Raw genomic sequence first — 55852 nt, 5'->3', positions numbered from 1 at the left:
GCGGGTAAAGATCGACTTTTAGTTGCGGCTCAATGCAACTTGAGCTTGGGCCGTACGATCCGATTCACGCGGCCGATCAACATGAGAAACAGCCCTTTTACCCAGCCGTGGATACCGAGCAAATGCAGGCGGTACAGCGAGGTGTAGATAAAGCGCGCCATGCGGCCTTCGACCGCCAAGCTGCCGCCGACGAGATTGCCCATCAGGCTGCCAACCGTTGAAAAGCGGCTTAGCGAGATCAGCGAACCCTTGTCCTGATAGGAGAAGGTCTTGAGCGCCTTGCCTTTCAGTGATCGAACGATGTTGTCGAAAACAGTGTTCGCCATCTGGTGCGCCGCCTGCGCGCGCGGCGGGATAGGGGCCTCTGCTCCTTCAGGGATATAAGATGCACAGTCGCCGAGTGCGAAAATGCGATCATCGGTGATGGTCTGCATCGTCTCGCGCACCTTGATCTGGTTGCGCGGATTCGTCTCGAGGCCGAGCTCGCTGAGGAATTCTGCGCCTTTCACACCTGCGGCCCATACGATCAGGTCGGCATCGATATGATCGCCCGAGCTGGTCAGGAGGGTGCGGGGGCGGGCCTCAATGACTTGGGTGTCAACTTTCACTGTCACGCCAAGCTCTGTGAGTTCGTGCCGTGCCGCATCGGAAAGGCGCTCAGGCAGGGCGGGGAGAATGCGCCCACCAGCTTCCAGGAGTGTGACATTCAGCCGGCTCTCGTCGAACACTTCGAGCCCGTAGTGGCGCAGCGCGCCAGCCGCGTTGTAGAGTTCCGCAGCCAGCTCGACGCCTGTCGCGCCTGCGCCCACAATCGCGATCTTGACCTGCTCGTTCGCATCCGGATTGGCCATCATCGCGCGGCTAACGCGGAGGCAGTGGTTGAGCAGCCGTGTGCGAAACCTGTCGGCCTGATCCCTCGAATCAAGGTAAATGCAATGCTCTTTCACGCCGGGCACGCCGAAATCGTTCGATACCGAGCCTACGGCAACCACAAGATAGTCGTACCGGATGGTGTGGCCTGCGATGACCTCTTTGCCTTCCTCATCGTACATTGGGGCGAGGCTGATCGTGCGCGTTTCGCGGTCTATGCCATCCAGGCTGCCTTGGAAAAACCGATAGCCCCAGCGATAGCAGTGTCCGCGATAGCCAACTTCGTCGAGATTGGCATCGAGCGAACCTGCCGCGACTTCGTGCAGCAGTGGCTTCCAGATGTGGCTGAGGTTCTTGTCAACGAGGATGATGTCATGGTGTTTGCGCCCGAACTTTGCGCCGAGTTTACGTACGAGCTCTAGGCCTCCGGCACCCCCGCCCACGACAACAATCTGGGTTTTGCGGTCGCGATTGTCTCGAAAAGTGTCGTCTACGCCGTGCATGGCTGGCAACATATCATTTGGCGCTACCGTGAGCGCTTCACTCGCCATTTCGTTACCTTCGGCGCTGAGAGCGGGATCATGTTTCATCCGCTTTCAACTACCACACCGCTGCTTTGTGCCCAAAGGCAAGTGAAGAGTTACTACCCTTCGCGCTTTTCCAGCCAATCTTCCAGCCACTTGATTGAGTAGTCGCCGTGGAGGACATCGTTCTGGCGCAGCAGCTCTTGGTGCAGCGGGATGTTGGTCTTCACTCCTTCGACAACCATCTCCTCAAGCGCTCGCCGCAGACGCATGATGCAGCCTTCGCGGGTGCGGCCATAGACGATCAGCTTCGCAATCATGGAATCGTAATAAGGCGGTATGCGATATCCGGCGTAAAGGCCTGAATCTACGCGAACATGCAGTCCGCCCGATGCATGGTAATAGGTCACCTCGCCGGGCGATGGCGCGAAGGTAAAAGGGTCTTCGGCATTGATCCGGCATTCGATGGCATGGCCGCGAAATTCCAGTTCGCCCTGCGAGACGGAAAGCGGCTTGCCATCGGCGATGCGAATTTGCTCACGCACGAGATCGACGCCAGTGATCGCCTCGGTCACAGGGTGCTCGACCTGGAGCCGGGTGTTCATTTCGATGAAGTAGAACTCACCATTCTCCCACAGGAACTCGATCGTCCCCGCGCCGCGATATCCCATGTCGCGCATTGCTTTCGAGCAGACCTCGCCCATGCGCTCTCGCTCTTCGTCCGAGATGATGGGGGAGGGAGCCTCTTCCAGTACTTTCTGGTGTCGGCGTTGCAGCGAGCAATCGCGCTCGCCCAGATGGATCGCATTGCCCTTGCCATCGCCGAAGACCTGGAATTCGATGTGGCGCGGGTTGCCGAGGTATTTTTCGATGTAAACGGTTGCATCGCCGAAGGCGGATTTCGCCTCGTTACCGGCGGCCTGCATCAGGCTGGCGAGCGTTTCCTCGCTTTCGCAGACTTTCATCCCGCGCCCGCCACCGCCTGATGCGGCCTTGATGATAACAGGATAGCCGATTTCGGCAGCAATCTTCTTCGCTTCGTCAGGATCGGACACCGCACCGTCGGATCCGGGAACCAGCGGTATTCCCAGTGCTCCCGCCGTCCTCTTGGCTTCGACCTTGTCGCCCATGGTGCGAATATGCTCAGGCTTTGGCCCAATCCAGGCAATGTCGTGCGCTTCGACGATCTCGGCGAATTTTGCGTTCTCCGAAAGGAACCCATACCCTGGATGGATGGCGTCGGCACCCGACACCTCGGCTGCGGAAATGATCGCTGCATGATTGAGGTAGCTGTCGGTTGCAGCTGGCGGACCGATGCATACGGCGTGATCCGCCAGACGTACATGCATGGCATCGGCGTCGGCGGTAGAATGCACCGCAACCGTTTCGATGCCCATTTCGTGCGCTGCTCGGTGGATGCGCAGCGCGATTTCGCCGCGATTGGCGATCAGGATGCGGGAAATGCTCATGGCAGCTTAACCGATGACGACGAGCGGCTGGTCGAATTCGACCGGCTGCGCATTGTCGACCAGCATAGCCTTTACCGTACCGGATCGATCCGCGACAATCGGGTTCATCACCTTCATGGCCTCCACGATCAGAACGGTATCGCCTTCGGCGACTTTATCGCCGACCTTCACGAAGTTGTCTGCGCCCGGTTCCGGGGCGAGGTAGACTGTACCGACCATAGGCGACTTCATAGCATCGGCGTGGTCTTCTCCAGCCGACGGTTCACTCGATGCAGGCGCGGCAGCCGGGGCAGGCGCGGCCACCGGAGCGGGTGAGGCAGGTGCAGCCATCATCGGCGCCGAAACCGCGCCGCCGCGCGATACGCGAATCTTGCGGTCGTCATCCTCGACTTCGATCTCCGTTAGCCCGGTTTCGTTCAAAAGCTCTGCGAGCTCACGAACCAGCGCTGCATCGATATTCATGCCGGATTTCTTTCCAGCACCCGGCTTACTCGTAGCCATGCATACCCCTTGTGTAGTTTCGAGTGTGAGTATTGACGCCAATTGCGGCTGGCAAGTGGCAATCGGTGCAAAACCCGCAATCTGATAGGCAGGTTAGACCTCTCCCGATGCGACCGCCTCGAGCGCGATCCGATAGGAGTCGGCTCCGTACCCTTCTACTGTCTTTGCTGCAGCCATGCCGACATAACTTTTGTGCCGAAAGTTTTCGCGAAGTTTCGGGTCGGACAGATGCACTTCGATCACCGGCGTCGTTATCGCTTTGATCGCGTCGAGCAATGCAATCGAGGTGTGGGTATAGGCGCCCGCGTTGAGAAGCACCGCTCTTGCGCCCTCAGCCTGCGCCTCATGCAGCCAATCGACCAGCATGCCTTCATGATTGGTTTGGCGCGTGTCGATCGCCATACCCAGTTGCCGCGCGCGATCCTCGAGTATTCCTGCGATTTCGTCCAAGGTGGTCGATCCGTAGATTTCGGGCTCACGCAGGCCGAGCAGGTTCAAGTTCGGTCCGTTGAGGACGTAGACGATGTCAGTCATGCGAAGCGGCGTAGCGGTGATTGCAGCACCGCGAAAGCCTCAAGGTCGACCTTCCAGGTTCTCTTCCACGGGATCACCGCCGTGCTTGTAGACGACGCCGTCTTTCATGACGAAATCAACTCGCTGGAACAGCGCTGGATATTTGAGTGCATCGCCCTCGATCGCGATGATATCGGCAAAGCGTCCGGGCTGAAGGGTGCCCCATTGCTGCTCCACACCCATCATCTTTGATGGCCAGTAGGTTGCGGCCTGAATTGTTTCCATGATCGGAACGCCCATCACCCGCGTCCATACATCGATCTCGTTCCAGGTGGACTGACAATGGAATTTTAGCGGAATGCCGCTGTCGGTGCCGATCAGCAGGACGACGCCAGCCTCGCGCAGCTGGGCAAACTTTCGTTTCAGGGTCGGCTTGCGCTTAGGTGTCAGCTGAAAATAATCGAGGCGGTTCGGGTGCTGGATGGAGGCCTTGATATCTGCGATCGTATCCGGCTGAAGGCCGCGGTGCCAACAGGTGCTGTCGGCGTCCTCGGGGTTATCGCGTGACTCTTCGTAATTCCAAAGGCCTTCGACGGTGGGCGTCCAGTAGAGCGGTCCACCGGCGATGCGCCCTTTTGCAGTGCGTTCCTTGAGCAGCTGCATGATGTCAGCGGGATATTCGGGAGCGGTGGTCAGACCAGTATGCTCGAAATTGTCGATGCCCACTTCAAGGCCGATGCGGATCTCGTCCGGCTTGTGCGAATGGCCGACGACTTTGAGGCCAAGCCGGTGCGCCTCTTCGACTACCGCATTGACCTCGTCGCGGCTCATGACGTCTTGATCGATCAACTTGATGACATCGACACCGGTCTCGGCCAGTTGTCTCACTTTGGCGCGCCCGTCTGAGGGGCTGTCGACTCCCCAGCGAAATGCCTCGGTCCCGGGATAGGCCTGATCCTGTATGAAAGGTCCGGAGATGAACAGGCGCGGCCCTGGAATCGTACCATCTGTGATGCGGCGTTTGATCGAAACTGAATCTTCCAACGGGGCGCCAAGATCGCGGGCAGTCGTAATTCCGGCGAGGAGGAGTTGCACGGCCGATGCGGGCATGATCTCGCTGGACAGCCGATTGATATAGGTCCTGTCCCAGTGCGCGTAATCGCTGTGCCCGTTGAGCATTAGATGCGCATGCATTTCCCACAGGCCGGGCATGACCGTCATCGCCTCGGTCGAGATAACTTCGTAACCTTCTGGAACCGCAAGGCTGTCGACCGTGCCGATATCGACAATGGTGTTACCGTCCACCAGAACAACGCTGTCATAGATCGGCGCGCCGCCTAGGCCATCGACGAGGGTGCCCCCGACCAGTGCTTTCTTGGTCGCGAAAACATTGTCTTCGGATGCGAGTGCAGGGAATGCGATCAACTGCGACAGGACCGCCAGCAAAGCGATTCCAAAAGTGCGAAACATTGCGAGTTCTCCCCCGAGCGCCTTGATCGGGGCAAAACATTGCATGTTCGGCGGGCTACAGAAAGAGGATTGTCTCGCGCATCCGTTACTTGCCAACGCGCCCTATCTGTCCACGCCTTTCACTTTGCCCCATTGGCGCGCGGCTGTGTAGCCAAGATAACCTGTGCCGAAAAGCGCGTAGAGCGGTTCGGGCAGACCTGCGAGATAGGCGTTCATCCCGGCTGCGATGTCGCGCGCCGCTTCGGGATTGAAGGCGGCGAGGATGCCCATCGGTAAAGCCCAAAGGATCAAGGCGTACATCACATAAAGGAAACTGGGACGGGCGCGGCTGGTCCACGGATCCTTCGAATGCGCCTCTGCGACGATCGCTTGGAGGCGCGCCTCGATCATCCGCATCTCCTGCGTGCCTTCAAGCTTGATCAGTTCAATCTTTGCCTTGGCCCTTGCCTCCTTGTCGGGGATGATCTTGTCGATGATCGAGGTGAGTGGGCCGATCAGGGTCTCGAGTATGGCCATGCATTGCGCTCCAGCTGTGTGAATCGCACGCCGAATAACCATATGGGTTCGTGTAGGAAAGAACCTGATCCCCTAAGCTTCGCCGGCCTCCGCAAGCAGCCGCTTTGCCAGAACGAGGTGAGGGCGGTCGAGCATGTTGCCATCCATCGACACCGTGCCTGCGCCCGGATTGTCGGCAAAAGCCTGGATCACGCAACGCGCATGCTCGATTTCTTCTTCGCTCGGTGTGAAGGCCGCGTTGATCGGAGCGACCTGTGCCGGATGAATGGCGAGCATGCCGCGGAACCCCTGAGCGCGCACGCTCTTTGCTCTTGCAGAGAGAGCCTCAAGGTCGCGAAATTCGGGTTGCACCGTTTCAATGGGAGCGACGCCTGCTTTCACCGCACCCAAAAGGCACAGGCTGCGCGCCATTTCGTAAACGTGCGTGTATTCGCCGTCCGGCCTGCGTTGTTCGCGCGCTCCGAGTTCGCTCGAAAGGTCTTCCGCGCCCCAGCTCATCGCGACCAGTCTCGGCGCTCCGTCATAGGTGCCGGTCGTGAACATTGCCGCCGCGGTTTCAGTGACGAGCGCGGCGATCCGGATGGCGCCGACTTCCATTCCCGCCTCCACCTCGCGCGCGGTCAGCATGGCGTCGAGCTGCTCTACATCGTGGCCGCCCTCCGCTTTGGGAAGGAAAATGCCACCCGGAGCCGCCGGAACCACCGCATCGAGATCGCCTTCGGTCCATTCGCCGGAAAGAGGGTTTATGCGGACCCAAACGCGCGAGCGATCGTCCGCGCCCGCGATGGCGCTGGCCACGGCAATACGCGCCGCAGCCTTGTTCTCGGGAGTGACCGAGTCCTCCAGATCGAGCAACGCTATGTCGGCTTCGCTCGCGATGGCCTTCGCCATTTTCTTCTCGCTGTCGCCTGGCGCAAACAGCCAAGAGCGCATTCGGGGAAGCGAAGTGTCAATGTCGGTCATCGGGTCATCCTCTCGGGTGGATCGATTAGTCGGGGGAGGTAACCTGCGCAACCGCCAGAACCGCGCTCAGAAAGACCCCTCGATATCGAACGAATAGATCGTGCCGAAGCGGCGGCGGCGTTCTTCGCGAAAATCGACCAGGCCCGCGACCCTATCGAGAAAGATCGTGCGATCAAAATTGTCTTTCTGGTCGAGCAAATTGCCGACGCGGAAGCGCGCGGTCATGCCGAAGATGTCCTTGTGCTCGATGAAGACCCGCGCAAAGCCGCGTGTTGCAACGCCTCTGGAAATCTCGCTCAAGCGCACGCTCGGCCGGTCCTCGTCAAAGCTATATGATGCCCCTGCCGCCCAAGGTGTTCCGATGAAGTCTTTTCTCAGATCGACGTCGACTTCAATAAACTCGAAATCGGAAAGGCGTCGCGGCGTACCCAACAACGGGTCGAGTACTTCACTGTCGGACCATTCGACCTCGGCATCCAAGCGTAGCCCAGGCACGCCGATCGGATCGAACAGTAGGGTGAGCTCGGCCTCGACCCCGCTTTGCGTCGCTGCGTCGACATTACCCGGCGCCTCGCCGCCGCCTGCGATCGGGATCTGGTCCACGATATCGCTGATCTCTTCATAAAATGCGCGCAGGTTCAGCGAACCCAGAGCGCCTAGGCCCAGCGCACTCAAATCTTGTGTTGCCTCTACTTCGAACAGCCAGCTTTGCGGGGGAACAAGGTTGGCATTGGTCACATCGACACGGTCCTGATCAAGATCGGTGGTGGCGATGAAATCAAAAAAATTGAGCTGTCCGACGACGCGCTCGACTCGGCCTGAGAGGTTCAGTGTAGGGTTCGCTTTCCAATCGAGTGCAGCGGCGCCTTTTGGCCGGTAGAATGTCCGGGTCAGGCCCGCTGCGCCCGTCTGGCTGATCTGCGAGTATTCGCCGCCGAGCGAGAGCTGCATCTGCAAAGTGTCGGCCAAGGCGCGGCTATACGTAATACTGGTCTCGGCTCGATCTTCCTCGACCCGCGCGGTGGCGCCTTGAAATCTGATGGGCTGCAACTCGCCTGCGTCGTCGCGCTGTTCGAGTGAAGACTCTATGTCGAGAAAATTCCTCACGCCTTCGACTGCGATCTGCACATCTCCGCCCAGGCCGCGGAAGGTATACTCCCCGCGAACGATCGTTTCGCCCTCATCGGCGTCGCGCTTGAAAATTGAGCCTTCGAGTGGGCCGTCATCCGCGAAAGAGGTCACAACCGCGGATTCGGTTGGGCTGTCTTCGTAGCGGTTGAAGCCAATAAGTTTCAGTCGTCCGCCCGCGAGCGCAAACGCATAGTCCGCCCCGACTTCGATGTTGAATTCGTCCTCGCGTGAACTGAAGATCCGCAGCCGGTCGGCTGGATCGATGAGTCCGCTGCGCTTGGACACCTCGCGGTTGCGCCGGATATTTCCGCCTATGCTGCCGGTGATGTTGAGGATGTTGCCGTTGGCGGCCGTGCGGGCATAGGAACCCGACAGCGTTGGTCGGTCGGAGTTAAAGTTTGCCTGTTCGTCGCGTGTGTCGATCAGAACACCTTCAGCATCGAAAACGCGCTCGATGCCCTCGTTCCCACGCCGACCCGCGTCATTCTCAAAGCTTAGGGTCCACTCGGTGTTTTCGCCTCCGCCAGCAAGCGAGATTTGCCCATCACCCCAACGGAATGGAACGCCGAAGGATCGCCATTCCGCCGAATAGCGGAACTGTCCGGTAATCCCGCCGGTCGAGCGGGTTATGACGTTGAGAACCTGACCGGTCAGGCCGCCAATATCGAGGCTCGCGCCGTCGACAATTTCGAGCCGAACCACCTCCTCGGCCGGAATCCGCTGGAGTGCTTCGACAGGGCCGTTCGATTTGCCCGAGATGCGCTGGCCATTGATGATGACATTGGTGTCCGCCTGGCCAAGGCCACGGTCGCTGCCGCCCGAGCGGATCGAAAACCCTGGTATTTGCTGCGCCATGTCCAGCGCGCTGCGCGGCGCAAAACGCTCGAAGTCCTCGGGCGAAAAAACGCGGCGGGTGCGGGCTGAGCCCGTTTCGGCCGTACCTTCCTGCACGCCGGTATCGCCCTTATCATTTGACGCCACGACATTGGTGGTATCGGCGAGCGCGGGCATTGCGGTCAGGGCACCGGTCGCGGCCGCGATCAGGAGATTGTGCATTGCCATAGGCCGCATTTTTGCTTTTGTTCTGCGCACGTTTCATCTCGCGCCATGAACGAATATTATTCTGGAACAAGCGCGAAGCTTGAATTTTAACGGCAATTTTCGATGAACGTTCCACTGGTCGGGACGACTGGATTCGAACCAGCGACCCCCACACCCCCAGTGTGATGCGCTACCAGGCTGCGCTACGTCCCGTTCCAGTGGAGGCGCGGCCTATACGGTGATGAAAGTCGGCTTGCAAGCGCGATTGCTACGCGCCGATTTCGGAATTTCCGGAAAAGCTGCTCAGGCGAATGATTGGGTCGATTGCGACGCGCTTGCAATGCTGCTAGGCGCGCCCACCTGTAGCCGAAGATAAGGATGCTGACAGTCGCTTATGCTGCCGTTCCGAGCCAGACGCTAATTTCTGCCATCATTTATTGGGTTCAATGACACATGTTTGAAATTCTCGCCGCAGCAGGTGCAGCCGCCGGTGAAGCGCCGCCAGCCTGGATCAACTGGCTGCCGATCATCGGCATGATCCTGATCTTCTGGTTCCTGATCATCCGCCCGCAGATGAAACGGACGAAGGAGCATCAGGAAAAAGTCGCAGGGCTCAAGAAGGGCGATCAGGTTGTGACGCAGGGTGGTCTTGTCGGCAAGGTCGTCAAAGTTGACGACACCTATGTCGAAATCGACCTCGCAAAGGATGTCCGGGTCAAGGCCGTCAAGCACACGATCGGCGATATCATCCCGCCGGGCGGCAGCGCAGCCAACGACTGAACCCCGACAAGCATTTCCCCCGATACGATTGAGATACAGCGCTAATGCTCGATTTTCCCCTCTGGAAGAAGATATGGCTTTGGGTCGTGACCCTTTTGGCCGTCGCGGCTGCGATCCCATCGCTGTACACTGCGACCGGCGGAGAATGGCCGGAAACTCTGCCTTCGCCGACAGTCAATCTCGGGCTCGACCTCGCTGGCGGATCGCACCTCCTGCTTGAGGCGGAATCAGACGAAGTCGCGGCGCAGCGGCTGGAAAATATGGAAGAGGCCGTACGCGCCGCGATGCGCAATGCCGAACCGCGTATCCGCATCGGCGACGTATCGACGGCAAATGGCGAACTGTCTTTCATGCTCGACAGCGCAGCCGATATCGACCGTGCGCGCGGCATTCTCGAACCGATGATGCAGGGCCAGAACCTCGTGCGAGAATGGGACCTTTCGGTGGTCGATACGCAGCGCATGGTGTTGACCCCAACGCAAGGCGGAATAGAGAACGCCGTGAATGATGCGATGGAAAGCGCGACGGAAGTCGTTCGCCGCCGCATCGACGAACTGGGCACACGCGAACCGACAATCATTCGTCAGGGCGATACGCGGATCGTGGTACAGGTGCCCGGTCTCGAAGACCCCGAAGCGCTCAAGACATTGCTCGGTCAGACCGCGCAGCTCGAATTCAAACTGGTCGATGAGAATGCACTCATCACGAATATCCAGGCCGGTATTGCGCCCCCCGGCAGCCAGATATTCCCTTACGCTGTCGGCAGCGATTTCGAAGGGCAGTCGGTCGCCGTGAAGCGATTGGGCGGTATTCGCGGCGACAGCCTCACCGGCGCGCAATCGGGGATCGATCCCGAAACCAATGAAGACGTCGTGAATATCCAGTTCGACCAGCAGGGCGGCCAGAAATTCGCGCAGCTCTCGACCCGCAATGTAGGCAAACAATTCGCCATCATCCTTGACGGGGAAGTGCTTTCCACGCCTGTCTTCCGTGAGCCGATCCTCGGCGGATCAGCGCAGATATCAGGCAGCTTCACCGCCGAAAGCGCGAACAACCTGGCGATTTCTCTGCGCTCGGGCGCGCTGCCGGTGCCGCTCACGGTGATTGAAGAACGCACGGTCAGCGCGGAGCTCGGCCAGGATTCCATTCAGCGCGGGCTTATCGCCATGCTCATAGGTAGTTTGGCGGTTATTGCGCTGATGATCGCGACCTATGGCCGCTTCGGTATTTATGCGACGATCGCGCTGTTCTTCAACGTTCTGATCCTCCTCGGCATCATGGCGGGGCTCAACACCACACTGACGTTGCCGGGCATTGCCGGTTTCGTGCTGACCATCGGCGCGGCGGTCGACGCGAACGTACTCATCAACGAGCGCATCCGTGAAGAACGCAAGCGGGGTCGACGCGTCATCGCGGCGGTCGAGAACGGTTACAAGGAAGCCAGCCGCGCGATTTACGATGCCAACATAACGAACTTCATTGCCGGTGTGTTGCTTTTCCTGTTCGGCTCAGGGCCTGTGCGCGGCTTCGCCGTCGTGCTCATCATCGGCCTTTTTACCTCCGTTTTCACCGCACTGACGCTCACCCGCATGTGGGTTTCGGGCTGGCTCCGTGCCAAGCGTCCTAGTGACATCAACGTTTGAGGAGGGCTGATCCATGAAACTGCTCAAACTCGTACCCGCTGACACGAACATCAAGTTCCTTAAGCTGCGCGTCCCGTTCTTCATCCTCAGCATCGTGCTGATCGTCGGGAGCTGGGCCGCAGTGCTGACCCAAGGCCTGAATTACGGCGTCGATTTCGCTGGAGGCCAAGAAGTTCGCCTCACTTTCGAACAGCGTGATGATGCGCCCGTTGGCGAGTTGCGCCAACTTGTGGGAGGGCTCGGTTACGGCACCCCGGTCGTGCAGGAATTCGGCGCTCCCAACGTCGTGTCCATCCGCGTGCCCTTACCCGAAGCGGTAGAGGAGACGCCTGGCGCGGCGACAGAGATCGGCAATCAGGTCATTTCAATGATCAATGAGGAATATCCCGGCGTTCGGACCGACGGCAACGAAACCGTATCGGGCAAGGTCGCGGGTGAGTTCCGGCAGGACGCCGTCCTCGCGCTTGCGCTCGCGATGCTCGGAGTGGCGATGTATATCTGGATCCGGTTTGAATGGCAGTTTGGCGCAGGCGCACTGTTCGCTTTGTTCCATGACGTGTCCGTCACGCTCGGCATATTTGCGATCTTTCAACTGGAATTCTCGCTCCAGATCATTGCCGCTATTCTTGCGATTATCGGCTATTCGCTCAACGACACTATCGTTGTGTACGACCGGATCCGTGAGAACCTGAAAAAGTATCGCAAGATGCCGCTCCCGGAATTGCTCGACCTTTCTGTGAACGAGACCTTGGCGCGAACGGTGATGACGTCGCTCACCCTTTTGGTTGCGTTGCTGCCGCTTCTGTTGTTCGGCCCAGCCAGTCTGTTCGGCCTTGTTCTCGCGATCACGGCAGGCTTGTTCATCGGTACATATTCGAGTGTTTATCTCGCTGCGCCAATGTTGATCTGGCTGGGCGTAACGTCGGACAGTTTCGTGCCCAAAGAGACCGAGGCCGACTTGCAGGAAAAGAAGGCCCGCGGTCAGGTCTGAAACCCGCGCTTTAGGTGTTCGCGATCAGTCGGTCATAGTGCGTAGCAAGCTCGGCTGCGTTTATGTCCCAGCTGAATCGTTCTGCCAGCGCGGCTACATCCATAGCCTTGGGCGGACTGTTCAGCACCGCATTCACTGATTTCGCGATGGCTTGCGGTGTTCTTTCTTGCAGCAGGCGGCCCGCAACATCGTTTGCAATGACTTCGCGCGCTCCGCCGACTTCGCTCGTCACCACGGGCGTGCCGCACGCCAGCGACTCGATCCATGCATTTGCAAATCCCCCATTCGCGGCCGGAAGCACCATTACGTCTGCAGCCGACAGGACCAGCGGCAATACGTCGTGATCGAGTGACCCGGCGAAATGGATGCGGTGGGCGACGCCCGTTTCGCTGGCGAGGCGGCGCAGATCCAATTCATCTTCGCCTGTGCCAGCCAGTATCAGGCGCGCTCGTGGAATGTCGGGTAGGGCAGCGATGACCAGGTGCTGCCCCTTTCGCTCGATCAGAGAGCCCACACTTACCAAAAGTGGGGCATTGTCGGGGATCTCGAAATCGAGTTCCTGCGATAGCTGGCTCCGTAATTGCGTATGATCCAGCGGACGAAACCGGTCGCGGTCAAGACCTGTGTAGTGCACCTTGGTCTTGTCCGCGGGTAGGCCGAGTCCCACGATTTCGTGCGCCAGAGCCTTGCTCACCGAAAGGATGCTATCCGCGTGATCGGAGGCCTTTTGTATCTGCTCCAAGGCGTAGTCTTTCGCGCCCCAATGATAGATATCCTGACCTCGCGCCTTGATCGAAAGCGGTCTGCCCAGAGCTTTCGCAATGGCCGCTGCGGTGGGTCCATCGGGAAAAAGCGACTGTGCATCAACGATATCAACCGGATGGGCAGTGTCGATGCGCCGAGCCAGTGGCACCGCCAATCTGGCGATGGCGGCCGGCTCCGGCGTAACCCCAGTTCCGGTCTCACCAGCTAATTGCAGGCTGTGAACTTCGATCCCCTCTTGAACCGAGATTTGCGGAAGTCCTGAAAACTGGTTGCTAGGATATTCAATGGACGGGGTGCTGCTGATAGGGTTGATGACTGTCACCCGCCAGCCCTCGCGCCGCGTCAGCGCCGCGAACGAGCGCGCGGAAGACATCCCAACATGCGGGCTGACCGCATTGGGATAACGAGTGCTGATGACAAGGACGTGCTTCACCAAAGCTTCCTAACGCGATTCATTCAGCGTCCGACTAAATCTTGTAAGATGCTTTCAATAAACACAGTTAACATACCGAAGTTACGGGACAATCTTACAGCGGTCGAACCAGCATCACTGCTACAGCGACCCATGGGGGATTGTCCACGACCTGCTGTTTCTGCCCCGCACCGGGAGGGAGCAACCCGACTAGCGTGCCCCGCCTGTCGATCAGCCTTCCAAACGCAAAGCGTCCGCCGGGCCGCGGGACCAAGCAATCGCGATTGATTGCCTCGGCTGCCTCATCCGGTGGTAATTGGCGCAGCCAGAGCAAGTCCCCGGGGCGATACTCCCCGATGCTTTCCGACACGCTGAGGACGGTCAGCGGACGGTCCGAAGATTGCACTGCGAGATCGGAAGGCAATACGGCTTCCGCCGGTGTGTCCAGCGCTTCGGCACCCTGGGCAGCAAGGCGCGCCACGATTTGGGGTTGGGGATTGCCGTCCGACCGCACGAGGTTCTCCGGATCGACCCCCAATGCGTCCCCGATGCGGTCCATCCACTTAATGGACAGGTTACGCATGCCTGTCTCGAGCCGTCCTATTGTCTGTGCAGTAGTGGGTGGATCACACGCCTCGGCCAGTTCAGCGAGGGTCATTCCCTTCGCTTTGCGAATATCTCTGATGCGGTTGATCATTCGCTACGCCCCTCCCTTTCGAGAACCTATATGGTAATATTTGTGTTTCCTACAGCATTACACTCATTGCAAGAGTTTTCACCGTTTCGGTGATGGAGAATGCACGATGCCGCGCAAATTGGTGGAAACAGAGTTGACGAGCGAAGGTCCGAGGCGGTCGGGTGGGGCCCAGGGAAAGCGCCGGACCGTCACCGTTAATGTTGGCGAGAGCCCGATTTCATGGCTGCATGCGCGTGGACATCTCGAGACGCGTCTGTTCGACGCTGGTGAGGCACTTCGGCGGGATTATGAGCGTGCGCAGCTCTCACAGGGCGTTACAATGCGGTGGGATCCGGTGCGGGCGAAAACCACCGGTGACCAAGGATTGAGTGGGACCGAACGACAGATCGCGGCGAAAGCGAGGTTCGATGCGGTGTTGGCAGAGGCCGGAAAGGGCCTCGAAGATGTCTTATGGCGCGTGGTGTGCGCGGGGGAGGCGCTGCCGGAGGCTGAAAAGACATTAGGCTGGCCCGCGCGAAGCGGTAAATTGGTGCTCAAGCTCGCGCTCGAACGGGTCGCCGATTTTTACCGGATCGGGTGATCCGCGCCGGACAGGAATTCTTCGACCGGATCAGCTTCCGTAGAAAAAGCGCTCTTCTGCGATCTTGCCGTCGCGGACAGTGTAGACCCCCACTTCCTTCATCTGTGAACGTTCGCCATCCATTGTGACGTCCATCTCGTAGTTCACGGCGAATTGATCCCCGAAGACATAAGGGCCTTCGGTTTTGGCGTCGTGAACTTCAGCATTCGCTTCCCACCAGGCGTGCTTCTGCAAAAGTGCCTCTCGCCCTTCGACGCGGGCCATTGGACTGTCCTGCTGCGGTTCGAGGCTGACAATCTCATCCGACCAGTAGGACTGATAGGTCTGCGCATCGTTCTCTGCGACGGCTTGGGTGAAATCCTTGGCAAGTTTTTCGATCGACATGGCTTATCTCCCTTCTTTGCGAGGTGAGATGATGGCGCGCGATTATGGCAGGATCGCGGCGGCTTAGCCCGTTAGCGAAGTCGTGACGAGCGAGCGTAAACGCGGGAGGGTCTCTGCTTCGAACCACCGTTGTTTGGTCATCCATACCCGCACTCTCCAAGCCGGGTGAGGGAGCGGCAGGAAGGGGGCAAATTCGGGGCCGCGGCGCACCCGTTCTGTCAACGACAGTCGTCGAGCCTCCGGAAGGTAGGCGGCTTGGGCATAGGCGCCGACGAGCAGCGTTAGGCGATTCTCCGGCAGCAGGTCGAGGATATGTTCGTGCCACGCGGGCGCGCACTCCTTTCGCGGTGGGGCATCGCCTCCCTTCGCCTTGCCCGGATAACAAAACCCCATCGGCATAAGCGCGACACAGTCGGGATCGTAGAATTCTGGTTTCTCCAAGCCGAGCCAGCCGCGCAGCCTGTCTCCGCTGTCATCGTCCCATGGTGTGCCGCTTGCATGGACTTTGGTGCCTGGGGCTTGCCCAATAATGAGAATGCGGGAGCGCGGTGAGAACTGCACCACCGGTCGCGGACCGAGCGGCAGGTGCTCGGCGCAGATAGTGCAGGCCGCGATCTCCGCCTGGAGTTCCGCGACTTGCCGGTCACTCATCCCTCAATCCGTTCGGCAAGATCCAGCCAGCGTTCCTCCGCCGCATCCTTCTCGCTGCGGGCGTTCTCAAGGCCCTTAGAGATCGTACTGAACCGCTGCGGATCGTTCTGGAACAGGTCGGGATCAGCCAAAATTGCCTCGCCCTTGGCAATTGCGGCCTCGAGCTCTTCGATCCGTTTGGGCAGGATCTCGTAGTCGCGCTGGTCCTTGTAAGATAGTCTGGCCGATTTCGGTGGGGAGGGCGCCGGACTTGGTTTCGGTGTCGATGAGGACGCGGTGCTGGGCTTGGACTTGCCGACGACCCGGCGCGTGCGCTTTGCCTCCCAATCCTCGTATCCGCCTGCCACGATATCGACTGTCCCTGAGCCGTCGAGGCCAAGCGTGAGGGTCACGGTCCGGTCGAGGAAGTCGCGGTCGTGACTGACGATCAGGACGGTCCCGTCGAAATCGGCGATCACTTCTTGCAGAAGATCGAGCGTTTCCAGGTCCAAGTCGTTGGTCGGCTCATCGAGCACGAGAAGATTTGCGGTGCGGGCGAATTCGCGCGCCAGTAACAAGCGTGAGCGTTCGCCGCCCGATAGAATGCCGACCTTGGTATCGACAATCTTGGGGTCGAACAGGAAGTCCTTGAGATACGCTTGGACATGCTTGCGGTTGCCGCGAACAACGATCCAGTCGCCGCCTTCGGCCAGAATGTCGCGCACGCTGGAATTCGGCTCGAGCAGGCGGCGCTGCTGGTCGATCATCACACCCGACAGTGTGGCGGCGCGCGTTACGGTTCCGCTGTCCGGTTCGAGCTCTCCGGTAAGCATGCGCAGCAGCGTCGTCTTGCCCGCGCCGTTCGCACCGACGATCCCGATCCGGTCACCATTCTGGATACGGAGTGAGAACGGTTTGATGATGGTTCGGTCATCGAAGCTTTTCGTGACGTTCTCCGCAACAATCACCGACTTCGATTTGAAATCTTCGTCGCTGGCCAGCTTGAGCTTTGCAGTGCCGCTGTCCGAAATCATCGCTGCGCGGGTGGCGCGCATCTGGTAAAGTTTTTCAAGCCGTCCCTGATTGCGCTTGCGCCGGGCGGTCACCCCGCGTTCGAGCCAGTGCGCCTCGAGCTTCAGCTTGGCATCGAGCTTCTCGGCAGCCCGGGCTTCCTCGGCATAGACTTGTCCTTCCCATGCCTCGTATCCTCCGAAGCCGACTTCCTTCCGCCGAAGCGTACCGCGGTCGAGCCATAACGTCGCACGCGTGAGGCGTTTGAGGAAAGTTCGGTCGTGGCTGATTGTGATGAACGCGCCCTTGTACCGCGTCAGCCAGTCTTCGAGCCAGTCGATGGCGCTCAGGTCGAGGTGGTTGGTTGGCTCATCGAGCAGCAACAGGTCCGGGTCCTGTGCAAGAGCGCGGGCAATGGCAGCGCGCCGCCGCTCGCCCCCGCTTGCGCTTGCCGCCTCGGTCGCCATGTCTATGCCAAGCTGCCCAGCGATCGCCTCGACCTCATGTTCAGCTGGCGGGTGCTCACCTGAGAGCGCGAAATCCATGAGCGTTTCGAAGTCGCTGAAACTGGGCTCCTGCTCGAGGAAAACGATACGTGTGCCCGGTTTTACGCGGCGTGTCCCCCGGTCCATCTCGATCCGGTCGTCGATCAGCTTCAGCAGCGTCGTCTTGCCTGCCCCGTTACGGCCAATCAGGGCGAGCCGATCGCCAGGGAGAACATGCAGGTCGATCGCATCTGTCTCCGGCCCGCCGAACAGCCAACGGCCGCCTTGCTGGAGGCCAAGCCCTTCGAGGCTGAGGATAGGAGGTTGCGCCATAGGACGCGCGAGTTAGGCGCTCCGCCGGGCTACGGCAAGGCCGCTATCTCAACCCCCGGGTCAGGGTTGCGCAGCCTTTTGGGCTTCTACCATGGCAGCAACATCTTCGAGCAAGGCAGGCGCATCGAAAACGATCCCGTCCTTGATCGTCCAGCGCACGCCGCCAACCGTTTCCAGTTCGTTGGTCTCGCGGTTGAGCCGGGTGTGGCCAGTGCCGTAGAGAACCTTGAGATTGGCGAGCGGATTTTCCGGAACGATGACGAGGTCGGCCAGTTTGCCGACCTTGATGGAACCCATGGGCGGCTCGTCGCCTTTCGCATCGTAAAGTTCCCGCGCACCGTTGATCGTTGCTGCCTGGATTACTTCGAGCGGGGTCAGTCCCGCTTCGCGGAGCATTTCAAGTTCCGCGATATAGGCGAAGCCCCATGTCTGATAGATGTAGCCCGGATCGGATCCCGCCGTCACGCGCCCCCCGCGATCCTTGAACTCTCGCGTGAGGTCAAACCACTTTCTGTAAAATCCGCGCCATGCGGTTTCGTCCTCACTCGTCCAATCGTGGTAATAGCTCCCGTGATTGGTCAGGCTCGGCGCGTAAAATTGCATCAATGTCGGCAGGGTGTATTTGTCGTGCCATTCCAGATTGCGCGCCCGCATTACATCGCGGCCGGCCGAATAGATGTTGAATGTCGGGCTGAGTGTCACACCGTTCTCGATCAGCAGTTCGATATATTCGTTCCACTTTTCGCTTCCAGGTTCGCCTACCTGATCGGCTAGGCGTGCGACCCAAGCGAAGCGCGATTGCTCGTCGAGGTAGTTGTAGTCTGGAGGGTAATCCGGAAGGCGGCTGTCATCGATCAGGCTTTCGAAATGCCCATAAAAATGGGTGACACCGTCGAGACCCAGCTCGACCGCGGTTTGCGCATTGACCTCTGCAACGCCTCGTTGGCCGAGATGGGCCACAGTGCCGAGGTTCTGTTCTTCTGCCTCTTCGAGGATTGCGCCGAGAATGTGTGGCGGTTCGTTGTTGAAAAACTTGATCCCGTCATATCCTGCCGATTTGATCCATCGCACCCACTCGCGGCCCTTTTCCGGAGTATCGATTGCGCCTAGCGGGCCGACGGCTCCGGGCACTGTGTATGCGAACAGGCGCGGTGCAGTTATTGTGTTGTCCGCGCTCCTGTTCTTCTGGTCGATGGACCGATCGTTCGGCCCGAAACCGAAGCCGACACCGCGCACGCTGGTGACACCGTGGGCCAGCCACAGCTTGAAACCGTAGGAAGGCTGCGGCGCCTTGGCCGGATCGCCATTGTGTCCGTGGGTGTCGATGAAACCGGGGAGAATATACATGCCATCGGCCTCGATCACGCGATCCGCCGTGACATCGGAGCCGCCGCCGCGCACGATCTGGGCGATACGGTTATCTTCGACCACGATATCAACCGGACCTTCGGGAGGGGCACCAGTGCCATCGATCATCGTCGCTCCCCGGATGAGCAGCGTCGGGAACGGTCCTTCACCTTCGCCAACCGGACGCTGAGGTACGCGCTCCATGACGGGCTGTGCCAGCGATGGCGTCGCAAGTGCAATTGCGGCAGCGGCGAAAAGTCTTCTGAGCATGAAATTCCCCTCTCGCAACATGCATAGCGGCGACTTCTACGTTTGCACATATTGCATTCACAGGATCGAAAGCACCGAGCGATCATTGGTTGTTTCAAGGAGGACAGACCTATGAAAACCATGCTCATTTCTGGTGCAGCCTTGCTGGCCAGCGTATATGCTGCACCTTTGGCAGCGACCACCGTGGAGATTGAAGCCGATGGTCCGGTAGTCGAACTTTCGGTGTTTGAGAGCGTGACCGTTGCGCCCGACATCGTGACGATCGGAGCGGGTGTGACGACCGATGCCCCTAGCGCTGTCGAAGCGATGCGTCAGAATGCCGTCCGCATGCAGTCTGTCATCGACCGGATCAAATCGCTTGGGGTGGATGAGAAGGATATCCAGACCACCGGTATCAATCTCAACGCCCGGTACGATTACGATCGCACGAACGAGCGCCAGGTCTTTCGCGGATATCAGGTTTCCAACCGCGTCAGTGTGCTGCTGCGCGACATCGACGAAACGGGCGAAGTGCTAGATGCGCTCGTTGCGGCCGGCGCGACCGATCTCAGTGGTCCGAATTTCTCGATCGAGGATGATGAAGCGGCCAAATCGGAAGCTCGCAAACGCGCAATCACACGCGCCCAGAAACAGGCGCAATCCTATGCCGAAATGATGGGGTTCGATGACATCCGCGTCCTCGCCATCAGCGAAGCGCTACAGGGACGGGGGCCCGTTCCGCAATTCGCAAGCCGCGACATTGCGGAAAGCGCGGTCGCGGTGACAGCGTCGCCGGTCCAGCCGGGCCAGGTAAGCACCGGTGTAAATATATCGATCAAGTATGAGATGATCGATGATGGCGAGAGCGAGGAAGAGGATGAGGATGGCTGAACCAGACCGGTTGACGCCATTCACGACTTGTTCAATGCCAAGTCTCTAGGCATTACGGCACTATGAAAGCGATTTTCGCCGTTATTTCTGCTGCGATGCTGGCACTGACCGGGTTTACTCCGGTTGGCGCAGCCGAACGCGGTGTGCAGGAACAGACACGCACCGACCAAGGCCAAGCGCGCAAGGAGATGCGTGCGGGCAATCAGCTTTCGCTGCGTCAGATCGAGAAGCGCATATTGCCACAGATGAAGGGCAGCGAGTATCTCGGCCCATCATACGATGCTACGGCACGCGCTTATCGGCTCAAGTTCATTAGGGACGGCCGCGTCACCTACATCGATGTCGATGCGCGAAGTGGCCGGGTCATCAATCGTTCGCGCTGAATTGGAACATTCGTCATCACCCATTCATTGGGGGACAGCGGCTGGTGATCGGCATGCTGCTCGCTTGACGCGACCCGTGCAAAAGCGCACGAACCCGGCGACTTTTAAGAATATATCTGGTGGAATATGCGCATCCTGATTGTCGAAGACGAACCCACTCTCGGCCAGCAACTCAAATCCACACTCGAACAGAACGGATATGCCGTCGATCTGTCGACCGATGGTGAAGATGGTCATTTCCTGGGCAGCACCGAAGAATACGACGCGTGTGTGCTCGACCTCGGCCTTCCTGAGATCGACGGGCTTTCCGTGCTCGGCATGTGGCGCAAGGAAGGCCGGGATTTCCCGGTGCTGGTTCTGACGGCGCGCGACAGCTGGTCGGACAAGGTTGCCGGGCTCGATGCGGGCGCCGACGATTATCTTGCGAAACCGTTCCAGACCGAAGAACTGATCGCCCGCCTACGCGCGCTCATCCGCCGCGCTTCAGGCAACACATCATCCGAGCTGACGGCTGGCAATGTCCGGCTGGACACACGATCGGGCCGGGTTACGCTCGATGGTGAACCAGTCAAGCTGACGGCTCAGGAATACAAGTTGCTGAGCTATCTGATGCACCACAAGGGCAAAGTGGTCAGCCGCACGGAATTGATCGAACACATTTACGATCAGGACTTCGACCGCGATTCCAACACGATCGAAGTTTTTGTCACCCGCATCCGCAAGAAACTAGGCGCAGAGGTAATCACTACGATCCGTGGCCTCGGTTACAGCCTCGACGACCCCGCAGACGCGCCCAGAGCGTAGCGCTGTAGAGAGCGGTCCAGCTTCGCCACCGCACGAGCCCGCAGGGGACGCGGTAGGCGAGGGTGCTGACAATCCGCGGGCGTCCTCGTCCCGTTTGGGTAGTCTCGCCCGGCGGATGGGCCTGATCGCGGCTGTTTGGATTACCGTCCTTTTGGTGGCAGGCGGGTTAGCGCTCGACCGAACGCTGACCAATCAGGTCAGGCAGAATTTCGACGAGCAGCTCGAATACATCCTAACCGCGATGATTGCCTCGGCAGAGATCGATTCCTTTGGCGACGTGTATTTCTATCGCAGCCTCGGCGATCAGCGTTTCCTCGAGCCGAATAGCGGGCTGTACTGGCAAATCAGCGGCGGCGAGACCGATCCGTGGCCCTCCCGAAGCCTGTGGGATCGCACCCTTCAAGTAAGCGGCGATCATTTCGACAATGAGGCGCATTTCTACGATTCGGATCAATTTGAAGGTGAGCCAGTGCGGGTTGCTGAGCGCACGATTATCCTGCCGGGCAGCGAGACCCGTTGGACCTTTGCCGTGGCAAGCGCGACCGAGGAGATGGACTATCAAATCCAGCAGGTCCGCCTGATCCTCGTCTGGAGCTTTGCGGTGCTTGGCTTTGGCCTGATTGTGATGGCCTTGCTTCAGATCCGCTACGGTCTGCAGCCGCTCAGGCGTGTGCGTGCTGCGATTTCGAAGCTAAGAACGACCGGGGAAAATCGCATAACGGAGCCGTTGCCTAGCGAGGTTCAACCGCTGGTGGAGGAGCTTAATGGATTGCTTGAACACTCCGAAAAACAGGCAGAGGAGGCACGCACTCACGCTGGTAATCTCGCCCATGCCCTGAAAACGCCCCTGACCGTACTTACAAACGCTGCGACCGCGCGATCGCCCGACCTCAACGAGGCCGTGTTCCGAGAGACCCGCACCATGCAGCGTCATGTCGATCATCATCTGGCCCGCGCTCGGGCGGTTGGACGGCGCGCCGTCGGCCACGCTCGCACCGATGTCCGCGCGAGCGCAGAGGCCGTCAGGCGCGCGGTCGAACGGCTTTACCCCGAAGGCCGGCTCGATATTGCAGGCAGCCGCGACAGCATGGTTGCGATCGAGCGCCAAGACCTTGATGAAATTCTCGGCAATGTGATCGAGAACGCCGCGAAGTATGGTGGCGGAAGCGTGTTCGTCACCGTCGACGTTGAACCGGAAAGCGAAGACTGCCTGATCTGGATCGAGGATGATGGTGTTGGCATCCCCGCGAGTGAGCGTACGCGAATATTTGATCGTGGTGCACGGCTCGATACGGGCAAGCCTGGCACTGGTCTCGGTTTGGCGATCGTTCGAGATGTGGCGGAGATCTACGGCGGCGGCGTGAAGCTGGACGAAAGCGAAGATCTCGGCGGATTGCTCGTAGAGCTGCGGCTGCCTCGCGCCTGACCGGCCTTACTTCCCCCGCGCTTTCTCATGGTGGCGGATTACCTCATCAATGATGAAGCGCAGGAATTTCTCGCTGAATTCGGGATCGAGATCGGACTCTTCCGACAGCTTTCGCAGGCGTTCGATCTGCCGTTTTTCGCGGGCAGGGTCTGCGGGTGGCAAAGTGACTTTCGCCTTGTATTCGCCGACCGCCTGAGTGATCCGGAACCGCTCGGCCAGCATGTGAATGATCGCCGCATCGATATTATCGATGCTCTTGCGAAATGAAGCGAGCTGCGGATCTTCCGCGGTCGGAGCGTGAGTTTCATCGGACATTGGTTGCAAAGCTAGCAGCAATTCAGCGCTTGCCAAGCGCTTGAGGCTCGACCAAAGCCGCAGCATATGACCGCAGAAGTCGTCCCTATCCCGCGCAAGCGGCCTACGCTCGATCCGATGCTGTCACTGACTGCCAGTGGCATGAATTCGGTCAATTCCGTCATTCTCGATCGGATGCATAGCGAAATTCCGCTCATTCCGCGCCTCGCCGGCCACCTTATTTCCGGAGGCGGCAAACGGCTGCGCCCGATGCTGACACTCGCCGGCGCAGAACTGGTGGGCTATCAGGGAACACGCCATCACAAGCTCGCAGCAGCTGTCGAGTTCATCCACACGGCGACTTTGCTCCACGATGACGTTGTCGACGGAAGCGAGCTGCGCCGCGGGAAGGCCGCGGCAAACATCATATTCGGAAACCCCGCGACCGTTCTGGTCGGTGATTTCCTCTTCAGCCGTGCGTTTGAGCTGATGACGGAAGATGGCTCGCTCAAGGTGCTCAAGATCCTGAGCAATGCCAGTGCCGTCATTGCCGAGGGCGAGGTGTCGCAGCTTACGGCCCAGCGGCAGATTGAAACCAGCGAAGAGCGCTATCTGCATATCATCGGTGCGAAGACCGCTGCTCTATTCGCCGCTGCGAGCCAGATCAGCGCGGTTGTAGCCGAATGTGGTGAAGAGCAGGAACGTGCTCTGGAAGATTATGGGCGCAACCTCGGGGTCGCGTTCCAGCTGGTCGACGACGCGATCGATTACGATTCCGATGCAGCCGAAATGGGCAAGGATCAGGGCGACGATTTCCGGGAAGGGAAAATGACCCTTCCAGTGATTCTGGCGCATGCGCGCGGCTCGGAAGATGAGCGCAAGTTCTGGAAAGCCGCCATCGCGGGCCATCGCACTTCTGATGATGATCTTGCGCATGCGATCATGCTGATCGACAAGCACAATGCAGTCGAAGACACGCGGGAAAAAGCGCGGCACTTTGCCCAGCGTGCGATCGATGCCATTTCGATCTTTCCCGAAAGCTCGGCGCGTGCGGCCATGGCCGAAGCGGCGCAATTCGCCGTAGCTCGCGGATACTGACAAACGAAACCCCGACCTCCGTTAAAGAGGCCGGGGTCCGATCTTGCAAGATTGCGCAGTTTTACTGGCGGGTTGCGGTCCAGCGAACCACGCTATCATCGCGTGGGTCGGTGCTGACGGCCGATATTGTGTCACCTTCGACGGTCATTTCGAGCACATCCACCACTTCGCCATCACGCGTATAAGTTTCGCGGTACGTGTTCTCGCCGGTCTTTTCTACTGCGATCATGCCGCCGCTTTCGTCACCTTCGGGCTTTACCGGCTCCCCGCCAAGCGTAGCTGTGTATCCGAAGCTGTTGCCAGTGCTTGTGATCGTGTCACCATCTATTTCATAGCTGAAGACAAGTCCGGCGTCGCTTTGGTTGGTCAATTCGGCCACTTCCCATTCGCCTGACGCTGCGTGCGCACCATCAGGCCCTGCGGCGACGCGATTGTAGTTAGTGGTTCCTTCGACCACCTCCTGGCCATCGAGGTTGGTCCAGGTAATCGTAACTGAATTGCCATCGTCGCCCACGGTCCAAGTTGAATTGCCGAGGTCCTTGTCTCCCAGCCGAGATGCGGTTTCGATCGTGTTGTCATCGACGATATTGATCTTCATGCTGTCCATACCAGGACGATCAACGGTCTGCCATTCACCGTTCGCGGTGACGGAGAATGGAGGCAGGCAATGATTGCACGCGTATTCGCCGTCTGCGATCGTGTAATTGCGGTTGGCGTTTTCGAATTCAGCTGACTCGAGATTTGCCTTCCAGGTTCCCGCAAGGCTCGCGGTCTCAGCGGCCACGACCGCATCTGTGTCTGCTGCACCACCGCAGGCCGTCAGGCTGGTCGCCAAAGTCATTACGGCAAGAGCCGTCATCATCTTGTTCATGGATTTCCCCTACTTCAGTTTCGCCTGGCTGACCCGATTGAACCGGTTTGTCAGCCAGTGCATTCAACTGCGCCCCGGCGTTCAAATACCAGCAATTGTAGTGATTATCCAAATCGAGCGCTCAGTTCGCGGAACACTTCAATGAACTGAGTGACTTGAGACCAAGGGGCTGTCTCGGAAACGCAATTGTGCCAAGGGGACGGGGTGTCCGATCAACTTCCCATCCTCCATGTATTGCCCGGAATTCGCGATGCTCTATCCGGCTTAGGAGCTTGCGTACTTATCGCACCTCCGGGAGCGGGCAAGACTACGGGGGTTGCGCCGGCACTGCTGGCGGAGGAATGGTGCACCGGGCAGATCATCATCACATCACCTCGCCGTGTCGCTGCACGTGCGGCCGCGGAGCGGATGGCACAGGCGCTAGGCGAAAAGCCGGGCGAAACGGTCGGCTACATGACCCGCCTCGACAGCAAGGTATCGACCAAGACGCGGATCGTCGTCATTACCGAGGCGATCCTTGTCAATCGGTTGGTCGCAGATCCCGAATTACCTGGTGTATCGGCGTTGCTGTTCGATGAGGCGCATGAGCGCCATCTCGACAGCGATCTCGGTTTGGCCCTGGCATTGGAGACGCGCGAAATTCTGCGCGAAGACCTGCGAGTGCTGGTCATGTCGGCGACGATCGACGGGACCAGGTTCGCTGATCTAATGGGCGAGAACACGCCGGTTCTCGAAAGCGAGGGGCGCAGTTTTCCCCTCGAAATTCGGTGGCTCGGCGCGGATGCTACGGCCTCAATCGAAGATCAGGTGGCGCGCGGGATCATGATCGCGTGGCGGGACGAGCAGGGCGACATCCTCGCCTTTCTTCCTGGTGTGCGAGAAATCGAGCGGGTGCGTGAGCGGCTGGAGCCGAAATTGCCCGAGACACCGATCCTGCCGCTGCATGGTCAGGTTGAACCCGCCGCGCAGCGTGCCGCGATCCGGCGTGATGGCGCAGGGCGGCGACGCATCGTGCTGGCGACGGCAATCGCTGAAACATCTCTTACACTCGACGGAGTGTCGGTGGTGGTCGATGGAGGTCTGGCACGCTACGCCGAATTTGACCGGGCAGCGGGTACCACGCACCTCGTAACCCGCCGCGCGAGTCAGGCAGCAGCGACGCAGCGGGCAGGGCGGGCCGCCAGACAGGGGCCTGGCGTCGCCTATCGCTTGTGGGAAGAAGGTGGACACGGCGGACGACCTGAGTTTTCCCCACCCGAGATCGAGATCTCAGACCTTGCGCCGCTGCTTCTGAAATTGGCGAGGTGGGGCAATAGCGATCCGGCTTCGCTAGCATGGCTTGACGCGCCTCCACAGGCTTCGATCTCGGCAGCCAAGTCGGACTTGCAGGCCCTTGGCGCGCTCGATGACGCTGGACGTATCACCAATTGGGGTGAGGTCATCGCGGGCATGCCGATGTCTCCTGACCACGCAGCGGCGGTACTCCACGGAGCGAGTGCAGATTGCGCCGGGGAAGCGGCACAATTGGTGATGCTGGTCCAGGAGCGCGGGCTGGGCGGCAGGAGTGAGGACCTCGCGCAGCGCCTTGCGCATTGGCGCGGCGATCGTTCAGGCCGCGCGCAGAGCGCTGCCCGCATCGCACGAGGATGGGCGCGGACAGCAGAGAAAACGGATGCTAGCTTGCAAACAACCACGCAGTCGGCAGCCGAATGCCTCGCGCTCGCACGGCCTGGCTTTGTCGCGAAACGCCGCGACAAGAAGGGTGAGCAGTGGCTCAGCGCAGGCGGAAGAGGGTTTCAGCTGGATCCCTCCTCGCCGCTGGCGTCCGCCGAATGGATCGTGATCGCCGATGCACAGGGCGGCGCGAAGGGAGCACGGATCACATCCGGGATTGAAATCGGCGCCGAGCGAATTGAAGCGTTATTCTCGAGCCGGATTGAGGAACACTCTGCAATCCGTTGGAACGACACAGAAAACCGCGTTGAATCCCGACGAGAAAAGCGTTTGGACGCGATCGTCCTTTCGCGCGGGCCGGACCCATCGCCCGATCCCGATCGGGTTGGGCGGGTGCTTGTGGAAAAGGCTCTGGATAGACTGGGGGAACTTTTGCCGCCCGGATTTCTCGCGCGGGCGGCTTTTGCAGGGATCGACGAGCTGGCGGAGGACAGTTTGCGAAAGAGTTCGGAGATATGGCTCGCTCCTTTGCTGGCCGGGCGTCGTGACATCGGCTTGCCTGCCAACCGTTATGGCGACGCAGCGCTCGCAATGCTTGACTGGAATGCGAAGCAGCGGCTCGATGCGCGAGCACCCACGTATTTTGCGTCCCCTGTGAATACTCGGCATTCGATCGACTATGCGGGCGTCGACGCGCCAAGCACGGAGATCCGCGTGCAGGCATTGTTCGGTCTCGATACCCACCCGATGATTGGTAACACGCCGCTACTGCTCAAGCTGACCAGTCCTGCCGGACGCCCCATCCAGGCCACGGGTGATCTTCCCGGATTCTGGCGCGGCAGCTGGACCGATGTGGCGAAGGACATGAAAGGGCGGTATCCCAAGCATCGCTGGCCCGATAGGCCTTGGGAAGCAAAGCCAAGCCTCAAGACGAAAAACGCGTTTAATCGCGGATGAGATTGGCTTATTGCGGGCGTGAGTCGGTTGCTGGGCAACTGGAGGGCTGAATGCACGCCGCCCGTCGATTGAGGGACGAAACAGGAAATGACCGCGAGAATTTATCAGCAACCGAAAAGCGCGATGCAATCGGGCAAGGCCAAGACCGATACCTGGGTGCTTGAATTCGAACAGACCGAGGCACGCAAACCCGATCCGCTGATGGGTTGGACCGGCAGCGGTGACACCCAGGCTCAGGTAAAGCTCAATTTTCCTACCAAGGATGCGGCAAAGGCATATGCCGAAAAGTACGGCATACCGGCCCGCGTCCATGCAACGCCGCCGAAGTCGCTTAAGATCCAGGCCTACGCTGACAACTTCAGATAGCGCCGACACCGTATTTCCGCTGTTGAAATCTCGAAGTACCCCCGCCATATGCAGCCTTGGGAGTCGGGTGGACGTTTGCGTTCGCTCACCGGGTCAGGTCCGGAAGGAAGCAGCCCAGGTGAATTGCGGCGGGTCGCTCGGCTCCTTTTAATTTCTCCAATCATCGTCATGACAAATGCGCGCGCAACGCGTAGCTAATCGGGCATGCCTGATTCACCCGACAATTCGGATTCGCCCCCCTGGGATGGGGAGCCGCAGGACGAGCAACAGCCAACGGCTGCAGAACTGGAGGCGGCTGGGCAGAATTCTATGTTCGGAGACGCGCAAACTCCCGCTGAGGAGCCCGTAGAGCCCGATGCTGTCACCGTACCGGTCGGACCATCCTCTCCGCCGGCAGTGGCGGCACCGGCACGCGAAGATGCGCAACCGTACCGCGTGCTCGCCCGCAAATACCGTTCACAGACCTTCTCCGAACTGATCGGGCAGGAACCGATGGTGCGCACGCTCGCCAATGCGATCGAGCGGGATCGGCTGGCGCATGCTTTTCTGATGACCGGGATCAGGGGTGTGGGGAAGACCTCGACGGCGCGCCTCATCGCGAAAGCGCTCAATTGCGTCGGCCCGGATGGGAATGGCGGACCAACGATCGACCCCTGCGGTGTTTGCGAACCGTGCAGGGCCATCGCGGAGGGCCGCCATATCGACGTGATAGAAATGGATGCGGCCTCGCACACCGGGGTAGACGATGTCCGCGATATCATTGAGCAGGTACGCTACGCGGCGGTCTCGGCACGTTACAAGATCTACATTATCGACGAAGTTCACATGCTTTCGCGCAATGCGTTCAATGCATTGCTGAAAACGCTTGAAGAGCCACCTGCGCACGTCAAATTTCTGTTTGCTACAACCGAGGTCGAAAAGCTTCCCGTAACTGTGCTCAGCCGCACGCAGCGGTTCGATCTGCGGCGCATTCCATCGGAGCTGCTTGCCAAGCATTTCCGTTATATATGCGAGCAGGAGGGAGTTGAGGCCGAGGACGAGGCTTTGCGGATCATTGCGGCATCTGCCGAAGGGTCCGTGCGCGATGGCCTGTCTATCCTCGATCAAGCGATTGCGCATGCCGATCTTGAGGAAGGCAGCAAGGTAACGGCGCTGCGAGTGCGCGACATGCTCGGCCTAGCCGACAAGAGCGCGCAACGTAGCGTTCTGACTCATCTCCTGGAAGGCGATGCGAATGCGCTGCTCTCGGCAATCGAGGAACAGTACGCACTCGGGGTCGAGCCGATTGCTCTGATGCGCGCGCTAATGGACCTTGTTCACAAGATCACCGTGGCGCAGGTTTCAGGTAGCGATCCCGACGCACCCAGCGAAGAAGAGCGCGCCGCCTTGGGTCAGTTCGTGCAGCGATTGGGTGCGGGCGAATTGCACCGCCTTTGGCAGTTGCTCCTCAAGGGCCACGATGAGGTGCGACAGGCACCCGATCCCCTGGTCTCCTTGCAAATGGCGCTGCTGCGGGTGCTTCATGCATCGGGGCTCCCAGATCCGGGAGAGCTCGCTAAGCGCATTGAGGAACTGGCCAGCAGCGCTCCGGCCGCCGCTGCGGCCCCCATCTCGACGACGGAAACTGTTGGCGGCGAGACGGCTAGGCAGGATGCTAGCGCGACCGGAAGGCTTGCCGACTGGGAAGAACTGGTCGACCGGATCGACAAGGCAGGCCAATTGCGTGTTGCCCAGATGATGCGCGACCGGGTGCGGGTCGTCGAGCTTTCGCCCGAGAAACTGGTATTCGAGCAAGCCGACAGTTTCCCCGATGACCCGGTGCCGGACATGCGCGATGCGCTGTTCAAGCTTACGGGGAAGCGCTGGATGGTGGAGAAGGGATCTGGTGAGGCGTTCCCGAGTTTGCGCGAACAAGCCGAAGCTAAAGCCGCTGCCGCGCGCGACAGGGTCTTGTCCGATCCGCTGGTGAAAGCCACATTGGATGCGTTTCCCGACGCCGAGTTGATCGAAGCCGACAAAAACGTCGCCAGCGCTTCCGGCAGAAAATGGAATTGATGGAGTAGTTTCGATGAAATCGATGGAAGAAATGATGCAGGCGGCTCAAAAAGCTGCCGAGAGTATCCAGACGCAAATGAACGACATGCAGGTTAAGCTCGACAACATCGAGGTTGAGGGCGCGTCCGGCGGCGGTCTGGTCAAGGTGCGTGCGACTGCGAAGGGCCGCATTCTCGGCGTGACGATCGACGACAGCCTGATGAAGCCCGAAGAAAAGCAAATGGTCGAAGACCTTGTAACCGCCGCCTTCAATGACGCGCGTGACAAGGCCGACCGTGTTTCCGCCGAACAGATGAAGGAAATGCAGGGAGGCATGGGTCTGCCTCCGGGCTTCAACCTTCCGGGTATGGGATAAGGTACATGCGCTGTGATCTCAGCTCACGCGAAGCTCAAGATCGTTGGATGACCAGCCAAAATCGGAGAGGGCACGCTGCCGCTTCTTTTCCGGAAGTTCGGAGAGCATGACTGCAAGGGAGAAATTGCCCTCAAGCACGTCGGCCTTGGCGTAGGTCCAATCGCAGATCTGGTCGGGTTCGAACTCGACGGTCTGATAGATTTGAAACTCGCCTGAAACCGGCTCATTTAGCAATCGGCCCAACCACCGACCATTCCGGTTGGAGATTTCGCCTACCCAGATTTGCTCATTACCGTCTTCGATCGGCATCCTGATTTTGAGTGCGAAATCATCCTCGTCTTCGGCCGGATCGTTGTAGTGTTCCCAGAACCTGTCGATGGTTTGAAGCGCTTTTTGTGTTGCTCTAGCCATTCGAGGATCGTCCGGATCGATTAGCACTGGTTCTGGAAAAGCATTGAGCCGCGAGCGAATGAACTCAAAGGCTGCGTATCCTAGGCCAATAGCAAGCATGACGATCCACTTGAAGGACGAATCATCAGTCGCTCGGCAAGGGTCCACTTGCTCACAAGCCATTGCCGGATCAGCCAAGAAAACCGAAAGGCCGGCGACGCAGAGAGCACTCGAAAGGATAATTCTTTTAGCCATGTCAGCGGAGATATTGTTGGCTTCCTAATTTCTGCTTAAGTTCGTCCACCCTCCAAGTTGGCATCCACAGCTTACTTCAGTCAGCCATTGCGAGCTGGCGGGGTGGTTCCCATATTCTCATCAAACGGCGCGCCCTAATGGCGGTCTCGGATATCGAAATATGACTCAAACATTCCCGCTTCTCCCTCTGCGCGACATCGTCGTGTTTCCCGGCATGGTCGTGCCGCTCTTTGTGGGCCGCGACAAATCTGTCGCCGCGCTGGAGGCCGCGATGGAGGCGAGTAAGGATATTTTCCTCCTCGCTCAGCTCGACCCGGGATGTGACGATCCCGAGGGTGACGACCTATATGATATCGGCGTGGTTGCGCAGGTTTTGCAGATGCTCAAACTGCCCGACGGAACAGTTCGGGTCATGGTCGAAGGCACGCACCGCGCGAAGTTGACCGATCTTCGCTCCGAAGAAGGTTATGTGCTCGCGTCGGTCGAGATGCTCGAGCCGGAAACTGTCGCCGGCAACGAAGTTACTGCACTGATGCGCCAGGTGTCCGAGCAATTCGGCGAGTATTCCAAGCTCAACAAGAAGCTGGGCGATGACACCACCGTAGAGCATGGCGAAGTCGATGATGCCGGGCGACTTGGCGACATGATTGCTGCGGCAATCAACGCCAAGGTATCGGATAAGCAATCGCTTCTTACCGAGGCCAACCCGCTGAAGCGGCTGGAACTGGTGATGGCCTTTATGGAAGGCGAGCTTTCGGTTCTCCAGGTGGAGCGAAAAATCCGCGGCCGCGTGAAGCGGCAAATGGAGAAAACGCAGCGCGAATATTATCTCAACGAGCAGCTCAAGGCGATCCAGAGCGAACTTGGTGGTGGCGATGGCGAGGAAGGCGACGAGATCGCCGAGCTGACTGCGCAAATCGAGAAGACGAAACTTTCGAAAGAAGCAAAGGCAAAAGCCAATGCGGAGCTGAAGAAGCTCAAGGGGATGCAGCCTATGAGCGCGGAGGCGACGGTTGTCCGCAATTATCTGGATGTGCTGCTGGGTCTGCCGTGGGGCAAGAAATCGAAGCTAAAGAAAGACATCGCCAAAGCGCAAGAAGTGCTCGATGCCGATCACTACGGTCTCGAAAAGGTCAAGGACCGGATTATCGAGTACCTCGCCGTCCAGGCGCGCACCAACAAGCTGAAGGGACCGATCCTTTGCCTCGTGGGCCCTCCGGGTGTGGGCAAGACTTCGCTTGGCAAATCGATTGCAAAGGCGACCGGCCGCGAGTTCGTGCGCCAGTCACTTGGCGGTGTGCGTGACGAGGCGGAAATCCGTGGTCACCGTCGTACTTATATCGGATCGATGCCGGGCAAGATCGTCAACAATCTCAAGAAAGCCGGTACGAGCAATCCGCTGTTCCTGCTGGACGAGATCGACAAGCTTGGTCAGGACTTCCGCGGCGATCCGGCCTCGGCACTACTTGAAGTGCTCGACCCGGAACAGAACGATAAATTCCAGGATCATTATCTGGAGCTCGATCTGAACCTTTCGGACATCATGTTTGTAACGACCGCGAACAGTCTCGACCTTCCGCAACCCTTGCTCGACCGAATGGAGATCATCCGTCTCGAAGGGTATACTGAGGACGAGAAGGTTGAGATCGCGAAACGTCACCTCATCGACAAGCAGGTTGAACAGCACGGCCTGAAGGACGAAGAGTTCGAGCTGACAGAAGAGGCCCTGCGCGATCTCATCCGTTATTACACGCGCGAATCCGGCGTCCGAACTCTGGAACGAGAGATTGCGCGCCTGGCACGCAAAAGCCTTCGCAAGATCCTTGAAAAAGAGGTCGAAACCGTGCGGATAACGCCGGAAAACCTCGGCGATTTTGCAGGAGTGCGCAAATTCAAGCACGGCATGGGCGAAGAGGACGCGCAGGTCGGCGCAGTCACCGGCCTTGCATGGACATCAGTCGGGGGTGAGTTGCTCACCATCGAAAGCGTCACGACACCGGGCAAGGGCGAGATCAAGACGACCGGTAAGCTCGGCGAGGTGATGAATGAAAGCATCTCCGCAGCCTTCAGCTTTGTGAAGGCGCGCGCGCCTGCATACGGTATCAAGCCTTCGCTTTTCCAAAGAAAGAATGTTCATATTCACTTGCCTGAAGGTGCGGTGCCGAAAGACGGACCGAGCGCGGGTATCGGCATGGTGACGTCGATTGTATCCACACTCTCTGGCGTCCCCGTGCGACCCGATATCGCGATGACAGGCGAAGTGACGCTGCGCGGTCGCGTGCTTGCGATTGGCGGGTTGAAGGAAAAGCTGCTCGCTGCCCTCCGAGGCGGGATCAAAACGGTTCTTATTCCGGAAGAGAACGTGAAAGATCTCGCTGAAATTCCGCAAAACGCGAAAGACGGGTTGGAGATCATCCCCGTCAATCACGTCGATGCCGTGCTGGAGCATGCGCTTACAGACATGCCTGCGCCAATCGAGTGGACCGATGCGGATGACCTTGCATCTCAACCCACGGGGCAATCGGGCACGGGGTCTGCCGGCTCGGACGTTCCGACGGCGCACTGATCCCTCGCTTAGAGGACGGGTGCTACATCTCAGCTGTCGCTTGCATGGCGTCTGACCCAAATCACTCACCGTGCCGGATTGTGCCGCGTCACTGCAGCGCTCGGTTCGTCGCAAATGCTTACCAATTGCCTAAAAAGCCCGCATTTCCGCGTGATTTGTCTTTGACAGACCCCCGCAAAAAGGCTCATCCTACGCGCTTTCGGTGAAGCGATTCACCGAAACAAGTTGAACAAAGATGCGCTCTAGAAAACCTGAGGGGGTTCTCACAATGAACAAGAATGATCTGATCACTGCCGTCGCCGAAACCAGCGGACTATCAAAGAATGATGCTGCGGGCGCTGTCGAAGGCGTTTTTGAAGCTATCACGAAGTCCCTTTCTAACGGCGATGAAGTACGGCTGGTCGGATTCGGAACCTTCTCCGTAGCGCGGCGCAAAGCGTCGACCGGGCGTAACCCGCGCACGGGTGAGCCGATGACGATCAAGGCGTCTAATCAGCCGAAATTCAAGGCTGGCAAGGGCCTGAAGGATGCAGTCAACTAAGGCATTACTGCCGCAAAGATCGTCGGTGTAGGGTGGAACGCTGACAACAAAAAGAACCCCGCCGCGCTGAGCGCCCGGCGGGGTTCTTATTTGTCAGTTACGTCGCACGGCCGGTCAGTTCCCGCCCACGGCAATCAGTGCTGTCGGAGCAGAGGTGCTGCGCTGTGACACTTCCCAGGTGAGCGTCTGACCGGATGCGGTTGTGCTGGCTCCTTCATCGGTGTTGTTCGCGCGAATATCCAGGTTGCCCTGGGTGACGATCGTGAACGTACCCTCCAGCTGCGGCATGTCGGCGAGCGCCTGCTCGCCTTCTTTGCCTTCGCCCAGCGCGGCCATGCCGGCAAGGCTGGCCAGACCTCCCATTCCCCCCATCATCGCGCTCATCGGGTTGTCACCACTCTGTGCTGCAAAGCCCGGTGCATTAATCCGCACGACGTTGTCTTGGCGAATGATCATATGGACGAAAGGGTTGGTCATCGGCACATCTTCGATCACCGGGAACATGAAGTCGTGTGTGAGCCTGCCGCTTACGCGATAGCTGATATCGAAAACGCCATTGCCCTTGTCCTCGACCCGGTCCCAACCTTCATGGCGGAGCAACAATTGCCGTAGTTCTGCGGTCGCTTCCGGATCCGTCGGGTCGATCCCGCCTGTTACAGCGGCCATTTGTGCTGCCTGTTCCTTTGCTTTGGCTTCCCGTGCTTCTGCACCTTCGTCCCATTCGATGCGTTGTTCTGCCAATTCGGCTTCGGTGCACTCGCGTGTCTCGAATGTCTCGTCGTCATAACAGTCGGAAGGCTCGAAGTCCTTGGCGCCAGCGCCCATTTGCGCAAGGCTGGAAAGGCCGAGGAAAAAGATTTCACCCTCGTAGGTGAAGCTAAAGCTTTCATCTTCGGTCAGCACCAGCTCGGAAGTAAATTTGCCCGGCGTAATGAAGCAGCCGGTCAAGAGCAGCGACAGCGCGGCAAGCAAACCTGCAGCGTATTTGCGCATCGATGTATCCTTGGTCATGTCCCCTGTTCTCCCCCTATTAGATTACGATCTGGTTGCCACCGCATATAATGAGATCGCAGCGGCGTTGGAAACATTCAGGCTCTCGATAGACGATGAGATGGGAAGCCGCGCCAAGGCATCGCAGTGCTGCGCGATATTATGACGCATACCTTCGCCTTCGGCGCCTAGCACGATGGCTACCGGTCCGGATGGGAGTGCTACGGCCAGGGTCTCCTCGGCCTCGCCCGCCATACCGATCCGCCAATATCCCGCGTCCGCCAGCTCCTCCAGGGAACGAGCGAGATTGACGACGCGGACCCAGGGGACGGTTTCGAGCGCGCCCGATGCCGACTTCGCGAGAACTCCACCTTCGGGCGGTGCGTGCCGGTCCTGCGTGACGATACAGGCTGCGCCAAATGCAGCGGCCGAGCGCAAGATTGCGCCGACATTGTGCGGATCTGTCACCTGATCAAGGACGACCACAGGGCGCGTCGGGTCGGCATTGGCTACATCATCCAGGAACACGCCGTCGAGCGGCTCGCATTCGAGCACAAGCCCCTGATGCGGCGCATCTTTGGCAACGAGCCGCGCGAGGTCGGCAACCTCGGCATATTCCACCGGAAAGTCAGGCGGCAGTTCGCCATCGAGCGTTTCGATGGCATCGCGGGTCGCCCAGAGTTTGCGGTGCTGTCGGTCAGGATTTTTAAGCGCGGCTTCAACTGGGTGACGGCCCCATAGCCGCACATAACCAGACGCTGCGCGGCCCGATCCACGCCCGCCTTTCATCCGCCCTGCGCGGCCTCTCAATGCGCGTTTTCGGTCACCCTTGGCCATGCTTTCTCCAATATGCGTGTTCTTTCGATTGCCCCCTGCCAGCCGCCCCATTGACAGGCAAGCGTCGCTTCGCCAAAGGGGCGCCTCTCGGCAGCGCAATGACCCGAATGGGCAGGGCGCGATTCCCGGCAAAGCAGCGATTTATTCCTGCAAGGCATGGCGTGGACAGGTGGCCGAGTGGTTAAAGGCAGCAGACTGTAAATCTGCCCGCGCAAGCGTACGCTGGTTCGAATCCAGCCCTGTCCACCACCGCCCTTTCTCACAACATCCCCGAAAAGCCCTAGAAATCGCAGAAAACCAAGGGTATTATGCGTTCAAATGGCCGTCCCTGTTCGCTGCTGTTTGCCTGCAATCGGCAGTGAGTGTGGGGAAGGTGTGGGGAAGGAAGTAGGCTTCCCCACACTGCGGCTCTCTCAATTGGCCTCCAGAAATGTGGGGAACGAGAATGGGCAAACTTACGGCGGTGGCGGTCAAGGCCGCTTTAGCGAATCCGGGTACCTATCAGGACGGCGACGGACTTTTCCTGAAAGTTGGAAAAACTGGTGCGGCTTCTTGGCTCCTGCGACTCCAGCGCGATGGCAAACGACAAGACATTGGTCTGGGTAGCGCAAAGCTGGTGACGCTGGCCGAGGCGCGCGCGAAAGCCGCCGAACTCCGCAAGGCGGTTAAGGTCGAGAAACGCGACGTGCTGACCGAGCGGAAGGACGAGGAAGCCGCCAAGGTCACATTCCGTGAAGCTGCCACCCAATATCATTCAGAGAACGAGGCAGGCTGGAAAAGCGATGTCTACGGTCGCCAGTGGCTCGCCAGTCTGGAGAATTACGCCTTCCCGAAGCTTGGCGACATGACGACTGGCGGAATCACCGCTGCGGATATCATCTCGGTCCTCACGCCGATCTGGCAGGAAATTCCCGAAACAGCCCGCCAAGTTCGCAACCGGATTTGCGCTGTGCTTGATTACTCCCACGCGAAGGGATGGCGCTCTACGGAGGCTCCCTCGGGCAACAGCAGCCTGAAAGCGGGGCGAGGGCTGCCGCGACAGATCAAGAAACCGTCAAACCGCAAGGCGATGCCATACGTCGCCGTCCCATCATTCCTTACCGCGCTGCGTCGCAAGCCCTCCTATTCGCGCCTCGCGTTGGACCTCCTCATTCTGACTGGCGTTCGCTCGCAGGAAGTACGGCTCGCGAAATGGGACGAATTCGATCTGAACCAGCGCCTTTGGACAATCCCAGCCGAACACATGAAGCGCAGCAGGGCGCACATCGTGCCGCTATCAGAAGCGGCAATGGCGGTTCTTGTGAAGGCGGAGGCAATGCAGATGAAGGGAGCCGAAGTCGTCTTTCCGGGCATGACCGGCAAGACGATGTCCAACATGACATTGCTTAAGGTTATGCGCGATATGCAGGAGCCTTTCCACGTCCACGGTTTCCGCTCTAGCTTTACCGATTGGGCCGCGAACGAAGGATTCCCTAATGCGGTTGTCGAAGCGGCACTGGCGCACAAGACACCGGATGCGGTGCAGGCTGCATATCGCCGCACCACCTATCTTGGCACGCCAGAGAATCCCGGTGCGCGGGTGCAACTGATGGAAGCGTGGGGGCGCTATTGCAATGGGAAGGCTTCCTAGGTGTGCTAAAGCACCTCGAAAGCAAGGACCGCGCAGCCGCTGAGCTAAGCTGCTAAACTTAGAACCAAGCTCGCAAGCCGACCAGCACCTTGATGCCATCCGGGTCTTCACCAGCGGCACGGGCAATGTCTGCGGTTTCTCCAAGAGCGGCCTCGTATTCGATGCCTACATAGGGCGCGAATTCGCGTTTAACTTCATAGCGTAGCCGTACTCCAGGTTCGATTTTGGTGATCCCTGGACCGATCCCACGTTCGGGAATATCCTGTGCCGCCAGTTCGACCTCAATACGTGGTTGAATAATCAATTGCTGGGTGATCCGCTGGTCGTATTCTCCTTCGATCCGCGCGGTCAGGTCGCCCCGATCGGAGAGGAACAGAGCCGCGTCCACTTCAAACATATAGGGCGCAAGACCCTGAATGCCGACCACCAGATGCCCGCGCGTATCGGGTTCTGGATCAAAGCGAACACCGGCCTGTAGATCGAAGAAGGGACCGATTGCGCGGCTGTAGAGGGCCTGTATCTCGGCGTCTTCAAGCTCGCCGCCAAATTCGGCTTCACCCTCGGTTTTGAGCACGAAGCGGTTGATGTCGCCGCCGTAGAAAGCCTGCGCATCCCACAAATAGCCATCTTCACCGCCAGCTGTCGGAATGCGCGCTTCAAGCCGCTCGACCATCATTATCCCGGTGCGCATGCCCCCGTTCTCGCGAGCAAGCTGGGTGCGGCTCGGTGCCATGGCATCCTCCCCCCAGATCGCATCAGCAGCGTGCCGGGGACCATCGAAAGCGCGAGGGGGAACGGCGCTTTCCGGTGCAGCCCCCGGTGCAGACTTATCGACCGGCGAACCGTGCTGTGAGTGGTCCATGGTAGAGTGGTCCATCGCTTCGTGCGATGCGTCATCATCAGTTGAACCATGAGCGGAATGATCCATGGTGCCATGGTCCGAATTATCTTCTTTCGGCGGACACTGTTCAGGCGGGAGGTGCCCCATAGCGCAGTGATCCATCTGCGGCTCATCATCGCGTCCGTGCGCTGAATGGTCCTGCGCGGCGGCAGGGGCGGCGATCAAACTCGCGCTGGCAAGCAGGAGAACGCGCATCATTTCCCAAAAAACTCTGGCGTGCCATCGGGGAACGGACGAACGGTCACGACCTGCATCATGCCCGCGTGCATGTGGTAGAGCAGGTGGCAGTGGAAGGCCCAGTCGCCCGGCTCGTTCGCGGTGAGATCAAATGTCGCAGTGCCGCCCGGTTGCACGACCATCGTGTGCTTCAAGGGCTGGTGCATGTGATCCGCCCCATTAACCATCTCGAAGAAATGACCGTGCAGGTGGATCGGATGCGCCATCATGGTCTGGTTAACCAGCTTCACGCGCACCCGCTCATCATAGCCAAAGCGGATCGGATCGTCGGTCACGGCTGTGAACTTCTTTCCGTCGAAGCTCCACATATAGCGTTCCATGTTGCCGGTGAGATGGATCTCCATCTCGCGCTCGACCTCGCGGTGCGGGTTCATGCGCTTCGCCTTGAGGTCGGTGTAACGCAGGACGCGGTGATCGACCTTGTCGAGACCGAGGCCGGGGAAGTCCATGCGGTCGGTGGGCATGGGAGCCACCATGTCGATACCGGGTCCGATTTCGACATCGTCGGGCAGCAGCGAGGTGTCTCGCATATCGTGATCCATGCCGCCCATATCGTGCCCCATCGCGGAGTGGTCCATCATGCCCATGTCGGTCATTGTCAGAGTGGGAATCTCGCGAAGCGCAGGCGGCGCTGCGATATGGCCCCTGTGGCTGGTGAGGTTGGCAACACCCATGCCGCTGCGATCCATTGCCTCTGCCACGATGGCGTGACTGCCATCCGAAGGGGCGACGATTACATCATAGGTTTCAGCAACACCGATCTGGAACTCGTCCACCTCGACCTCGTCCACGTCCTGCCCATCGGCCTGAATGACTGTCATCGGCACGCCGGGGATGCGGACATTGAAGAACGACATGGCGCTGCCGTTGATGACGCGCAGCCGGACCCGCTCGCCGTGCCGGAACTCCAATTGCAAGTGATCGTTAGGGCCGTGGCCGTTGATGAGATAGGTGTAGGTCGTTCCGGTCACGTCGGAGATGTCACGGGGATTCATCCGCATCTGGCCCCACATTCGACGCATCTCGCCTGTCATCTCGCCTTCGCTGGCCGTTTGCATCTGGCGCTGGAAGTAGTGCTCACCGACCTTCAGAAGCCGCATGATCTGGTGCGGGTGAATCGGGGTGAACTCCGACAGCAGCACAACGTAATCACGGTCGTAGCGCGGGTCGGGTTCGGCGCTTTCAATGATGATCGGGCCATAGTGGCCAGCCTGCTCCTGAAGGCCAGAGTGAGAATGCCACCAATAGGTGCCGGTCTGGCGCACCGGAAACTCATAGGTGAATGTCTCGCCGGGCTTGATGCCGGGGAAGTTCACACCGGGCACACCGTCGAACTGGAATGGCAGTAGCAGGCCGTGCCAGTGGATCGAGCTGTCTTCATCGAGATGGTTGGTTACGTGCAGGCGGATGTCCTGCCCTTCACGCAAGCGGATAAGCGGACCGGGCACTGTGCCATTCACCGCGAAGGCATGGCCCGAACGGCCACCCGTCAAGAAATGCGCGTCACCTATGGAGAGACTGATGTCTTCACCGGAGAGCTCGCCAAAACCTTTTTGCGCGTGGGCCAGCGAGCTACCTCGCGCCCATGCGGGCATCGGTAAGGATGCTGCGGCCGCAAGCGCAGCGGTGCTTGAAATGAAAGTGCGGCGGGTAGGATCAAAGGTCATTTTGGCTTCGGGGTTGCTGCAAACTTGCTGGTGGGATACTATACCCCCCTATGGTATGTAAACAGACAAAGACGAGATGAGCAGCACCGACAAGATCAAGCGACTGAATCGTATTGCCGGACAGGTGCGTGGCGTCGCACAGATGATCGAGGATGACCGCTACTGCATGGACATCCTGCACCAGATCGCAGCGATCAAGTCGGCCTTGGCGAAGGTCGAGAGCCAGGTGCTCAAGGACCACGCCGCGTGCTGTGTCGCGGAGGCCATCGCAAGCGGTGATGAAGCCGAACAGCGACAAAAATTTGAAGAACTCGTCGAGCTTCTCGAACGCACCCGCAAGTAGGAACCGCTCCCATGAAACAGCCAAAGACTGCAACGCTTTACCGGATGGTGATGCCCGACCATGTGTGTCCCTATGGCATCAAGTCGAGATGGCTCCTCGAAAGACGGGGCTATCAGGTAGACGATCACTACCTCACCACCCGTGAGGAAACCGACGCTTTCAAGGAGAAGCATGGCGTCAAGACCACGCCGCAGGCATGGGTCGGTGATGAACGCATCGGAGGCTACACCGACCTTGCAGCGCATTTCGGGAACCCTGTCGAGAAGGAGGGCACAAGCTATCAGCCGGTCGCTGCGCTCTTCGGCATGATGGCACTGATGGCATTGGGTGCGGCATGGGTCGCCACCGGGCAACCGCTGTCGATCCTAACCGCCGAGTGGTTTGTGAGCTTTTCGATGTGCGGCCTTGCCTACCTCAAGCTGCGCGATGTCGAGAGCTTTTCGACCATGTTCCTGAATTACGACCTGCTGGCGAAGCGCTGGGTGCCCTACGGCTACATCTACCCGTTCGCCGAGGGGCTGGCAGGTGTCTTGATGACGGCGCATATCCTAAACGTAATCTCGATCCCCGTCGCGCTCTTCATCGGTACGATTGGCGCGGTCAGCGTCTTCAAGGCGGTCTATCTCGACAAGCGAGAACTCAAATGCGCCTGCGTCGGAGGCGACAGTAACGTACCGCTTGGGTTTGTCTCGCTCACCGAGAACCTCTTCATGATCGGTATGGCGTTCTGGATGCTGGTGAAGCCGGTAGCCGGATGAGACCGTGTGCCGATAGCTACGTTAGCGGTTCCTAAGCCAGAAACGAGCGAGGCTTTGACAAAGAGCTGAAGGTCAAGGTGATAGTTCGATAGAGCAACTTACGGGCCTTTGAACTTCAGTTGCTTCGCTATTGCAGCGCTCCAAAGCTTCCCGGTTTGCACTCAAAATGGTCTGCGCCTCTGCCAGTTCTTCCCATGCTTCCGGGTTCTGCGACTGGATCATCCGAATGCCCGCTTCCACAATAGTCGGTTCACCAATGGCTTTGCGGGCCATCCATTCTGGCCAATGCCAAGATTCGGGCATGGCGCGGGCGATGGTGCCAGGGAGGATCGACCATAGCAGGATACCGGCAGCGAACCCCGCGCCTGCAAAGCGCCAGGTCTGGCGCTTTTGCTCGTCCTCGGTGAGGACACGCCCGACAATTGCAGCGAGGCGACCGGTTGCATTGTCCAGGTCTTTGCGGCCCTGTCGGAAAAGGTCGCTGCTATCGCGCAGCATGTTGAGCGAGGCGCGTTTGATCTGAACTGCAATGTCTTCCGGGGTCAACTCGATGGCGGGCTTGTTGCCGATTGCGGTCAGCGTCTTGGAGACCTGTGCCAGCTGATCGGCCATCTGGCCGAGCGTTGCCGTGTAGTCCGGGATGACGATGTCGGCTCGCTCCCTGGCCATGTTCTGGACCGTGTGGCGCACCATCGCCATTTCGCCTTCGAGACGGGCGAAGGCTTCCGTTGCCGGATCGGATTCTGCCACCGGCTCCGGTTCTGGGTCGGGGGCGGGTGGCTCCTCAGCTTCCAGGTCCAGTTGCACTTCTTCGATATGGTCGTCTTCCATGTCGTTTCTCCTAAATGCCCATGTCGAAAGCACGGGTGCGCTCGCGAGTTAGGGTTGCGGTGAGTTCGTTGGCGATGCTGCGTTCGGGCTTCGGATCGATGCCGAGTTCACGCGTCTTTCCGCGTAGCAGGCCTTCCACCTGCGGATCGCGTCCAAGCCCCTTCGCCAGTTCGGTCAGCTTTGCCGACACACGGGCAGCGCCTGTACGGTCGCCTTGCTGCTCAAGCTGCCTGCGTGCCGTGCTCAGCCCCTGCCAGTCGCTGACGAAACGCTCGGATCGCAGCGCCGGATCGGTGCGCACAGCGGCCTCTTGGCTCATGACGCGCATGGCCTCCTGGCTGCGCCCGCCAACGGCCTCTGCAATCAACTCAGGACGCCGATCCAGCGCCTTGGCGAGATCGGCAACGGCATAGGGCCGGATCGCTTCGAGTGCCTTTCCTGCCTTCTCCAGCGCGTCGTTCTGGTGCGGGAGCACGGGCAAGCCCTGGGCCTGCATCGTGCCGATATCGCCAAGCGCCCGGGCGTAGCGTTCGACCGCGCGACGCTGGTCGTCTTGCATGTTCGCCAATGCCGGAATCGGCTCAAGCTGCCGCGCCTGCGGACGGAAGTTTCCGAAGATGGACTTGGCGCGTTTCGGCACCTGCCGAACGATCTCGAAGACCCTCTCACCGAAGGTGATGCCGCGCAGTTCGGCGAAGGCCTGCTCGGGCTTGTAATCGCCTGCCATGTCCTTCCCGCGCTCGCGGCTCAGCGTGCGGACAAGTTTCGACTGATCGGCGAAGTCGTCGCGGCCATAATGTAGCGCCAGCCCTTCACGGTGGCGCGACATGGCGACATAAGCGGAATGGCTGTTCATGCCCGGTGTGGCGAGCACATGGGCGCGGTCCACCGTCATCCCCTGCGCCTTGTGGATCGTGGCCGCGTAACCATGATCGATGTGGGAATAATCCTTGGTGTCGAAGACAACCTCGCGGCCATCGTAGGTTCGCACCGCCATGCGCTGCGCGCTTGCTTTCGCGACCGTTGCTAGCGTCCCGTTCTTCACGCCAAGCCCCCGCTCGTTGCGCAGGAAGATGATGCGGTCGCTCGATGCAAATTGTCGCTCGCCGCGTGCCGTCTTGATCGTAGCATCGGAACCTAGCGCGCCAGCCTCGCGCATTCTCCCGCGTGCCATCTGGTTCAACTCGCGGACCTCGTCATTGGTATGGGTAAGGATGATCCGGCTGTCGCCGGGGCAGTTCTGGCTTTCCTGATCCCACCGCTCGATCAGCGTCGTTCGTGCATCCTCGCGCGTGTCGGCGGCATGGACCATGCCGCGCTCTTCATAACTACGGATCGCTTCGCCGGTTCGGCCCGTGGCGAGCTGCCGGGTCGCATCCTGCTGCCAAGCGGAAAGCTGGCGGCGGACCTCGCTGATCTCAACGCCGCCGTGCCGCTCATGGATCGCACGGAAGGCAGCGCCTGCTTCGATGGCCTGAAGCTGCTGCTGATCACCGACCAGGACAGCCTTCGCACCGGCGTTGGCGGCATGGGACAGCACGCGCTCCATCTGGCGTGTGCCGACCATGCCCGCTTCATCAATGATGAGTACGTCGCGCGAAGTGAGCTGCTCGCACCCCTTGCCCCATTGATGCTCAAGACTGGCTATGGTGCGCGATGCGATGCCGGAGCCATTCTCCAGACCCTCGGCGGCAATGCCGGACAGGGCCGCGCCGCGCACATTGTGGCCCGCACTTTCCCATGCCTCGCGCGCCACGCCCAGCATGGCGCTTTTGCCGGTCCCGGCATAGCCAACGACAACCGCAAGACCCTTGCTGTTGGTGACGTGCTCGAAGGCCGACTTCTGCTCGCCGGAAAGGACCAGACCGCGCTTCGCAGCGCTGGCGTATGCGGCACTTCGCTGGACATCATTGACGCTGTGCTTGGCCCGCTGCGCCATCGCGTCGGCGGCACGATGCAGCCGCTGTTCGGTCTCGATCATCGCCCGCGATGTGAACCGATCCTGCCCGCGACCGTCCTTCCCCAGTGCGATCAAATCGGTGGAGCCGCGCACCGCATTGTAGGCGGCATCGAACTGCTCGTTGCCTTCGCTATGCCGGTGAACAAATGCAGCAAGGTCGCGCTTGGTGAACGTCGCCTGCTGGTGCGTGATCGCATCCAAGGCCAGCGAGGGATTGGCGATTATGCGCGCGCCATTGCGCTGGGCGATTGCGCGGTGTTCTTCGATCCGCTCGGCCTCCAGTCCGCGCCCGCCTATGCGCGAGGCGGCGGGACCGATCTTGTCTTGCGGTTCCAGCGCAATGCCCTGCGCTTCCAGGCTGCGGTGATCGATCCGCGCGTCGATGTCGCGTTCGGCCAAGGCGCGATTGACACGATCGGCCCAACGCTCGCGCCATTGCTCGATCAGCGCGGTCTTGTTCCAGTCGCGGACCTTTGCGCCAAAGCCGTCCTTGGTAACCTCGCGCATCGTGAGCATGACATGTGCGTGCGGCTTGGCCTTGCCGTCCTCGCCAATATCCCAATGCAAATTGAGATCGGCGATCATCCCCTTCTCGATGAACTCCGCCTTCACGAACTCGCGCGCAAGCTTGATGTTGTCTTTCTTCGTCAGCTCGCGCGGCAGAGCGAACTCCACTTCACGGGCAAGCTGGGCATCCTTGCGCTTTTCGGCGGCCTCAACTGCATTCCACAGCGTGGCCCGGTCGGCGAAGGCTTCGGGCGCGCCTTTGGGCAGCATCACTTCGGAATGAAGGACGCCTGCCTTGTTGGTGAAATCATGGGTTCTGTCGATCCGCTCATCGTGCAGTCGCTCGCCAGAACGATAGGCTGCGGCCGCCACGGCACTGCGTCCGCTAGACCTTCCGATGACCTTTGCGCTGAAGTGAAAGATTGCCATGACGGCAATCCAGTTACACCGCAAACGCCACGTCGGCACGACGTATAAGCGCGCCCTCTCATGATAAAATCCTGATCGGGACTAGGCCGTATCACACTGTCCCGGCTACCTTACTGCATTGAGAAAGCTCACCGATTATCATGGCTCCATGACACCAACGATGGAGACAACACATGCGCAAACCCCGCGATTTTGATTCGGAACTGAAGGCCCTGGCCGACAAGGCAAAGCAGTTGAAGGAACGCCGCGTGCGCGACCTAGGCGCGCTGGTCACGGCAACCGGAGCCGACGCGCTCGATGCCGATGTCCTGGCTGGCGTGCTGCTCGACGCGGTTGCCAACACTGACAAGGCCACGGGGGAGGGCTGGCGCAAGCGCGGCGCGGCGTTCTTTCAGGGCAAGTCACGCGACACTGCGAACGGACCTCGCCAGCAGCAGGAAGGCACTCTCGCGCTCGATGGCGGCGCAGCATCGGCTTGAGGCGGCAAAGGCACGAACCGACATGCGCGAATGGCAGGTCAAACGACGCGAGCGGACCCGGCAACTGATCGAGCTGGGCGGCCTGGTCGCGAAGGCCGATCTGGTCGAGCTAACCGATGATGATCGCGCCGCGCTCTACGGCGCGTTCCTCACGGTCGCAGCCAAGTTGCGCGGGCCGGATGGGGCGCAGGCGCTGGTGCTCTTTCGGCGCAAGGGAAAGCGGGCGTTTGAGGCGGAGCAATCAGGCTGATCGGCAGAGGAGAGCGGCTCCAATCTCTGCAAATTGGAGTCGATTGCTTGCGTCAGCTTTGCGCCCCAATCCAAGACGTAGGTTGCCGGATTCCTCGCTCCTGAAAGCAGACGCTATCTTGCCAATGGAATCTAGCTGCGCTGAGGTCGACAAGTCTAGATTTTGAGACGTTGTTGCCCATCTTTGTAGAATGGCTGCGCAGCATCAACATTATGTTCCAAAGCTCCTTCTTCGCGGCTTCCTCAGCTGTGACCCCAAGCGCGCTGCGAAAGAGCAAGTTCACGTTCTCGATCTCGAAGCAGAGAGATCCTTTCCAACGGCCATCGACAACATCATGGGCGAGCGTCGCTTCAACGAATTTTGGGTCGATGATGATGTGCTTGCGACCATTGAGCCATGGACAAGTCGCATTGAGTCGCATCTTGCCCCCATCATCGAACGGATCAGGGTGGAAAAGACGCTGGAACGCACACCAGAGGAGGTCGCAAACCTCGCGTTTCTAGTGGCCTTCCAGTTCGTAAGAACCAAGGGCATGCGTTTGATGCCAGAGCGGCTAGATGATCAACTGCGTCGGCATGTGAAAAGGATGGGCTTCGACCTAGCGAAGGTTGATGGCTTGATGAACCTCGACGAGGAAGGGCTCAAAAAAGAGCACATCCGCCATCAGGTGCAGAATCTCGAAAAGTATGCCGAGATCATGGCCGAAAAGGAATTCTTTCTAATGACGCCGCCGGATGGGCGTTCATTCTATATAGGCGATCATCCCGTGGTACTGCACAATGACGAGCCAAGGACTGTGCATACTGGCCACTTGGGCATTGGGGCCGCCTATATCCAGATCTACTTGCCGCTCGGGTCAGACGTGATGCTCTGCGCCTATGACAAAGCAGTGCTCGGCAAGATGATGAAGGCGTCTGACGAAATCCGCGACAAGGAGGTAGCGGGATACGCGCTGTCCAAGCTAATGGCCGGAGAGATTTCCCGCGAGCAGATGAAGCAAGCTGTTGATGCTGCTCGCGACCTCGATCCGGTGGCGGCTCTGATAAGGGCCATTAGAACTGGCCAACCGATTGCGGTCGGTCCCGAACAGGTCGAGTGTTACAATTCACTGCAAGCATTCTTTGCACATAGGTTCGTGATCGATCCTGATGATAGCTTTACCGTTGCACGTGACATGATTGGCGAGAGAAATTCGGTTGCACAGGAGGAACAAGCGGCTGAACGGGAAAATCTCGCTGCGAAGTACTTTCCTGAAGCTGACCTTTCAAAGATGGGCAAACCGACTACGGAGAGGCGTGGGCACTAGCCCAACAAGCGGCCTTCTAACCATTTGTCGCTTGCTGTCTTCAATCAAACTGCAGCAGACCTTCCGCTATCGGCCCAGCGGAATGCATTGAGCCTTAGAGAATGTCTGCAATGTTTGAGAAGTTGGTAACCGTCACTTTATCAGACATCGATTTCAGCGAATACTCCATCGGCACTGGATAGCGGAACATCAGATGGCTCTCGAGCTCTGTCGCGACCGACAGCGAGATATATCTTTCCAAAGCTCCCCTATCCTCAATCAGGATATCCATCCGATCTAGGTGGCGCTTGAGATAATCGGGTTTGCCCTTGCTGTTGAGCTCGCCGCGATAATCAGCAAGCTGCTCTGCCATCTCTCCAAGGGTCTTTCGAAATTGCACGTCTTTGCATTCAATGATCAGGATCCGCCCTGTTTCTTCGTGCCATGCCAAGACATCTACATCGCCAAAGTCTCGTTCGGTGGCTCGGCCTAGGACTTTTGTAATCTTCACCTCGGTTTCAGCCCGCCAGCCGCTAGCTCGGCACGATTCCGCTACCTTCTCTGCGAATCTAGTTCCCCGTCTGCCTTCTGCCTTGTGCTTCCAAGATCGCATCTTTGGCTTCAGCTGATCTTCTGGAAATGTTCCATCAAGCAGGTTCGCCATTGCATACCACACCGCCTCCTGAATCATGCCCGGTGCGAAAAGTAGCAGGGGGTCCTGTGCATCATCGAGTTGCACGATTGGGCGCCGTAGAAAAGAGAGCTCCCTCCTGAATTGCCACATTCTAAGGTCGCGTTGCTGAAATCCAGCAGGAAGCTCGTCAAACGACGTTCGGCGCGGCAATGTAAGGGCATTGAGCATGTTCTCGATCGCCCCCTCACGCACTTCTATCTTATCGCTTTCAACCTGGCCTAGTTCACTTCTCCTCATTTGAAGCACTGCCTTGCCGCGCTCTATTCCAATCTCTTCGAAATGGCTGATCAGAAGGCAAGTTTCGTCAAATGTTGCGCCATATTGCTCTTCCCAGGCTTCCAAGAAGGCGGGTTCTGGCTCTTTCTCTGTGTCATCGTCGTCATCAAATTCGGTCACAAACTCCGCGTATCGATCAATGTCGTGCTGCGTCCGTACTCGCACAGTATCGAGTGAGTGGGGCTCGAAAATCTCATCGACAAAGTCAAAGTTCGCATGAACGTCACCGAGCGGAGTGATGCGCAACTCTGGGTTCATTACGCCCCAGCGAATAGCATCTGAAAATCCTCCAAGGTGGTAGAGCTCTCCTGCCCGAGCCATCAGGCGCGATAACTCCACTTCACCGGCCCTTTCGCCTTCACCAAGGGGCGACGTGCAAGACGCCATTTCTACTAGCATACGCGTGGATTGAAAAACGGCGTTAAGGCGAAATTGGTGTTCCGCAATCCACTGCATTGCCGCGGCCTTATCTTCTCTGATTGCGATGACGGCTCTCGCAGTTCGGCGCCACCTTTCGCGGTCGACGACTGAAATTTCATAGTTTCGCACCAAGAAATGGATCAGATCAGCGCGTTCAAACCGTGCAAGATCACGCAGCAGCTCGCGCTTTAAGTCTTCAACCAATGCATTGAGGAATGAAGTACATTCCTGCTTGCCCTTGATCTTGTTGCCCGCTTTGCGCTCCCGAACTCGCCAACCCAACCCTAGCTTTAGATCAGCGTCATCATAGTCATCGATGTAGGTCACGTGGCCGTGAAGGTCGCCGCGTAAATGATCACGAACTCCCTTGGCTTTGAAAGCATGGCCGTGTCGGACCTCAGGGCTCTTTACGATCGCTTGAACAAGGATATTGGCGTCTGCAGCCTTTGACTTGCCCAGTTCGAGTACGCCTTGAACTAAAGCCGAAACCAAAGCTGTTTCTGCTACATTCTCGACGTTCTGAAAGGCTCGCTCGAACTTCGCTTCGCACCGTGTTCGCACCGTGCAATTGGCGTGGTCGACCTCGACCGAGATAGTCGCCAAAGCCTCGACAGCAGAAATCGGTCCTTCGCTCTCATATAGATCAGTGGGACGTTGATCGAATGCGGCTTCCCAGTAAATTGGTCCGGCAGGCAAACTGCCGATTGCATCAAGTACCGGAGCCGCCCGTGCTAGCCACATAGATATCATTCTGAAACGCTCGTAACGAATGAAGCCAGGCACCTCATCAGGGGCTATTGCCGCAGCCCACCATGGTCTCTTGGGAGCAATGAAGCACGATAGAATTGGATCGTTAGAGCCATCATCTTGGGCGTAAAGTGGGGCTTCTTCATCCTCTTTCAGCTTGGAAATCGCGTTCTTTCGAATTCTGATCCATCGGTCGTCAATGAATGGCGCTACAATCGGATCATGGACCGTCCGAACTTCGTGTCGCAGCGCTCGTTGACTATTTTGGTCGATCAGAATGAATGCTGGTCCGCCGTCTGCAAATTCGTCGGGCATTTGTCCATGCGGAATGAGGTGGCTGTCCAGACTTCGGCTCCAGGCCACGAGATTGATGAGCCCATTTATGTTTTGGAGCGAGGCACCTAGTCCGGTCGCCTTCTTCTTTGAGTTCAATATCCGCCAGAGCGTCAATGGTTTGAAGTCGGGGAGCCAGCTCAGCGTGAAAAAGTCGTAGGCCGACAGAAATGCATACTCCCATCCGTCCCGATCTAGCTCTGGCATCCCCGCCGCCAATGGCCTTCCTATCCCGCAAGATACAAAGACCTGAAGACAACCTTTGAAATCTGGGTCTTCCGGGACAGTCGACCAAGAGAAGTCTATCCATTCCTCGATATGATCGCTGAATGTTACTGCAGCAGGATTGAGCCCAACCAGGCCGGTTTCCTCGATCGCCTCCAAGGAATCAGCCACAAAAACAAAGTTCACATAGCGGCCTATGTCCACTTGAATGGTCGCACCGGTTACGATGTGCCCATCGATCTTATGAAATTTAAGATTAGGATCTCGTCTGTCGCCCAATAGAGGCGTGCGGGCAAAGAGCTTGGCGTACTCGCGCCCCAGTCCAGCCGCGAAATGTTCGCGCATGCCCGAGGCGAGCATGCGATCAATAATGAAGAGACGAATTGCAGCACTTACGGCGCTTGGCAGTATGAGATAGACATGGCTGGCGTCGCGAACCAAAGGGTGCTTCTCCAGAAGACTTGAGCCCAAGCTTTGGTCGACTAGCTCATCGCGCTTTCTCACTTCGAAAATGAAAGGCGAAAGCGCTAAGGGGTTAATTCCAGCTTCTTCCAATTCGCCAAATGAAAAGCGTACCCAACCTCTGTAGCGGGCCAGCTTAGAAACCTGGCTGGCATTCAACGTTTCGCTCGGCAACTCTTCACCAAGGCAATTACGATCAACACCGGCTCGCTCAGCAGCCATGTCAGAAAGTTTGAGTAGCGCAAACACACATTCTCGAAGCTCATCATATGAGCTGTTTCGAGGCATGTCAGAAATGGTATTGAGGAATAGCTGCAGATAAAAAGTGTTGCCCTCCCAGACGCCTTCCAGAATTCGGAAGTTACCCTGTTCAGTCCGAACAGAAGAGGCGAACAGGTCCTCGGCAGGGTCTTCCAAACGCGCACAGAACGACTCTTCCATTGCGGCGAACAGCTTTGCAGCGAGCTTCGGGTTAAGTTTCTGCCTGCCGTTTGCTTGATGAAGCACAATATGGACTAGTGCTTCCAACCTTATGCAGTTGCTTTGGAGACTAGGGTCGAGCAGCATCCCTGCAAAAACTGAAGCCGCTTTGAGAGGATCGAGGCTTGAGATCCTTGCGAAGGGCGCTTGGTCTTCATCAAAGAAACTTCGAATTGGAGTTTCGTTGAACATCCCTGGAAACATACCCGCGAGATCAGCAAGCATTTCGATCCTATTTGGATCGGGTTCACTTACTTGTTTCTCAGCCATAGTCTGCGATTCCTATGTAATTCTTGAAAGATGCCGCATGATAAGTTCTTTAGATCCGATACAACAAATCGGCGTGATATGCCGCGATATCCTTTTTGAGTTTCCAGAAACTCGCGGTCAGTGCGTTGGTGTTTCTGCGCTGCTTTCTCAAAGACTTTCTTCTGTCGAATGCGAGAACTACGTGGCCCTTGGATCGCTGAAATGCAGGGGCAAATTAGCCTTCAAATACTCTCGTCCGATCAGCTCAGAACCGGGCGTTGCGCAGTGGGACGGTCACGCCTGGGTAATCACAGCCAATGATACCCTGATTGACCTGTCGTTATTGAGAACCGCAGGGGCATTGCCCAAGCACTCTAACCTTAGAAGATATCTCGACGAAGAAGGCTTGCTCGGCAAAGGGGTCGCATTGATGCATAAGCAGGCAACCCATCATCTAGCCTATTCTGAGAAGGAGCGCCTAGGCCATGCACTTTTTGCGCCTATCATCGCTGGGTTATATGTGAAAAATGGGCTTCAGCCGCCGCATTCAAGTTGATCACCTTAGACAGATCTGACTCGATTCTAGGCTTCTCCAGCAAACCAGCTAAGCTCCACACCGTCTCGTTTCTAACTCTTCAGGACCCGATCATTTTTCTCATCAAGCAGGAATAAACGGAATGTGGGTTGGGACAGTGAGGACGCGCTGAAACTCACCGAAGCCACCGAAATCTAAAACGGGCCGGCACCTCGACTGCTTTCGCTGCCCTCCTCTCCAAAAGCTGACAGTCCGCTTCCGGCCCATAGGTGGACGTTCGCCATTATCGGATCCAATGACTGCTATTGAGCGCAAAAGCAGGCTTCTATTTGCTTTGCACGGCTATAACCTAAGTTGTCGCGAAGGACTCTAATTATCTTCCGGATTTCCGGCTGACTTCAACGGTGACAAATAGGTTTCGACAGCAAGAGCTCCAATTTCCAATCCCATTGCGGATCCGACCTCTGTAGAAGTTCGATAATGAACGCCATCATAAATGCGCGCATCTGAAACCTCTTGGATGAAGTCGTCCACACTCGTCCAGCTCCTTCGGGCGCCACCATCCGTGTAGCTTACAGTCCACAATTCCGGTGTTGCATTCTCCCCGATTTCGGCCTTCAAAATAGCGCCGACGGTTCCCGCCACCACGCAATGGGCGCATGGATATTCAGGATGCATCGGAGTGGGAATGAAAGGTACCCACGCAGGATCTGTCAGGGTGCCTTCATTGCCATCGATATCAGCGTTGCGGATTGCAGTTATGGGCCGCCAAAACCCGTAGTGATATTTCGCCTCGAACACCGCTATCATGGCATCATCCGTTGCCCTCGTCACGGCTGCAAACAGGCGCGCGTTTTGTGTGACGTCGCGTCCCGGCATATTGGCGACGGAATGCACAACACCATGATAGATTGGCGGTAAAGTCGCCTCCCAGAACTTCGCCATTCTTGTCTGTTCTTCGGAACGATCCTCACTATTCCTGCTGCCCATTCTCTTGACTGCGTTAAAGTCGCGCACCCAGACATCACTTGCTAATTTTGGCGGAGGTCCCGGACGGAATCTGGTCGGGTCAGAAAACATCCAGGGCTTACGGTTTGCCCAACTCGGCACAGCCGGTATCGTCGTTGGAACATAGTTGCCGGCCGTTGTGTAAGGCCTGTATGTTTCCGGATACTGGCTGCCGTCATTCTTACGCGCGGCCCAGACGGTGTTTGCTGCTTGTTGACCGATTGCAATGCCTTGGGCCTTCTCATCACCGTCCTCGATCTTCGCCAAAGCCTCCGCATATACTTCCTCAAGCTCGCGGCTCCTGTCAGGCATCAGATACAATAGCGAAACCCGGACAGCTGATGCGATCGCGGCGTCTATTGATGAATTGTCAGCTGCTTTCAGAGGAAGGGAGGCCGGATACTTTTTTGTGATGGCATTGACAGCTTCATAAACTGACGTGTGCACGATCGCTAAAGCCCGGTTAGAATGTGCTGTTCGTAATTTTGCATCAACAACAATTTCTCGCGCCTTTATATTCCATTCCATCACACTATCGGCGCGGGCATCAACGCTCGCACCTAGCGCGAAAAAGACCCCCGAGACCAAAAGAATTTTATGTTTTTGCAGATTGCGCATGATCGCTCCTGTGTGGCTCTTGCCCACTCCAGAGGCGGTGGGATTAAGCGCTGTCGGTCGTCGGCTCATTCTATGATGCGCTCTAGTCCTGAAGTAGGACCCTGTGGTACAGATAGTGTACTCGCAATATTTCAAACCTTGAACAATTGTCACAGGCAGATCGCGGTATCGCTAAATGGACCGAAGGACAGCAAACATGATTAAGGCGCCTGGCTACGGTCAATACTGCCCTCTCTCGATGGCCGCAGAAATATTATGCACGCGTTGGACAATGCTTGTGATGAGAGAATTGGTTTTCGGCTACACGTCCTTCAATGACATCAGCAGAGGAGTGCCCCGGATGTCACGTTCTCTTTTGTCCAGCAGGCTTAAAGAGCTGGCAAATTCTGGCATTGTCAAAAAGACGAAATCGCCAACTCACAACCACACCAAATACACACTTACACCGGCTGGCGATGCGCTCAGCAAGGTTGTTTTCAGTATGGCGGATTGGGCACAAGAATGGCTCCGGATAGAACCCGCGCTGGAGGATTTTGACAGTGATCATTTGATGTGGAACATCCGCCACAAAGCAAAACCGCATCCTGAACTTCCCAATCCGTTCATTGTCCATTTTTTTCTGCATGACCAGACAAAAAAACGCCAGGACAGCTGGCTGATATTTGAGGGAGATCAGGTTGACCTATGCATCATAGACCGCGACTTTGACGTCGATATGCAGATCAGCGTAACCGCCAAAACTCTGGCTAGGATCTATCTGGGAAGATCTGAACTTGACGATGCGATTGCAACGGGAGAACTGGAAGTCCTCGGTGACGAAAAGTATGCCAAACTTCTTCCCGAGTTGCTGGGCCGGAGCCGATTGGCCAATATACTCATACAACCTGAAGAGCGTCGTGCTTCTGTTCCCGGAACGTGACAGGATTTCCAATTTCCGCTCTGGGGATAAAGGTTTAGTTCCCATTTCTTATATCAGCGACTGCTTTCCACTCGGTTGTGGCCATCTATCGCTGGCGGCATGGGGGCCGGTAATGGTCGCTCCGCTCACAGAGGCAACAGGGTGTAGAGCGGTCCTTTAGCTGCCGAGACCTCGCTTCGCGTCGGAGATGGGGTGGTCATAAGACGCTGGGGCGGTGTCATCAAAGGTGGCTATTCTAAGCGGAGAATGAGCTCTGTAGGAGCAGGCTTTCGATCCGAAATACCCCCCACCATGTTCGTGAGCTTGGTTGGGTAGTCGGCTCCCATCAAAAGATGCAACCCGACTGCTGGTAAACCATGGGTCCCACTGCGTCTTTTCTGCTCGGCGAAAAACTCCAGTGCCTGCGTCGTCCTGTCGCGACTTGAAATTTCCTCGAAACCCGCGTGCGCCGACGCTTCTCGATAGGTTTGCAGGTCTGCAAGAAATGAATTTTCCGCGACGCTTGCCCAAGGAACGGGGAATGAAACCGGCTCAGATCCAACTTTCATGATGTCGTAAATCGCGAACAGGCCGTCAGAGCGCAGCACGCGCGCAACCTCTGCCATTAGGGCGGGTTTGTCAGGGACGTTCATGCCAACATGCAGCATCAACGCAGCGTCGAAGCTATCATCATCGAATGGTAGCTCAAGCGCACTGGCAATCTGGAATTCGGTCATCCCACCCATATCGACTAACTCGCTCAACGCTGTCGCCGTAAGAGTGTATTCTGATGTGAGATCAATGCCAGTAACATGTGCTCCAGCCCGTTCCGCAACAAAACGGGCGGTGCCACCAATACCTGAACCAATATCAAGAACCTTCATCGCAGGTTTTAGTTCGAGTTGATCGATCAGTGCAGCCGTTGCAGAAATCCCCCCAATGTGGAACTCGTCCACTGGCTTCAAGTCCTGTGATGTCGCAGATGCGGACGAGACTCCGGTTTCGGCGAGCGCTTCAATGATCCGTTGAAGCAGTCCTTCTTCGGCATAATGTTCAGATAAGTCAGCTTCGAATGCCATATGAATTACTCCAGGACGAACGCGCTGGTTACACAGGCTTAGCGGCGATCGGAATTTATCAGTGATCAGACCCGTTAGCTGATGTCCGCAATATCGTGTCGAAAGCGGCCGTCTAGCTTCATTCTAGCATTCTTTTTGGGCGGACCTTCGAGTAACGCGACTGCGGGAACCAGCTCACAATTGTGCGCATCAAATGGTGTGAGCCAGTAGCCTTCAAGCCGTGTTGTGAAATGGCATCTCTCACATCGACATCTCCCATCCATACTTCTGCGATCTCCGCAATCTTCGCATGGAGATAGAAATCCACGTCTTTGCCGGGATCATCTGTGCACAGGTCCACTTCGCCCGCTCCGGCGATGACCCACCAACGTCCGTGGTTTTCAACATCACTTAGCGTCACGCTGATCACTGTCTCGCCATCCGGCAACTCGTCAGTCCGAAGCGAGCGGTGGAAATCCCACATGAAACTCCCGGCATCGAGGTCTTCGTCACA

The 55852-nt window shown here is 58.2% G+C and carries 51 protein-coding genes, 2 tRNA genes and 1 other RNA gene (1 of these 54 cut by a window edge); 26 read left to right on the top strand and 28 right to left on the bottom strand.

Features of this window, described 5'->3' with window-relative positions; translation table 11 throughout:
- Positions 1-22 carry the end of a hypothetical protein gene (locus KCG45_RS00270; RefSeq protein ID WP_218315164.1) on the top strand. The gene continues 362 nt to the left of window position 1, outside the view, so 22 of the gene's 384 nt are visible here — the last part of the coding sequence; its start codon lies off the left edge, out of view; it ends in the stop codon at positions 20-22.
- A 7-nt stretch (positions 23-29) separates the two neighbouring features.
- Here KCG45_RS00270 and KCG45_RS00265 read toward each other — a convergent pair whose 3' ends face one another.
- The 9 genes from KCG45_RS00265 to KCG45_RS00225 all read right to left on the bottom strand — a co-directional run bounded on the left by KCG45_RS00265 (position 30) and on the right by KCG45_RS00225 (position 9211).
- Complete coding sequence (locus tag KCG45_RS00265; RefSeq protein WP_218316324.1) at positions 30-1373, bottom strand: NAD(P)/FAD-dependent oxidoreductase; 1344 nt, start codon at positions 1371-1373, stop codon at positions 30-32.
- A gap of 140 nt (positions 1374-1513) precedes the next feature.
- Positions 1514-2863 carry an acetyl-CoA carboxylase biotin carboxylase subunit gene (gene accC / locus KCG45_RS00260; RefSeq protein WP_218315163.1) on the bottom strand — a complete coding sequence of 450 codons (1350 nt, stop codon included), beginning with the start codon at positions 2861-2863 and terminating at the stop codon, positions 1514-1516.
- 6 nt (positions 2864-2869) lie between these two features.
- Positions 2870-3325, bottom strand: a complete 456-nt coding sequence (accB, locus tag KCG45_RS00255; protein ID WP_218316323.1) for an acetyl-CoA carboxylase biotin carboxyl carrier protein — start codon at positions 3323-3325, stop codon at positions 2870-2872.
- Positions 3326-3457: 132 nt separating this feature from the next.
- On the bottom strand, positions 3458-3898 hold the full coding sequence (locus KCG45_RS00250; protein ID WP_218315162.1) for a type II 3-dehydroquinate dehydratase: 441 nt from the start codon (positions 3896-3898) through the stop codon (positions 3458-3460).
- Between the two features lie 39 nt (positions 3899-3937).
- Positions 3938-5347: an amidohydrolase family protein gene (locus KCG45_RS00245; protein ID WP_218315161.1), complete on the bottom strand. Its 1410-nt coding sequence runs from the start codon at positions 5345-5347 to the stop codon at positions 3938-3940.
- Between the two features lie 102 nt (positions 5348-5449).
- Positions 5450-5863, bottom strand: a complete 414-nt coding sequence (locus KCG45_RS00240) for a holin family protein (protein WP_218315160.1) — start codon at positions 5861-5863, stop codon at positions 5450-5452.
- A gap of 72 nt (positions 5864-5935) precedes the next feature.
- Complete coding sequence (locus KCG45_RS00235; protein ID WP_255547872.1) at positions 5936-6826, bottom strand: HpcH/HpaI aldolase/citrate lyase family protein; 891 nt, start codon at positions 6824-6826, stop codon at positions 5936-5938.
- Positions 6827-6892: 66 nt separating this feature from the next.
- On the bottom strand, positions 6893-9019 hold the full coding sequence (locus KCG45_RS00230) for a TonB-dependent receptor plug domain-containing protein (RefSeq protein ID WP_218315159.1): 2127 nt from the start codon (positions 9017-9019) through the stop codon (positions 6893-6895).
- Positions 9020-9134: 115 nt separating this feature from the next.
- Positions 9135-9211 (bottom strand) — tRNA-Pro (locus KCG45_RS00225).
- Positions 9212-9451: 240 nt separating this feature from the next.
- Between KCG45_RS00225 and yajC the strand changes: the two genes are divergently transcribed.
- From yajC to secF, 3 genes are read left to right on the top strand one after another with little or no spacing between them, the layout of a single operon-like run.
- Positions 9452-9778 carry a preprotein translocase subunit YajC gene (gene yajC, locus KCG45_RS00220; RefSeq protein ID WP_218315158.1) on the top strand — a complete coding sequence of 109 codons (327 nt, stop codon included), beginning with the start codon at positions 9452-9454 and terminating at the stop codon, positions 9776-9778.
- A 44-nt stretch (positions 9779-9822) separates the two neighbouring features.
- Positions 9823-11421, top strand: a complete 1599-nt coding sequence (gene secD, locus KCG45_RS00215) for a protein translocase subunit SecD (RefSeq protein WP_218315157.1) — start codon at positions 9823-9825, stop codon at positions 11419-11421.
- Positions 11422-11434: 13 nt separating this feature from the next.
- On the top strand, positions 11435-12412 hold the full coding sequence (gene secF, locus KCG45_RS00210) for a protein translocase subunit SecF (RefSeq protein WP_218315156.1): 978 nt from the start codon (positions 11435-11437) through the stop codon (positions 12410-12412).
- Between the two features lie 10 nt (positions 12413-12422).
- On the opposite strand, the gene KCG45_RS00205 is transcribed toward secF, so the two are convergent.
- Both KCG45_RS00205 and KCG45_RS00200 read right to left on the bottom strand, forming a co-directional pair.
- Positions 12423-13610: a glycosyltransferase gene (locus KCG45_RS00205; RefSeq protein ID WP_218315155.1), complete on the bottom strand. Its 1188-nt coding sequence runs from the start codon at positions 13608-13610 to the stop codon at positions 12423-12425.
- A 94-nt stretch (positions 13611-13704) separates the two neighbouring features.
- Positions 13705-14286, bottom strand: coding sequence for a helix-turn-helix domain-containing protein (locus KCG45_RS00200; protein WP_218315154.1), 582 nt, complete (start codon positions 14284-14286; stop codon positions 13705-13707).
- Between the two features lie 106 nt (positions 14287-14392).
- Here KCG45_RS00200 and KCG45_RS00195 point away from each other — a divergent pair, with 106 nt between their 5' ends.
- On the top strand, positions 14393-14866 hold the full coding sequence (locus KCG45_RS00195) for a DUF6456 domain-containing protein (protein ID WP_218315153.1): 474 nt from the start codon (positions 14393-14395) through the stop codon (positions 14864-14866).
- Positions 14867-14896: 30 nt separating this feature from the next.
- On the opposite strand, the gene KCG45_RS00190 is transcribed toward KCG45_RS00195, so the two are convergent.
- From KCG45_RS00190 to KCG45_RS00175, 4 genes are all read right to left on the bottom strand, one after another.
- A complete protein-coding gene (locus tag KCG45_RS00190) occupies positions 14897-15250 on the bottom strand; it encodes a nuclear transport factor 2 family protein (protein WP_218315152.1) in 354 nt (117 codons plus the stop codon).
- Positions 15251-15313: 63 nt separating this feature from the next.
- Entirely contained in the window at positions 15314-15901 is a 588-nt protein-coding gene (locus KCG45_RS00185) for a uracil-DNA glycosylase family protein (protein ID WP_218315151.1), read from the bottom strand.
- Complete coding sequence (locus KCG45_RS00180) at positions 15898-17709, bottom strand: ABC-F family ATP-binding cassette domain-containing protein (RefSeq protein WP_218315150.1); 1812 nt, start codon at positions 17707-17709, stop codon at positions 15898-15900. Before KCG45_RS00180 ends, KCG45_RS00185 begins: the two co-directional genes overlap by 4 nt.
- A 60-nt stretch (positions 17710-17769) precedes the next feature.
- Positions 17770-19326: an amidohydrolase family protein gene (locus KCG45_RS00175; protein WP_218315149.1), complete on the bottom strand. Its 1557-nt coding sequence runs from the start codon at positions 19324-19326 to the stop codon at positions 17770-17772.
- Between the two features lie 111 nt (positions 19327-19437).
- Between KCG45_RS00175 and KCG45_RS00170 the strand changes: the two genes are divergently transcribed.
- The 4 genes from KCG45_RS00170 (at position 19438) to KCG45_RS00155 (ending at position 22809) form a co-directional block, all read left to right on the top strand.
- Positions 19438-20196 carry an SIMPL domain-containing protein gene (locus KCG45_RS00170; protein WP_218315148.1) on the top strand — a complete coding sequence of 253 codons (759 nt, stop codon included), beginning with the start codon at positions 19438-19440 and terminating at the stop codon, positions 20194-20196.
- A gap of 62 nt (positions 20197-20258) precedes the next feature.
- A complete protein-coding gene (locus KCG45_RS00165) occupies positions 20259-20579 on the top strand; it encodes a PepSY domain-containing protein (RefSeq protein ID WP_218315147.1) in 321 nt (106 codons plus the stop codon).
- Between the two features lie 126 nt (positions 20580-20705).
- Positions 20706-21383, top strand: a complete 678-nt coding sequence (locus KCG45_RS00160) for a response regulator transcription factor (RefSeq protein ID WP_190787694.1) — start codon at positions 20706-20708, stop codon at positions 21381-21383.
- On the top strand, positions 21334-22809 hold the full coding sequence (locus KCG45_RS00155) for a sensor histidine kinase (RefSeq protein ID WP_439648890.1): 1476 nt from the start codon (positions 21334-21336) through the stop codon (positions 22807-22809). Before KCG45_RS00160 ends, KCG45_RS00155 begins: the two co-directional genes overlap by 50 nt.
- Positions 22810-22815: 6 nt before the next feature.
- Here the strand turns inward: KCG45_RS00155 and KCG45_RS00150 are convergent, their stop codons facing one another.
- Positions 22816-23124 (bottom strand): chorismate mutase, encoded by a 309-nt coding sequence (locus KCG45_RS00150; protein ID WP_218315146.1) that lies wholly within the window; start codon positions 23122-23124, stop codon positions 22816-22818.
- 66 nt (positions 23125-23190) lie between these two features.
- Between KCG45_RS00150 and KCG45_RS00145 the strand changes: the two genes are divergently transcribed.
- Positions 23191-24201 (top strand): polyprenyl synthetase family protein, encoded by a 1011-nt coding sequence (locus KCG45_RS00145; protein WP_218315145.1) that lies wholly within the window; start codon positions 23191-23193, stop codon positions 24199-24201.
- Positions 24202-24262: 61 nt separating this feature from the next.
- Here KCG45_RS00145 and KCG45_RS00140 read toward each other — a convergent pair whose 3' ends face one another.
- Positions 24263-25072 (bottom strand): hypothetical protein, encoded by an 810-nt coding sequence (locus tag KCG45_RS00140; protein WP_218315144.1) that lies wholly within the window; start codon positions 25070-25072, stop codon positions 24263-24265.
- 204 nt (positions 25073-25276) lie between these two features.
- Here KCG45_RS00140 and hrpB point away from each other — a divergent pair, with 204 nt between their 5' ends.
- The 5 genes from hrpB to KCG45_RS00115 all read left to right on the top strand — a co-directional run bounded on the left by hrpB (position 25277) and on the right by KCG45_RS00115 (position 30479).
- The gene (gene hrpB / locus KCG45_RS00135; RefSeq protein ID WP_218315143.1) at positions 25277-27703 is read left to right on the top strand and encodes an ATP-dependent helicase HrpB; all 2427 of its coding nucleotides are present in this window, start codon (positions 25277-25279) and stop codon (positions 27701-27703) included.
- A gap of 87 nt (positions 27704-27790) precedes the next feature.
- On the top strand, positions 27791-28069 hold the full coding sequence (locus KCG45_RS00130; protein ID WP_218315142.1) for an ETC complex I subunit: 279 nt from the start codon (positions 27791-27793) through the stop codon (positions 28067-28069).
- Positions 28070-28125: 56 nt separating this feature from the next.
- Positions 28126-28220, top strand: an RNA gene (gene ffs / locus KCG45_RS00125) — signal recognition particle sRNA small type.
- 53 nt (positions 28221-28273) lie between these two features.
- Positions 28274-30124 (top strand): DNA polymerase III subunit gamma/tau, encoded by a 1851-nt coding sequence (locus KCG45_RS00120; protein WP_218315141.1) that lies wholly within the window; start codon positions 28274-28276, stop codon positions 30122-30124.
- 13 nt (positions 30125-30137) lie between these two features.
- Positions 30138-30479, top strand: a complete 342-nt coding sequence (locus tag KCG45_RS00115) for a YbaB/EbfC family nucleoid-associated protein (protein WP_218315140.1) — start codon at positions 30138-30140, stop codon at positions 30477-30479.
- 18 nt (positions 30480-30497) lie between these two features.
- Here KCG45_RS00115 and KCG45_RS00110 read toward each other — a convergent pair whose 3' ends face one another.
- Entirely contained in the window at positions 30498-30890 is a 393-nt protein-coding gene (locus tag KCG45_RS00110) for a DUF2314 domain-containing protein (RefSeq protein ID WP_218315139.1), read from the bottom strand.
- Positions 30891-31284: 394 nt separating this feature from the next.
- Between KCG45_RS00110 and lon the strand changes: the two genes are divergently transcribed.
- Both lon and KCG45_RS00100 read left to right on the top strand, forming a co-directional pair.
- Positions 31285-33690 (top strand): endopeptidase La, encoded by a 2406-nt coding sequence (lon, locus tag KCG45_RS00105; protein ID WP_218315138.1) that lies wholly within the window; start codon positions 31285-31287, stop codon positions 33688-33690.
- 268 nt (positions 33691-33958) lie between these two features.
- Complete coding sequence (locus KCG45_RS00100) at positions 33959-34231, top strand: HU family DNA-binding protein (protein WP_218315137.1); 273 nt, start codon at positions 33959-33961, stop codon at positions 34229-34231.
- 114 nt (positions 34232-34345) lie between these two features.
- Here the strand turns inward: KCG45_RS00100 and KCG45_RS00095 are convergent, their stop codons facing one another.
- Together KCG45_RS00095 and rlmB are read right to left on the bottom strand one after the other, a co-directional pair.
- Positions 34346-35242 carry a hypothetical protein gene (locus KCG45_RS00095; protein WP_218315136.1) on the bottom strand — a complete coding sequence of 299 codons (897 nt, stop codon included), beginning with the start codon at positions 35240-35242 and terminating at the stop codon, positions 34346-34348.
- A 24-nt stretch (positions 35243-35266) separates the two neighbouring features.
- Positions 35267-36058 (bottom strand): 23S rRNA (guanosine(2251)-2'-O)-methyltransferase RlmB, encoded by a 792-nt coding sequence (gene rlmB, locus KCG45_RS00090; RefSeq protein ID WP_218315135.1) that lies wholly within the window; start codon positions 36056-36058, stop codon positions 35267-35269.
- Between the two features lie 163 nt (positions 36059-36221).
- Here rlmB and KCG45_RS00085 point away from each other — a divergent pair.
- Positions 36222-36307: transfer RNA gene (locus KCG45_RS00085), tRNA-Tyr, on the top strand.
- A 196-nt stretch (positions 36308-36503) separates the two neighbouring features.
- Positions 36504-37688 carry a tyrosine-type recombinase/integrase gene (locus KCG45_RS00080; RefSeq protein WP_218315134.1) on the top strand — a complete coding sequence of 395 codons (1185 nt, stop codon included), beginning with the start codon at positions 36504-36506 and terminating at the stop codon, positions 37686-37688.
- Between the two features lie 58 nt (positions 37689-37746).
- On the opposite strand, the gene KCG45_RS00075 is transcribed toward KCG45_RS00080, so the two are convergent.
- On the bottom strand, positions 37747-38787 hold the full coding sequence (locus tag KCG45_RS00075; RefSeq protein ID WP_218315133.1) for a copper resistance protein B: 1041 nt from the start codon (positions 38785-38787) through the stop codon (positions 37747-37749).
- Complete coding sequence (locus KCG45_RS00070) at positions 38784-40493, bottom strand: copper resistance system multicopper oxidase (protein WP_218315132.1); 1710 nt, start codon at positions 40491-40493, stop codon at positions 38784-38786. Before KCG45_RS00070 ends, KCG45_RS00075 begins: the two co-directional genes overlap by 4 nt.
- A gap of 76 nt (positions 40494-40569) precedes the next feature.
- On the opposite strand from KCG45_RS00070, the gene KCG45_RS00065 reads away from it, so the two are divergent.
- Positions 40570-40836, top strand: a complete 267-nt coding sequence (locus KCG45_RS00065) for a metal-sensitive transcriptional regulator (protein WP_218315131.1) — start codon at positions 40570-40572, stop codon at positions 40834-40836.
- A gap of 11 nt (positions 40837-40847) precedes the next feature.
- Entirely contained in the window at positions 40848-41594 is a 747-nt protein-coding gene (locus KCG45_RS00060; protein WP_218315130.1) for a glutaredoxin family protein, read from the top strand.
- Positions 41595-41666: 72 nt separating this feature from the next.
- On the opposite strand, the gene KCG45_RS00055 is transcribed toward KCG45_RS00060, so the two are convergent.
- Both KCG45_RS00055 and traA read right to left on the bottom strand, forming a co-directional pair.
- A complete protein-coding gene (locus tag KCG45_RS00055; RefSeq protein ID WP_218315129.1) occupies positions 41667-42425 on the bottom strand; it encodes a DUF6118 family protein in 759 nt (252 codons plus the stop codon).
- A gap of 10 nt (positions 42426-42435) precedes the next feature.
- Positions 42436-45321 (bottom strand): Ti-type conjugative transfer relaxase TraA, encoded by a 2886-nt coding sequence (traA, locus tag KCG45_RS00050; RefSeq protein WP_218315128.1) that lies wholly within the window; start codon positions 45319-45321, stop codon positions 42436-42438.
- A 173-nt stretch (positions 45322-45494) separates the two neighbouring features.
- Here traA and KCG45_RS00045 point away from each other — a divergent pair, with 173 nt between their 5' ends.
- The 3 genes from KCG45_RS00045 to KCG45_RS00035 all read left to right on the top strand — a co-directional run bounded on the left by KCG45_RS00045 (position 45495) and on the right by KCG45_RS00035 (position 47356).
- Positions 45495-45800 (top strand): conjugal transfer protein TraD, encoded by a 306-nt coding sequence (locus KCG45_RS00045; RefSeq protein WP_218315127.1) that lies wholly within the window; start codon positions 45495-45497, stop codon positions 45798-45800.
- Positions 45778-46050, top strand: coding sequence for a conjugal transfer protein TraD (locus KCG45_RS00040; protein WP_255547870.1), 273 nt, complete (start codon positions 45778-45780; stop codon positions 46048-46050). The genes KCG45_RS00045 and KCG45_RS00040 overlap by 23 nt, the downstream gene beginning before the upstream one ends.
- Positions 46051-46240: 190 nt before the next feature.
- On the top strand, positions 46241-47356 hold the full coding sequence (locus KCG45_RS00035; RefSeq protein WP_218315126.1) for a DUF4238 domain-containing protein: 1116 nt from the start codon (positions 46241-46243) through the stop codon (positions 47354-47356).
- Positions 47357-47450: 94 nt separating this feature from the next.
- Here KCG45_RS00035 and KCG45_RS00030 read toward each other — a convergent pair whose 3' ends face one another.
- Positions 47451-51242, bottom strand: coding sequence for an anti-phage protein Upx-like protein (locus KCG45_RS00030; RefSeq protein WP_218315125.1), 3792 nt, complete (start codon positions 51240-51242; stop codon positions 47451-47453).
- A gap of 37 nt (positions 51243-51279) precedes the next feature.
- Between KCG45_RS00030 and KCG45_RS00025 the strand changes: the two genes are divergently transcribed.
- Entirely contained in the window at positions 51280-51777 is a 498-nt protein-coding gene (locus tag KCG45_RS00025) for a hypothetical protein (protein ID WP_218315124.1), read from the top strand.
- A gap of 348 nt (positions 51778-52125) precedes the next feature.
- Here KCG45_RS00025 and KCG45_RS00020 read toward each other — a convergent pair whose 3' ends face one another.
- Complete coding sequence (locus KCG45_RS00020; RefSeq protein ID WP_218315123.1) at positions 52126-53382, bottom strand: vanadium-dependent haloperoxidase; 1257 nt, start codon at positions 53380-53382, stop codon at positions 52126-52128.
- Positions 53383-53557: 175 nt separating this feature from the next.
- On the opposite strand from KCG45_RS00020, the gene KCG45_RS00015 reads away from it, so the two are divergent.
- Positions 53558-54301: a winged helix-turn-helix transcriptional regulator gene (locus KCG45_RS00015; protein ID WP_369410702.1), complete on the top strand. Its 744-nt coding sequence runs from the start codon at positions 53558-53560 to the stop codon at positions 54299-54301.
- Positions 54302-54531: 230 nt separating this feature from the next.
- On the opposite strand, the gene KCG45_RS00010 is transcribed toward KCG45_RS00015, so the two are convergent.
- Positions 54532-55359, bottom strand: coding sequence for a class I SAM-dependent methyltransferase (locus KCG45_RS00010; protein WP_218315121.1), 828 nt, complete (start codon positions 55357-55359; stop codon positions 54532-54534).
- Positions 55360-55477: 118 nt separating this feature from the next.
- On the bottom strand, positions 55478-55852 hold a 375-nt coding region (locus KCG45_RS00005), incomplete at its 5' end, for a hypothetical protein (RefSeq protein WP_218315120.1).

Origin of the sequence: Erythrobacter ani, from assembly GCF_019204025.1 — a bacterium.
GTDB lineage: Bacteria > Pseudomonadota > Alphaproteobacteria > Sphingomonadales > Sphingomonadaceae > Erythrobacter > Erythrobacter ani.
The sequence above is the reverse complement of the archived record's forward strand: the minus strand, read 5'-3'. Positions and strand labels throughout refer to the sequence as shown.

What these genes read in the sequence shown, in the direction of transcription:
- KCG45_RS00265 (WP_218316324.1), bottom strand. Translation starts at nt 1,373, where the DNA reads ATGCACGGCGTAGACGACACTTTTCGAGACAATCGCGACCGCAAAACC.
- accC (WP_218315163.1), bottom strand. Translation starts at nt 2,863, where the DNA reads ATGAGCATTTCCCGCATCCTGATCGCCAATCGCGGCGAAATCGCGCTG.
- accB (WP_218316323.1), bottom strand. Translation starts at nt 3,325, where the DNA reads ATGAATATCGATGCAGCGCTGGTTCGTGAGCTCGCAGAGCTTTTGAAC.
- KCG45_RS00250 (WP_218315162.1), bottom strand. Translation starts at nt 3,898, where the DNA reads ATGACTGACATCGTCTACGTCCTCAACGGACCGAACTTGAACCTGCTC.
- KCG45_RS00245 (WP_218315161.1), bottom strand. Translation starts at nt 5,347, where the DNA reads ATGTTTCGCACTTTTGGAATCGCTTTGCTGGCGGTCCTGTCGCAGTTG.
- KCG45_RS00240 (WP_218315160.1), bottom strand. Translation starts at nt 5,863, where the DNA reads ATGGCCATACTCGAGACCCTGATCGGCCCACTCACCTCGATCATCGAC.
- KCG45_RS00235 (WP_255547872.1), bottom strand. Translation starts at nt 6,826, where the DNA reads ATGACCGACATTGACACTTCGCTTCCCCGAATGCGCTCTTGGCTGTTT.
- KCG45_RS00230 (WP_218315159.1), bottom strand. Translation starts at nt 9,019, where the DNA reads ATGGCAATGCACAATCTCCTGATCGCGGCCGCGACCGGTGCCCTGACC.
- yajC (WP_218315158.1), top strand. Translation starts at nt 9,452, where the DNA reads ATGTTTGAAATTCTCGCCGCAGCAGGTGCAGCCGCCGGTGAAGCGCCG.
- secD (WP_218315157.1), top strand. Translation starts at nt 9,823, where the DNA reads ATGCTCGATTTTCCCCTCTGGAAGAAGATATGGCTTTGGGTCGTGACC.
- secF (WP_218315156.1), top strand. Translation starts at nt 11,435, where the DNA reads ATGAAACTGCTCAAACTCGTACCCGCTGACACGAACATCAAGTTCCTT.
- KCG45_RS00200 (WP_218315154.1), bottom strand. Translation starts at nt 14,286, where the DNA reads ATGATCAACCGCATCAGAGATATTCGCAAAGCGAAGGGAATGACCCTC.
- KCG45_RS00195 (WP_218315153.1), top strand. Translation starts at nt 14,393, where the DNA reads ATGCCGCGCAAATTGGTGGAAACAGAGTTGACGAGCGAAGGTCCGAGG.
- KCG45_RS00190 (WP_218315152.1), bottom strand. Translation starts at nt 15,250, where the DNA reads ATGTCGATCGAAAAACTTGCCAAGGATTTCACCCAAGCCGTCGCAGAG.
- KCG45_RS00185 (WP_218315151.1), bottom strand. Translation starts at nt 15,901, where the DNA reads ATGAGTGACCGGCAAGTCGCGGAACTCCAGGCGGAGATCGCGGCCTGC.
- KCG45_RS00180 (WP_218315150.1), bottom strand. Translation starts at nt 17,709, where the DNA reads ATGGCGCAACCTCCTATCCTCAGCCTCGAAGGGCTTGGCCTCCAGCAA.
- KCG45_RS00175 (WP_218315149.1), bottom strand. Translation starts at nt 19,326, where the DNA reads ATGCTCAGAAGACTTTTCGCCGCTGCCGCAATTGCACTTGCGACGCCA.
- KCG45_RS00170 (WP_218315148.1), top strand. Translation starts at nt 19,438, where the DNA reads ATGAAAACCATGCTCATTTCTGGTGCAGCCTTGCTGGCCAGCGTATAT.
- KCG45_RS00165 (WP_218315147.1), top strand. Translation starts at nt 20,259, where the DNA reads ATGAAAGCGATTTTCGCCGTTATTTCTGCTGCGATGCTGGCACTGACC.
- KCG45_RS00160 (WP_190787694.1), top strand. Translation starts at nt 20,706, where the DNA reads ATGCGCATCCTGATTGTCGAAGACGAACCCACTCTCGGCCAGCAACTC.
- KCG45_RS00150 (WP_218315146.1), bottom strand. Translation starts at nt 23,124, where the DNA reads ATGTCCGATGAAACTCACGCTCCGACCGCGGAAGATCCGCAGCTCGCT.
- KCG45_RS00145 (WP_218315145.1), top strand. Translation starts at nt 23,191, where the DNA reads ATGACCGCAGAAGTCGTCCCTATCCCGCGCAAGCGGCCTACGCTCGAT.
- KCG45_RS00140 (WP_218315144.1), bottom strand. Translation starts at nt 25,072, where the DNA reads ATGAACAAGATGATGACGGCTCTTGCCGTAATGACTTTGGCGACCAGC.
- KCG45_RS00130 (WP_218315142.1), top strand. Translation starts at nt 27,791, where the DNA reads ATGACCGCGAGAATTTATCAGCAACCGAAAAGCGCGATGCAATCGGGC.
- KCG45_RS00120 (WP_218315141.1), top strand. Translation starts at nt 28,274, where the DNA reads ATGCCTGATTCACCCGACAATTCGGATTCGCCCCCCTGGGATGGGGAG.
- KCG45_RS00115 (WP_218315140.1), top strand. Translation starts at nt 30,138, where the DNA reads ATGAAATCGATGGAAGAAATGATGCAGGCGGCTCAAAAAGCTGCCGAG.
- KCG45_RS00110 (WP_218315139.1), bottom strand. Translation starts at nt 30,890, where the DNA reads ATGGCTAGAGCAACACAAAAAGCGCTTCAAACCATCGACAGGTTCTGG.
- lon (WP_218315138.1), top strand. Translation starts at nt 31,285, where the DNA reads ATGACTCAAACATTCCCGCTTCTCCCTCTGCGCGACATCGTCGTGTTT.
- KCG45_RS00100 (WP_218315137.1), top strand. Translation starts at nt 33,959, where the DNA reads ATGAACAAGAATGATCTGATCACTGCCGTCGCCGAAACCAGCGGACTA.
- KCG45_RS00095 (WP_218315136.1), bottom strand. Translation starts at nt 35,242, where the DNA reads ATGACCAAGGATACATCGATGCGCAAATACGCTGCAGGTTTGCTTGCC.
- rlmB (WP_218315135.1), bottom strand. Translation starts at nt 36,058, where the DNA reads ATGGCCAAGGGTGACCGAAAACGCGCATTGAGAGGCCGCGCAGGGCGG.
- KCG45_RS00080 (WP_218315134.1), top strand. Translation starts at nt 36,504, where the DNA reads ATGGGCAAACTTACGGCGGTGGCGGTCAAGGCCGCTTTAGCGAATCCG.
- KCG45_RS00075 (WP_218315133.1), bottom strand. Translation starts at nt 38,787, where the DNA reads ATGATGCGCGTTCTCCTGCTTGCCAGCGCGAGTTTGATCGCCGCCCCT.
- KCG45_RS00070 (WP_218315132.1), bottom strand. Translation starts at nt 40,493, where the DNA reads ATGACCTTTGATCCTACCCGCCGCACTTTCATTTCAAGCACCGCTGCG.
- KCG45_RS00065 (WP_218315131.1), top strand. Translation starts at nt 40,570, where the DNA reads ATGAGCAGCACCGACAAGATCAAGCGACTGAATCGTATTGCCGGACAG.
- KCG45_RS00060 (WP_218315130.1), top strand. Translation starts at nt 40,848, where the DNA reads ATGAAACAGCCAAAGACTGCAACGCTTTACCGGATGGTGATGCCCGAC.
- KCG45_RS00055 (WP_218315129.1), bottom strand. Translation starts at nt 42,425, where the DNA reads ATGGAAGACGACCATATCGAAGAAGTGCAACTGGACCTGGAAGCTGAG.
- traA (WP_218315128.1), bottom strand. Translation starts at nt 45,321, where the DNA reads ATGGCAATCTTTCACTTCAGCGCAAAGGTCATCGGAAGGTCTAGCGGA.
- KCG45_RS00045 (WP_218315127.1), top strand. Translation starts at nt 45,495, where the DNA reads ATGCGCAAACCCCGCGATTTTGATTCGGAACTGAAGGCCCTGGCCGAC.
- KCG45_RS00040 (WP_255547870.1), top strand. Translation starts at nt 45,778, where the DNA reads ATGGCGGCGCAGCATCGGCTTGAGGCGGCAAAGGCACGAACCGACATG.
- KCG45_RS00035 (WP_218315126.1), top strand. Translation starts at nt 46,241, where the DNA reads ATGGCTGCGCAGCATCAACATTATGTTCCAAAGCTCCTTCTTCGCGGC.
- KCG45_RS00030 (WP_218315125.1), bottom strand. Translation starts at nt 51,242, where the DNA reads ATGGCTGAGAAACAAGTAAGTGAACCCGATCCAAATAGGATCGAAATG.
- KCG45_RS00025 (WP_218315124.1), top strand. Translation starts at nt 51,280, where the DNA reads ATGATAAGTTCTTTAGATCCGATACAACAAATCGGCGTGATATGCCGC.
- KCG45_RS00020 (WP_218315123.1), bottom strand. Translation starts at nt 53,382, where the DNA reads ATGCGCAATCTGCAAAAACATAAAATTCTTTTGGTCTCGGGGGTCTTT.
- KCG45_RS00015 (WP_369410702.1), top strand. Translation starts at nt 53,558, where the DNA reads ATGGACCGAAGGACAGCAAACATGATTAAGGCGCCTGGCTACGGTCAA.
- KCG45_RS00010 (WP_218315121.1), bottom strand. Translation starts at nt 55,359, where the DNA reads ATGGCATTCGAAGCTGACTTATCTGAACATTATGCCGAAGAAGGACTG.